54 protein-coding genes (2 of these 54 running past the window's edge) are annotated in these 56267 nt (G+C 72.9%); 23 read left to right on the top strand and 31 right to left on the bottom strand.

All coding sequences use genetic code 11. The features are described from left to right. The 14 genes from ruvC to pgsA form a co-directional block, all read right to left on the bottom strand. Nucleotides 1-267, bottom strand: partial view of a crossover junction endodeoxyribonuclease RuvC gene (gene ruvC / locus ABT158_RS36395; RefSeq protein WP_352361457.1) — the 5' portion only. Its footprint begins 255 nt before the window's first position; 267 of the gene's 522 nt are visible here — the first part of the coding sequence; the start codon lies at nucleotides 265-267; its stop codon lies beyond the left edge, outside the window. Nucleotides 268-372: 105 nt separating this feature from the next. Continuing rightward, the gene (locus ABT158_RS36390) at nucleotides 373-1524 is read right to left on the bottom strand and encodes a GNAT family N-acetyltransferase (RefSeq protein ID WP_352361421.1); all 1152 of its coding nucleotides are present in this window, start codon (nucleotides 1522-1524) and stop codon (nucleotides 373-375) included. A gap of 11 nt (nucleotides 1525-1535) precedes the next feature. Next, entirely contained in the window at nucleotides 1536-3191 is a 1656-nt protein-coding gene (locus ABT158_RS36385) for a carbohydrate ABC transporter permease (RefSeq protein ID WP_352361419.1), read from the bottom strand. 169 nt (nucleotides 3192-3360) lie between these two features. Next, the gene (locus tag ABT158_RS36380; protein ID WP_352322550.1) at nucleotides 3361-4110 is read right to left on the bottom strand and encodes a YebC/PmpR family DNA-binding transcriptional regulator; all 750 of its coding nucleotides are present in this window, start codon (nucleotides 4108-4110) and stop codon (nucleotides 3361-3363) included. Between the two features lie 3 nt (nucleotides 4111-4113). After that, the gene (gene pdxT / locus ABT158_RS36375) at nucleotides 4114-4737 is read right to left on the bottom strand and encodes a pyridoxal 5'-phosphate synthase glutaminase subunit PdxT (RefSeq protein WP_352361416.1); all 624 of its coding nucleotides are present in this window, start codon (nucleotides 4735-4737) and stop codon (nucleotides 4114-4116) included. Nucleotides 4738-4784: 47 nt separating this feature from the next. Next, complete coding sequence (locus tag ABT158_RS36370) at nucleotides 4785-5981, bottom strand: MFS transporter (protein ID WP_352361414.1); 1197 nt, start codon at nucleotides 5979-5981, stop codon at nucleotides 4785-4787. A 9-nt stretch (nucleotides 5982-5990) separates the two neighbouring features. After that, on the bottom strand, nucleotides 5991-6425 hold the full coding sequence (locus ABT158_RS36365) for a MarR family winged helix-turn-helix transcriptional regulator (RefSeq protein WP_352361412.1): 435 nt from the start codon (nucleotides 6423-6425) through the stop codon (nucleotides 5991-5993). Nucleotides 6426-6512: 87 nt separating this feature from the next. After that, nucleotides 6513-8195 (bottom strand): alkaline phosphatase D family protein, encoded by a 1683-nt coding sequence (locus tag ABT158_RS36360; protein ID WP_352361410.1) that lies wholly within the window; start codon nucleotides 8193-8195, stop codon nucleotides 6513-6515. Between the two features lie 191 nt (nucleotides 8196-8386). Further along, nucleotides 8387-9304 carry a pyridoxal 5'-phosphate synthase lyase subunit PdxS gene (gene pdxS / locus ABT158_RS36355; protein WP_352361408.1) on the bottom strand — a complete coding sequence of 306 codons (918 nt, stop codon included), beginning with the start codon at nucleotides 9302-9304 and terminating at the stop codon, nucleotides 8387-8389. Between the two features lie 111 nt (nucleotides 9305-9415). Then, nucleotides 9416-10420 (bottom strand): DUF3048 domain-containing protein, encoded by a 1005-nt coding sequence (locus tag ABT158_RS36350; RefSeq protein WP_352361406.1) that lies wholly within the window; start codon nucleotides 10418-10420, stop codon nucleotides 9416-9418. 79 nt (nucleotides 10421-10499) lie between these two features. Continuing rightward, nucleotides 10500-11042: a hypothetical protein gene (locus ABT158_RS36345; protein ID WP_352361404.1), complete on the bottom strand. Its 543-nt coding sequence runs from the start codon at nucleotides 11040-11042 to the stop codon at nucleotides 10500-10502. 32 nt (nucleotides 11043-11074) lie between these two features. Beyond that, a complete protein-coding gene (locus ABT158_RS36340) occupies nucleotides 11075-12205 on the bottom strand; it encodes a glycosyltransferase family 4 protein (protein WP_352361402.1) in 1131 nt (376 codons plus the stop codon). Further along, complete coding sequence (locus ABT158_RS36335; RefSeq protein WP_352361400.1) at nucleotides 12202-13110, bottom strand: phosphatidylinositol mannoside acyltransferase; 909 nt, start codon at nucleotides 13108-13110, stop codon at nucleotides 12202-12204. Before ABT158_RS36335 ends, ABT158_RS36340 begins: the two co-directional genes overlap by 4 nt. Continuing rightward, a complete protein-coding gene (gene pgsA / locus ABT158_RS36330) occupies nucleotides 13107-13709 on the bottom strand; it encodes a phosphatidylinositol phosphate synthase (RefSeq protein WP_352361398.1) in 603 nt (200 codons plus the stop codon). Before pgsA ends, ABT158_RS36335 begins: the two co-directional genes overlap by 4 nt. 163 nt (nucleotides 13710-13872) lie before the next feature. Here pgsA and ABT158_RS36325 point away from each other — a divergent pair, with 163 nt between their 5' ends. Beyond that, nucleotides 13873-16023, top strand: coding sequence for an elongation factor G-like protein EF-G2 (locus ABT158_RS36325; protein WP_352361396.1), 2151 nt, complete (start codon nucleotides 13873-13875; stop codon nucleotides 16021-16023). 218 nt (nucleotides 16024-16241) lie between these two features. Then, nucleotides 16242-17759: a glycoside hydrolase family 10-like protein gene (locus ABT158_RS36320; RefSeq protein ID WP_352361394.1), complete on the top strand. Its 1518-nt coding sequence runs from the start codon at nucleotides 16242-16244 to the stop codon at nucleotides 17757-17759. A 38-nt stretch (nucleotides 17760-17797) separates the two neighbouring features. Here ABT158_RS36320 and ABT158_RS36315 read toward each other — a convergent pair whose 3' ends face one another. After that, nucleotides 17798-19120, bottom strand: a complete 1323-nt coding sequence (locus ABT158_RS36315) for an aminotransferase-like domain-containing protein (protein WP_352361392.1) — start codon at nucleotides 19118-19120, stop codon at nucleotides 17798-17800. A gap of 90 nt (nucleotides 19121-19210) precedes the next feature. On the opposite strand from ABT158_RS36315, the gene ABT158_RS36310 reads away from it, so the two are divergent. Both ABT158_RS36310 and ABT158_RS36305 read left to right on the top strand, forming a co-directional pair. Next, on the top strand, nucleotides 19211-20110 hold the full coding sequence (locus ABT158_RS36310; RefSeq protein ID WP_352361390.1) for a branched-chain amino acid transaminase: 900 nt from the start codon (nucleotides 19211-19213) through the stop codon (nucleotides 20108-20110). 107 nt (nucleotides 20111-20217) lie between these two features. Continuing rightward, the gene (locus ABT158_RS36305; RefSeq protein WP_352361388.1) at nucleotides 20218-22293 is read left to right on the top strand and encodes a hypothetical protein; all 2076 of its coding nucleotides are present in this window, start codon (nucleotides 20218-20220) and stop codon (nucleotides 22291-22293) included. 74 nt (nucleotides 22294-22367) lie between these two features. On the opposite strand, the gene ABT158_RS36300 is transcribed toward ABT158_RS36305, so the two are convergent. Next, complete coding sequence (locus ABT158_RS36300) at nucleotides 22368-22901, bottom strand: HIT family protein (protein ID WP_352361386.1); 534 nt, start codon at nucleotides 22899-22901, stop codon at nucleotides 22368-22370. 82 nt (nucleotides 22902-22983) lie between these two features. Here ABT158_RS36300 and ABT158_RS36295 point away from each other — a divergent pair, with 82 nt between their 5' ends. After that, on the top strand, nucleotides 22984-23706 hold the full coding sequence (locus tag ABT158_RS36295; protein WP_352361384.1) for a PIG-L deacetylase family protein: 723 nt from the start codon (nucleotides 22984-22986) through the stop codon (nucleotides 23704-23706). A 112-nt stretch (nucleotides 23707-23818) separates the two neighbouring features. On the opposite strand, the gene thrS is transcribed toward ABT158_RS36295, so the two are convergent. The 3 genes from thrS to ABT158_RS36280 all read right to left on the bottom strand — a co-directional run bounded on the left by thrS (nucleotide 23819) and on the right by ABT158_RS36280 (nucleotide 27380). Continuing rightward, nucleotides 23819-25780: a threonine--tRNA ligase gene (thrS, locus tag ABT158_RS36290; protein ID WP_352361382.1), complete on the bottom strand. Its 1962-nt coding sequence runs from the start codon at nucleotides 25778-25780 to the stop codon at nucleotides 23819-23821. A 64-nt stretch (nucleotides 25781-25844) separates the two neighbouring features. Continuing rightward, the gene (locus ABT158_RS36285; RefSeq protein ID WP_352361380.1) at nucleotides 25845-26441 is read right to left on the bottom strand and encodes a glycoside hydrolase family 25 protein; all 597 of its coding nucleotides are present in this window, start codon (nucleotides 26439-26441) and stop codon (nucleotides 25845-25847) included. A gap of 36 nt (nucleotides 26442-26477) precedes the next feature. Then, entirely contained in the window at nucleotides 26478-27380 is a 903-nt protein-coding gene (locus tag ABT158_RS36280; protein WP_352361378.1) for an LLM class F420-dependent oxidoreductase, read from the bottom strand. A gap of 99 nt (nucleotides 27381-27479) precedes the next feature. Between ABT158_RS36280 and pgm the strand changes: the two genes are divergently transcribed. Beyond that, on the top strand, nucleotides 27480-29108 hold the full coding sequence (gene pgm / locus ABT158_RS36275; RefSeq protein ID WP_352361376.1) for a phosphoglucomutase (alpha-D-glucose-1,6-bisphosphate-dependent): 1629 nt from the start codon (nucleotides 27480-27482) through the stop codon (nucleotides 29106-29108). Nucleotides 29109-29145: 37 nt separating this feature from the next. Here pgm and ABT158_RS36270 read toward each other — a convergent pair whose 3' ends face one another. Both ABT158_RS36270 and ABT158_RS36265 read right to left on the bottom strand, forming a co-directional pair. Then, nucleotides 29146-29844: a DUF2786 domain-containing protein gene (locus ABT158_RS36270; RefSeq protein WP_352361374.1), complete on the bottom strand. Its 699-nt coding sequence runs from the start codon at nucleotides 29842-29844 to the stop codon at nucleotides 29146-29148. An 11-nt stretch (nucleotides 29845-29855) separates the two neighbouring features. After that, nucleotides 29856-31091 carry a hypothetical protein gene (locus ABT158_RS36265; RefSeq protein WP_352361372.1) on the bottom strand — a complete coding sequence of 412 codons (1236 nt, stop codon included), beginning with the start codon at nucleotides 31089-31091 and terminating at the stop codon, nucleotides 29856-29858. Between the two features lie 383 nt (nucleotides 31092-31474). On the opposite strand from ABT158_RS36265, the gene ABT158_RS36260 reads away from it, so the two are divergent. Genes ABT158_RS36260 through ABT158_RS36250 form a run of 3 tightly spaced genes read left to right on the top strand, consistent with a single transcriptional unit; the run spans nucleotide 31475 to nucleotide 33696 of the window. Beyond that, nucleotides 31475-32644: a cytochrome P450 gene (locus ABT158_RS36260; RefSeq protein ID WP_352322574.1), complete on the top strand. Its 1170-nt coding sequence runs from the start codon at nucleotides 31475-31477 to the stop codon at nucleotides 32642-32644. 18 nt (nucleotides 32645-32662) lie between these two features. After that, the gene (locus ABT158_RS36255) at nucleotides 32663-33421 is read left to right on the top strand and encodes an HAD family hydrolase (protein WP_352361370.1); all 759 of its coding nucleotides are present in this window, start codon (nucleotides 32663-32665) and stop codon (nucleotides 33419-33421) included. Further along, the gene (locus tag ABT158_RS36250) at nucleotides 33418-33696 is read left to right on the top strand and encodes a DUF4031 domain-containing protein (protein WP_352361368.1); all 279 of its coding nucleotides are present in this window, start codon (nucleotides 33418-33420) and stop codon (nucleotides 33694-33696) included. The genes ABT158_RS36255 and ABT158_RS36250 overlap by 4 nt, the downstream gene beginning before the upstream one ends. On the opposite strand, the gene ABT158_RS36245 is transcribed toward ABT158_RS36250, so the two are convergent. Beyond that, complete coding sequence (locus ABT158_RS36245; protein WP_352361366.1) at nucleotides 33693-34340, bottom strand: HD domain-containing protein; 648 nt, start codon at nucleotides 34338-34340, stop codon at nucleotides 33693-33695. The genes ABT158_RS36250 and ABT158_RS36245 overlap by 4 nt on opposite strands. A gap of 132 nt (nucleotides 34341-34472) precedes the next feature. Between ABT158_RS36245 and ABT158_RS36240 the strand changes: the two genes are divergently transcribed. After that, nucleotides 34473-34892: a hypothetical protein gene (locus ABT158_RS36240; protein ID WP_352361364.1), complete on the top strand. Its 420-nt coding sequence runs from the start codon at nucleotides 34473-34475 to the stop codon at nucleotides 34890-34892. A gap of 245 nt (nucleotides 34893-35137) precedes the next feature. Further along, a complete protein-coding gene (locus tag ABT158_RS36235; protein ID WP_352361362.1) occupies nucleotides 35138-36391 on the top strand; it encodes a hypothetical protein in 1254 nt (417 codons plus the stop codon). A gap of 3 nt (nucleotides 36392-36394) precedes the next feature. Here the strand turns inward: ABT158_RS36235 and ABT158_RS36230 are convergent, their stop codons facing one another. Further along, complete coding sequence (locus tag ABT158_RS36230) at nucleotides 36395-36961, bottom strand: RNA polymerase sigma factor (RefSeq protein WP_352361360.1); 567 nt, start codon at nucleotides 36959-36961, stop codon at nucleotides 36395-36397. A 188-nt stretch (nucleotides 36962-37149) separates the two neighbouring features. Between ABT158_RS36230 and ABT158_RS36225 the strand changes: the two genes are divergently transcribed. From ABT158_RS36225 to ABT158_RS36185, 9 genes are all read left to right on the top strand, one after another. Further along, entirely contained in the window at nucleotides 37150-37866 is a 717-nt protein-coding gene (locus tag ABT158_RS36225) for a Crp/Fnr family transcriptional regulator (protein ID WP_352361358.1), read from the top strand. A 22-nt stretch (nucleotides 37867-37888) separates the two neighbouring features. Further along, on the top strand, nucleotides 37889-39208 hold the full coding sequence (locus ABT158_RS36220) for an oxygenase MpaB family protein (protein WP_352361356.1): 1320 nt from the start codon (nucleotides 37889-37891) through the stop codon (nucleotides 39206-39208). Beyond that, entirely contained in the window at nucleotides 39205-42423 is a 3219-nt protein-coding gene (locus ABT158_RS36215) for an ATP-binding protein (protein ID WP_352361354.1), read from the top strand. The genes ABT158_RS36220 and ABT158_RS36215 overlap by 4 nt, the downstream gene beginning before the upstream one ends. Nucleotides 42424-42484: 61 nt before the next feature. Beyond that, a complete protein-coding gene (locus ABT158_RS36210) occupies nucleotides 42485-44305 on the top strand; it encodes a glycoside hydrolase family 15 protein (protein ID WP_352361352.1) in 1821 nt (606 codons plus the stop codon). 56 nt (nucleotides 44306-44361) lie between these two features. Beyond that, entirely contained in the window at nucleotides 44362-45105 is a 744-nt protein-coding gene (locus ABT158_RS36205; RefSeq protein WP_352361350.1) for an SDR family NAD(P)-dependent oxidoreductase, read from the top strand. 96 nt (nucleotides 45106-45201) lie between these two features. Further along, the gene (locus tag ABT158_RS36200) at nucleotides 45202-45513 is read left to right on the top strand and encodes a hypothetical protein (RefSeq protein WP_352361348.1); all 312 of its coding nucleotides are present in this window, start codon (nucleotides 45202-45204) and stop codon (nucleotides 45511-45513) included. Between the two features lie 198 nt (nucleotides 45514-45711). Beyond that, the gene (locus tag ABT158_RS36195; RefSeq protein ID WP_352361346.1) at nucleotides 45712-46191 is read left to right on the top strand and encodes an anthrone oxygenase family protein; all 480 of its coding nucleotides are present in this window, start codon (nucleotides 45712-45714) and stop codon (nucleotides 46189-46191) included. A 10-nt stretch (nucleotides 46192-46201) separates the two neighbouring features. Continuing rightward, on the top strand, nucleotides 46202-46549 hold the full coding sequence (locus tag ABT158_RS36190; protein WP_352361344.1) for a hypothetical protein: 348 nt from the start codon (nucleotides 46202-46204) through the stop codon (nucleotides 46547-46549). 5 nt (nucleotides 46550-46554) lie between these two features. Further along, complete coding sequence (locus ABT158_RS36185; protein ID WP_352361342.1) at nucleotides 46555-48018, top strand: multicopper oxidase family protein; 1464 nt, start codon at nucleotides 46555-46557, stop codon at nucleotides 48016-48018. 24 nt (nucleotides 48019-48042) lie between these two features. On the opposite strand, the gene ABT158_RS36180 is transcribed toward ABT158_RS36185, so the two are convergent. From ABT158_RS36180 to ABT158_RS36170, 3 genes are all read right to left on the bottom strand, one after another. Next, nucleotides 48043-48963 carry an NAD-dependent epimerase/dehydratase family protein gene (locus tag ABT158_RS36180; RefSeq protein WP_352361341.1) on the bottom strand — a complete coding sequence of 307 codons (921 nt, stop codon included), beginning with the start codon at nucleotides 48961-48963 and terminating at the stop codon, nucleotides 48043-48045. Beyond that, entirely contained in the window at nucleotides 48960-49553 is a 594-nt protein-coding gene (locus ABT158_RS36175; RefSeq protein WP_352361339.1) for a dihydrofolate reductase family protein, read from the bottom strand. The genes ABT158_RS36180 and ABT158_RS36175 overlap by 4 nt, the downstream gene beginning before the upstream one ends. 201 nt (nucleotides 49554-49754) lie before the next feature. After that, complete coding sequence (locus tag ABT158_RS36170) at nucleotides 49755-50540, bottom strand: helix-turn-helix domain-containing protein (RefSeq protein ID WP_352361337.1); 786 nt, start codon at nucleotides 50538-50540, stop codon at nucleotides 49755-49757. A 78-nt stretch (nucleotides 50541-50618) separates the two neighbouring features. Between ABT158_RS36170 and ABT158_RS36165 the strand changes: the two genes are divergently transcribed. Then, the gene (locus ABT158_RS36165) at nucleotides 50619-51008 is read left to right on the top strand and encodes a nuclear transport factor 2 family protein (RefSeq protein ID WP_352361335.1); all 390 of its coding nucleotides are present in this window, start codon (nucleotides 50619-50621) and stop codon (nucleotides 51006-51008) included. A 66-nt stretch (nucleotides 51009-51074) separates the two neighbouring features. Here ABT158_RS36165 and ABT158_RS36160 read toward each other — a convergent pair whose 3' ends face one another. Genes ABT158_RS36160 through ABT158_RS36150 form a run of 3 tightly spaced genes read right to left on the bottom strand, consistent with a single transcriptional unit; the run spans nucleotide 51075 to nucleotide 52948 of the window. Further along, nucleotides 51075-51746, bottom strand: coding sequence for a hypothetical protein (locus ABT158_RS36160; protein WP_352361333.1), 672 nt, complete (start codon nucleotides 51744-51746; stop codon nucleotides 51075-51077). A 6-nt stretch (nucleotides 51747-51752) separates the two neighbouring features. Further along, a complete protein-coding gene (locus ABT158_RS36155; protein ID WP_352361331.1) occupies nucleotides 51753-52643 on the bottom strand; it encodes a WXG100-like domain-containing protein in 891 nt (296 codons plus the stop codon). After that, the gene (locus ABT158_RS36150; protein WP_352361330.1) at nucleotides 52634-52948 is read right to left on the bottom strand and encodes a hypothetical protein; all 315 of its coding nucleotides are present in this window, start codon (nucleotides 52946-52948) and stop codon (nucleotides 52634-52636) included. The genes ABT158_RS36155 and ABT158_RS36150 overlap by 10 nt, the downstream gene beginning before the upstream one ends. A gap of 61 nt (nucleotides 52949-53009) precedes the next feature. Between ABT158_RS36150 and ABT158_RS36145 the strand changes: the two genes are divergently transcribed. Both ABT158_RS36145 and ABT158_RS36140 read left to right on the top strand, forming a co-directional pair. After that, nucleotides 53010-53423, top strand: a complete 414-nt coding sequence (locus tag ABT158_RS36145; RefSeq protein ID WP_352361328.1) for a YbaB/EbfC family nucleoid-associated protein — start codon at nucleotides 53010-53012, stop codon at nucleotides 53421-53423. Between the two features lie 10 nt (nucleotides 53424-53433). Continuing rightward, entirely contained in the window at nucleotides 53434-53814 is a 381-nt protein-coding gene (locus ABT158_RS36140; RefSeq protein ID WP_352361326.1) for a YbaB/EbfC family nucleoid-associated protein, read from the top strand. A gap of 24 nt (nucleotides 53815-53838) precedes the next feature. Here ABT158_RS36140 and ABT158_RS36135 read toward each other — a convergent pair whose 3' ends face one another. Both ABT158_RS36135 and ABT158_RS36130 read right to left on the bottom strand, forming a co-directional pair. After that, nucleotides 53839-55899, bottom strand: a complete 2061-nt coding sequence (locus tag ABT158_RS36135; protein WP_352361324.1) for an iron ABC transporter permease — start codon at nucleotides 55897-55899, stop codon at nucleotides 53839-53841. Further along, a protein-coding gene (locus ABT158_RS36130) for an ABC transporter substrate-binding protein (RefSeq protein WP_352361322.1) crosses the window boundary here: on the bottom strand, nucleotides 55896-56267 show its end. Its footprint extends 600 nt past the window's final position; only the last 372 of its 972 coding nucleotides appear in the window; its start codon lies off the right edge, out of view; the stop codon is at nucleotides 55896-55898. The genes ABT158_RS36135 and ABT158_RS36130 overlap by 4 nt, the downstream gene beginning before the upstream one ends.

Here is a 56267-nt window from a genome sequence, read left to right as displayed (position 1 = left end):
GGCGATCCCGGCCGCCTGCGCGGTGCCCATGACCGTGCGGACGTTGTGCTGGGCGAAGACGCGCTCCACGGCCACGGCGTCGGGACGGACCTCGTCGAGCCAGCGCTCGATGCCGGCCTCGATGCCGACCAGCCGGGCGCCGAGCTCCTCGTCGGAACCCGTGCGCACCACCCCGACGGCCACCAGCGACAGCGGCGCGCCCGGCCGGCCCTCGACCGCGCCCAGGCCGCACCGGGTCAGCCCCGGATCGACGCCCATCACCCGCACCGGCTTGCCTCCCGCGCCGCCGAACATCTGTTCGGCACGAGACTCTACCCCGGCTGAGCTGGCCGCGCACCGTGAATCGCCCGCCGCGAACGGCGGGCGGGCCCGTCAGAAGTAGTCGAGCATGTACGGCTTGGCGGCGAAGGCCGTGTCGAGCAGCTCGTCGTGCCGGTCGTCGCCGGACATCAGGCCGGTCCTGCGCAGCGTCGCGGTGGGCACGCCCGCGTACAGGGCGGAGAAGCCGCCCACGCTCAGCGCCGCGCCGCCGCCGCCTGCCGTGGCGGCCGGGACGGCCGTGCCGGAGCCGCCGGAGAACTCCAGCCGGAAGGAGCCGCCGCCGCGCAGCGGGTCGTCCACGGAGACCACGGCCCCGCCCGTGACGGCGGCGGGGAAGCCCCTGCGCGCCACGGCCGCGGCCACGTCGAGCACCCTGAACATCCAGCGCACCTGCGTGACATGGTCGGTGGAGCGCTCGCCGAGCAGCCACAGCACCGGGTCGTCGGGGGCGACCGGCGCGGTGACCTTCCTGGCGATGGACGACGAACTGCCCACCATCGACCACAGCGCCCTGGCCGTCTCCCCCGACCCGGCGACCAGGTTCTCGACGTGCATGTCGTCGCCGTTCCAGCGGTAGACGAGGTAGCCGTCGGGGGCCAGGTAGAGGAAGTCGTCCTCGTTGGACAGCCAGACGCGCCAGGCGTTCTCGTCCCAGGCGACGGGGCCGCTGGAGCGGGCCGCCTCGTGCGTGCGGTGGAGCAGGGAGACGACCTCGGCGGCGTCGCCGGGGCCCATCCTGCGCAGCTTGACCTCGCCGGACGGCCTGATGCGGCGCAGCGACTCGGCGGGCAGCGTGATCATGTGCCGGGCTCCGGCGTGCTCGTAGCCGAGCGAGCGGTACAGGGGCGTGGTGGCCGGGTAGAGCGCCGAGACGGCGTCGCCGTGGGCGGCGGCGCGGTCGATGACGGCGCGCATGACGGCGGTGCCGACGCCGTGGCCGCGATCCTCCGGGTTGACGGTGACCCCCGCGACGCCGGCCATAGGCTGCGGGCGGCCGTACCACCATTGGGTGAAGCCGCGCAGCCGGGCCGAGGCGGCGAGCCTGCCGCCCTCGAACGCGCCCAGGTAGCGGCCCTCGCCGAGCGTGGGCGTCACGGTGCGGCGCCACCGCTCGGCCTCCGCGCCGGAGATCGGGCCGAAGGAACGTTTACGCAGGTCGAGAACGTCGTCGAGGTCGTCGGGAGTGAGATCGCGAATTTCCACAACCACTCAACCTACGGGCTGGTGCGGGCGGGTCGCGATCCGTTTACGCTAACGGCGAGCCTGTCCAGGTACCGCAGCTGGGCGGCCACGACGGCGGCCAGCGCGACCACGACGACGAGCAGCGGGGTGCTCGCGCCGACGTCGGGGACGCCGTGGAAGCCGCCGAGCCGGCCCATCTGCGCGACGGGCACGGTGAACAGCTCCGGGCTCTGGGCCACGAGCAGCGGCCAGAGCACGTCCTGGGCGTTGACCAGCGTGACGGCGCCGGCCAGCACGCCCGCCATCGGCAGGGACGGCAGCAGCACGCCGCCGAAGAAGTCCCTGTCGTTCCGCTCGGCCAGCCCCTTGCACAGCAGCGTCAGCACCAGCAGCGCCGGGACGCTCACCAGCAGCGGCGGGAACAGGGCGAAGAAGGTGTCCACGAGGCGCAGGTTGCGCATGTTCTGCCAGTCGGCCACGCCGAGGGGGCCGGTGCCGACGAACAGCCAGGGGGCGAACGGCAGCAGCAGCCACTCGCTGCGCGCGCCCAGGGGACGCAGGCCGCCGATGCCGAGGGCGGCCAGGTAGGCCACGCCGACCGACACCAGCGCGCCGGCCACCGCGGGGACCCAGGTGTTGACCTGCGCGCGCAGCCCGCCGGACGCGGCGCCGTCGCCGCCCGCGAGCACGCCGGAGATCCACGGCCAGGCGCAGACCAGCCCGACGGCCACCACCAGCGCCAGCGCGACGGCCCCGGCGACGACGCCGCTGCCAGCCCGCGCCCGCCCGGACTCCGAGCCGGGGAACGCTCCACGCCGATCCCGCTTCGGGAGCACGGTGACCCGGAGGCGGGCGGCCACCGCGACGACCACCGCGGCGATGCCGAGCAGGCCGAGAAGCACGCCCGTCAGGGCCGCGACGGCCGCCCCAGGGCCGAACTGGGCCATTCTGAAGGCGAAGTCGTACTGGAGGCCCGCGAGGGTCTGTGTGGCGCGCTCAGGGCCGCCCCGGGTGAGCGCCATGCCGATCGAGAACGCCTGCGCCCCCACGGCGACGGTCGCCAGCGCCACCAGCACCCCCACCACGACCGTGGCGCGCCCGGCGGTGCCGCCGCGCAGCGCGGGCAGGAACGCCGTCAGCGCCAGCGCGCACACCACCCCGAAGGTGGCGGCCACGACGACGAGCCGCAGCGTCCCCGGGGCCGTGGCGGGGTCGCGCAGGCCCTCGGCCAGCGTGGCGATGCCCGGACCGTCGGGCGACGCCCCCCGCAGCCAGGCCGCCGCCACGCCGATCGGCGAGAACGTGACGATCGCCAGCGACGACACGACCAGGCCCGCGCGCCGCAGCGGCGGGCCGCCCCGGTCGAGCGCCAGGGCGAGCAGCGGCCCCACGACCACGGCCACCAGCAGCGGCCCCACGGTCAGCGAGAGCGTGAACCCGAGCGCCCGCCAGAACTCCTCCCCGCCCAGTACCTTGCCGTAGTTGTCCAGGCCCACGAACCTGCTCGGCTGCAGCACGCCGCCGCTGTGCAGGCTGAGCACGATCGTCTGGACCGTCGGCAGGACCAGCGTGATCAGGGTGCCGAGCAGCGCGGGCACGGCCAGCAGCCAGCCCAGCGCGCGGTAGGACGCAGGGGGCCGGGCGGCCGGGGGCACGGGGACCGGGGTCGGTGGGATGGGGGAATTCACGTCGCCCGACCCTAGCCGCGTCGGGGCGCGGGCGCACGCGTAACGGCCGGGTGGGCATTTGGTGTCGAACACCCGCGAGCCCGGCAAGTGCCAGGTCACGGGCGGAAACCGGCCCCGGGAAAGAGTGAGGGCCCGGGGGGCGCGCCCCCGGGCCCTCGGTGGCGCGGGATCAGTCGAGGGCGGCCAGGACGTCGTCGGAGACGTCGAAGTTGGCGTAGACGTTCTGGACGTCGTCGCTGTCCTCCAGCGCGTCGATCAGGCGGAACACCTTCTTGGCGCCCTCCTCGTCGAGCGGCACGCTCATCGTCGGCAGGAAGCTCGACTCGGCCGAGTCGTAGTCGATGCCGGCCTCCTGGAGCGCCTTGCGGACCGGCACGAGGTCGCCGGCCTCGGAGACGACCTCGAAGGAGTCGCCCATGTCGTTGACCTCTTCGGCGCCCGCGTCGAGCACGGCCATCAGGACGGTGTCCTCGTCGAGGCCGTTCTTGGGCACGATCACGACGCCCTTGCGGTTGAACATGTACGACACCGAGCCCGGGTCGGCCAGCGAGCCGCCGTTGCGGGTCAGCGCGACGCGGACCTCGGAGGCGGCGCGGTTGCGGTTGTCGGTGAGGCACTCGATGAGCACCGCGACGCCGCCGGGCGCGTAGCCCTCGTACATGATGGTCTGCCAGTCGGCGCCGCCGGCCTCCAGGCCGCCGCCGCGCTTGCGCGCCCGCTCGATGTTGTCGTTGGGCACGGAGTTCTTCTTGGCCTTGAAGATGGCGTCGAAGAGGGTGGGGTTGGCGTCCGGGTCAGGGCCACCGGTCCGTGCCGCCACCTCGATGTTCTTGATGAGCTTCGCGAACAGCTTGCCGCGCTTGGCGTCGAGCGCGGCCTTCTTGTGCTTCGTCGTCGCCCATTTGGAGTGGCCGGACATTACCTAGAGCTCCCTCACCATGTCTACGAAGTAACGGTGCACGCGCGTGTCCCCGGTCAGCTCGGGGTGGAACGAGGTCGCGAGCAACGGCCCTTGACGGACCGCGACGATCCTATCCCCAGGCTCGGCCGTGCCCAGCACCTGAACGTCAGTGCCGATCGATTCCACCCACGGAGCACGGATGAACACAGCGTGTACGCGTTCGCCCGCGAAGTCCAGGTCCGACTCGAACGAGTCCACCTGGCGGCCGAAGGCGTTGCGCCTGACCACCATGTCGATGCCGCCGACGGTCTGCTGGCCCTCGATGCCGTCCTCGATGCGATCGGCCAGCATGATCATGCCGGCGCAGGAGCCGTAGGCGGGCAGGCCCTCCTTGATCCGCATCCGCAGCGGTTCCAGCATGTCGAAGGTGTCGGCGAGCTTCCACATGGTGGTCGACTCGCCGCCGGGGATCACCAGGCCGTCGACCGCGTCGAGCTCGGCCGGGCGGCGCACGGCGACGGCCGACGCGCCGGCCTCCTGGAGCATGCGCGCATGCTCGCGCACGTCTCCCTGGAGAGCGAGTACACCGATCGTGGGCACAGCGATCCTTCCGTTAAGGTCCGGTTTCCGACAATTCAACACCATGATGGCCCGGCATCTTCCTACCAGAGCACTCTGGCGTAAAAGCGCGGTCAGGCGGCGGCCTGGACGGCGTCCACGCGGGCCAGGGCGCTCAGGTGGTGGCGGCGGGCGTACAGGAAGGCCATGCCGATCGCGCAGCAGGCGGCCCCGACGACGTAGGGGACGGCGATGCCGATCTCCTCGCCGAGCTTGGTCGCGACGAACGGCGCCAGCGCGCCGCCCATCCAGCGCACGAAGTTGTACCCGGCCGAGGCGACGGGCCTCGGGGCGTCGGAGACCTCCATGGCCGACTCGGTGAAGACGGTGTTGTTCAGCCCGATCGGGATGCCGGACAGGACGGTGAACACGATGATCCCGGCGTGCGCCCCGGCCGTCCCCGACACGGCGATGCCGACCTGGAAGAGCGCGAGCAGGCCCAGGGCCAGGTGCAGCACGTTCACCGAGCCGATCCTGCGCTGCAGCGGCGGCGCGCCGAACACCGAGGCCAGCGCCACGCAGACGCCCCAGCCGAAGAACACCGCGCCGATGCCGTACGGCGACATGTGCAGGATGAACGGGGTGAAGGCGAGGATCGTGAAGAAGGCGAAGTTGTAGAACAGGGCGGTGAAGGCGGTCGTGGACAGCCCGCCGTGGGCCAGGGCCCGGATGGGGGCGCTGAGCCTGGTCTTGACCGCGGGCCTCGGCCCCGTCCTGAGCAGGGTGGCGATCAGCACGAAACCGGCGGCCATCAGCGTGGCGGTGCCGAAGAACGGCGCCCGCCAGTTCCAGTCGCCGAGCAGCGCGCCGACCAGTGGGCCGGCGGAGATGCCGAGCCCGAGCGCGGCCTCGTACAGGATGATGGCCGACTCCGCGCCGCCGCTGGCCGCGCCGACGATGACGGCCAGCGCGGTGGCCACGAACAGGGCGTTGCCGAGGCCCCAGCCGGCGCGGAAGCCGACGAGCTCGGCGACGCTGCCGGAGGTGCCGGCCAGCGCGGCGAACACCACGACCAGCGCCAGCCCGGCCAGCAGCGTGCGCTTGCCGCCGATGCGGCTGGAGACCCAGCCGGTGATCAGCATGGCCACGGCGGTGACCAGGAAGTAGCTGGTGAACAGCAGGGACACCTGGCTGGGCGTGGCGTGCAGCCCTTGGGCGATGGAGGGCAGGATGGGGTCGACGAGGCCGATGCCCATGAAGGCCACGACCGCGGCGAACGCGGTGGCCCAGACGGACATCGGCTGGCGCAGGATTCCGCCGCCGGTTTGCATGTGGTCCCCTTACTGGGTGGTTCTGTCGATGCCGAGCTTGGCCAGGACCGGCAGGGCCGCCGCGAGCACGTCGCGCTCGTCGTCGGTGAGCGCGGCCAGGTCCTGGGCGAGGCGGGCGATCCTGGCCCGGCGCACGGCGTGCAGCCGGTCGCGGCCCTCGCCGGTGAGCTCGACCGTCCTGACGCGGGCGTCGGCCGGGTCGGAGCCGCGCGCCACCAGGCCCGCGTACTCCAGCCGGTTGATCTGCACGGTCATGGTCGGCAGCTGGACGGCGTGCTCCTCGGCCAGCTCGGTCATCCGGCGCGGGCCGTGTTCGAGCGAGCCGAGCACCGCGTACTGCTGGGTGGTGACGGGCTGGCCGGCGCTGGAGCGCCGCAGCAGCAGGACCAGGTGGCGCAGCACCTTGGAGACCTGCTCGGCCATCTGGGTGGGATCGTCCCTCATACTTAGCCCAACTAACTTAGTCTGGCTAATATTCCGGGCGAAGAAAAGGCGGCGTCCCAGCCCCCGGGGACGCCGCCTGCCTCAGGGCTACGGGCGTTCGGTCTCCAGCCGGACGGTGTCCTCCACCGTCACCTGCTTCCTGGCGCCGATCGCCGGGTCCAGCGGCCGCAGGTACGTCTGCCGCACCCCCGGCACCCGGTCCTCCACCACGAACGTCGCCCGCGTGTACGCCTGCGCCCCAGGCTCGCGCACCTGCGGCACGACCTTGAAGTCGGCCGTGAGCAGGTCGCGCTCGATCTTCGTCAGCACGTATCCGCGCTGGTTGTTGTAGAACTTCAGATGCGGGTTGATCGTCAGGTACGGATGCGTCGCCGGGTCGGAGTCCGCGCCGTCGCCGCCCGTGGTGATGGAGGTGGCCACGAGTTCCGAGCCCACGGTGGGCCCGGTCGGGTCGTCGTAGTCGAGCTTGAGGTCGCTGGCCCAGTGGGCGTGCACGTCGCCGGTCAGCACCACCGGGTTGCGCACCTCGGCGTCCACCCAGCCCTGGGTGATGCGCCGGCGGGAGGCGACGTAGCCGTCCCAGGCGTCCATCGAGGTGATCTTGGCGGGGCCGGCGTTGTTGTCGCGCTGGGCGAAGAACACCTGCTGGCCCAGGATGTCCCACTGGGCGCGTGAGCGGTGGAAGCCGTCGATCAGCCACTGCTCCTGCGCCGCGCCGGTGATCGAGCGCGCCGGGTCCACGGCGGCCGGGCAGTCGCGGTAGCCGTCGCCGCAGCCCTGGTCGTCGCGGTACTGGCGGGTGTCCATCATGTGGAAGGTGGCCAGCCTGCCCCACCGGATCCGCCGGTAGAGCTGCATGTCGATGCCGCGCGGGATCGACGTGCGGCGCAGCGGCATGTTCTCGTAGTAGGCGCGGAAGGCGGCGGCGCGGCGGGCCAGGAAGTCCGGCTGGGGCACCTCCGGCTTCTCCGGCACCTCGTCGGCCCAGTTGTTGTCCAGCTCGTGGTCGTCCCAGACGACCAGCCAGGGCGCGGCGGCGTGCGCGGCCTGCAGGTCGGGGTCGGCCTTGTACTGGGCGTGCCGCTGGCGGTAGCCGGCCAGGGTCTCGGTCTCGGGGCCCTCGTGGTCGCGGACGTTGCCGCCCGGGATGGTGTAGGTGTCCTTGGTGTACTCGTACTGGTAGTCGCCCAGGTGCAGGATCAGGTCCGGGTGCTCCTCGGCCAGCCTGCGGTAGGAGGTGAACCAGCCGTGCTCGTACTGGGCGCAGGAGACGAAGGCCATCGACAGCGCGCCGCCGTAGGACAGCGGGTGCGGGGCCGTGCGCGCCCGTCCCATGGGCGAGACGTACGGGCCGACGCGGAAGCGGTACCAGTAGTCCCGGTCCGAGCTCAGCCGGTCGACCTCGACGTGCACGCTGTGCCCCCACTCCGGCACGGCGACGGCCACCCCCGACCGGACGACGCGGCGCCCGCGCTCGTCGGCGTAGACCTGCCACCGCACCGGGAACGGGCGCTGCGGCATGCCGCCGAAGCCGTCCTCGGCCAGCGGGTTCTGCGCCAGCCTGGTCCACAGCACGAACCCCTCGTGGTCGGGGTCGCCGCAGGCCACGCCGAGCGTGAACGGGTCGGTGGACAGCCCGCGCGAGGCCAGGGCCGCGCCGGTCTCCGCGGCGGGGTCCGGCTCGGCGCTCGCCGCCGTGGCGGGGATCGCCGCGGCGGCGCCCGCCGCCAGGCCGGTGACCAGGAAGTGCCGTCGGTTCAGCTGGGACACGGTGCGCTCCTCGGGACGATCAAGGGTGAGGGACGCCCGTAGCCTGACCGAGTCTCATGACAGGCCGGTGAACCGCGGACAACACGAAAGAGGCGACATTCTTCGCGAATGCCGCCTCTTACGAAGCTTTTCATCGTCACATGACGATCATGGACCTACGGCGGGCCGCCGGCCTGCGGCGACGCGCCGGTTCACCAGCCGCGCTCGGCCAGCCGGTGCGGCTGCGGGATCTCGTCGACGTTGATGCCGACCATGGCCTCGCCGAGACCGCGCGAGACCTTGGCGACGACGTCGGCGTCGTCGTAGAACGTGGTGGCCTTGACGATGGCCGCGGCGCGCTTGGCCGGGTCGCCCGACTTGAAGATGCCCGAGCCGACGAACACGCCCTCGGCGCCGAGCTGCATCATCATGGCGGCGTCGGCCGGGGTGGCGATGCCGCCCGCGGTGAACAGCACGACCGGCAGCTTGCCGCTCCTGGCGACCTCGGCGACCAGCTCGTAGGGGGCCTGCAGCTCCTTGGCGGCCACGTAGAGCTCGTCCTCGGGCAGCGTGGTGAGGCGCTTGATCTCGGCGCGGATGGTGCGCATGTGGGTGACGGCGTTGGAGACGTCGCCGGTGCCGGCCTCGCCCTTGGAGCGGATCATGGCCGCGCCCTCGGTGATGCGGCGCAGGGCCTCGCCCAGGTTGGTGGCGCCACAGACGAAGGGCACGGTGAACTGCCACTTGTCGATGTGGTTGGCGTAGTCGGCCGGGGTGAGCACCTCGGACTCGTCGACGTAGTCGACGCCGAGCGACTGCAGGACCTTGGCCTCGACGAAGTGGCCGATGCGGGCCTTGGCCATGACCGGGATCGACACGGCGGCGATGATGCCGTCGATCATGTCGGGGTCGCTCATCCTGGACACGCCGCCCTGGGCGCGGATGTCGGCGGGCACACGCTCAAGGGCCATGACGGCGACGGCGCCGGCATCCTCAGCGATCTTGGCCTGCTCGGGGGTGACGACGTCCATGATGACGCCACCCTTGAGCATCTCGGCCATGCCGCGCTTGACGCGGGCCGTTCCGGTGACGGGGGTGCTTTCAGGCGTGCTGGACAAGGTCTTCCTCACGGGCTCTCAGGGCGGACGGTAAGTTATCAAACCCATCGTAGGTCCTGATGGACCCCTCCCCCGACATGCCACGATGTCAGGATTTGCCGCTCAAGTTATACAGAACGGTCATCAAGGGGTGACGGGCTTGCGGCTGGCGAGCGCGATCCAGACCTGGCCGGGGGCGAAGTTCATCGGCTCGCCGCTCTCAGTGGTGAACGTCGTGCCGGTCTCCTCCGATTCCCGTTCCCAGTTGGCCGCGTAGGCTTTGCCGTCGCGCAGCACGACGGCCTTGCCCTTGCCGGTGGTGTGCACGAGCGGGGTGTAGCTCTGGTGGAAGTCGTGGAACTGCGAGCGCTCGGTCTTGGTGTACTGCACGACGATCGTGGGCGCGCCGAGCTGGCCGCCCTCGGCCGCCATGTCCTTTTTGCCGTCCTGCCAGATCAGCCACTGCTTCTTGGCCTCCGACCAGGCGAAGGTGAAGCGCGCCGCGGGCCACCTGACGGTGTACGACTTCTTGTCCACGCCGCCCTCGGCGGGCGCGTCGCCGAAGGTGAAGCCGATGTCCTTGGCCTCGGTGGCCTTGGGCGCGCCCGACAGCAGCTTCTTGGTGTTGGCGAACAGGTTGTAGGGGGCGTAGCGGCCCGGCTGGCGGAAGTAGGCGCCGGGGTTGCGGGTGTCGCCGACGTCGTACAGCGGGGCCTTGGCGATGAACGGCAACATCTTGGTCTGCGCGCCGGAGTAGGCGAACGCCGGCTTGCCGAACTGCGGGACGAGGTGCAGGTCGGAGATGCGGGCGCTGCGCACCGGGCCCACCTTCGCCGGGATCTTCGAGGAGAAGATCGCCATGAGCCGGGTCAGGCCGGCCTCGACCTGCTCGACGTAGACGACGTCCGCGCTCTTGAGCCCGAGCTGGGGCTTGCCCGCGGCGGTGTTCTCGATCTTCACCGCGAGCACCGGCTTGAGCTCCTCGAAGGGCTGCCCGGTGAACGGGTGCCCCTCGGCCTTCTCGGTGGGCTCCTCCGAGGGGGCGGCCGTGGCCGCCTGCGGCGCCTTGCCGGACGCGGGAGGCTCGTCGGACGAGCAGGCCGCGACGGGCCCGAGCACGGCCGCCCCTGCCAGAGTCACCGAGATCATCCGGGATAGCCGCACCTTGCAACAACTCCTCGCCTTTGCCCAGAAATCGGGAGAAGCTTACCGGCCTCCCCACATTTGGTCATTCAAGCGACATAGTTGCGGGCGGATTGTCATCAATCTCGAAGAATTCCGGGAACTCGGTGTGACCGGCCAATCGCAGCGTCCTGGCCAGCCAGCGCCGCTGCGCCGTACGGGTGACCCCGACTGCGTTGTTGTAGAACCGGCGCGAATAGACGACCTTGGCCACCGCGGCGTCGAGCTCCTCCAGCAGGTCGCCGCCGCCGGGCGCCTCGGCCAGCTTCTCCCGGAAACGCTCCTGGTCCACCGCGGCCCGCAGGGCCCGCGACAGGTCGCTCTCGGCGTGCTCGCGCTCCTCGGGCCCGGCGATCCTGGCCTCGTGGGCGGCGGCGGCCAGCACCAGCGAGGTCGCGGGGTCGAGCAGGCGTGAGCCGGCCAGTTCGAGCACCACGGCCCGGCGCCGCATGAGCGCGGCGTCCAGCGCCTCGCGGGCCAGTTCGAGCCTGATGTGCAGGCGGTCGAGCCGGCCCGCGCGCCAGGAGATGTAGACGGCCGTGAGCACGACGACGATGCCCACGATCAGCACGATCATGGTGGATGTCACAGCGGTTCCCTACAGGAGCTCTCGGCAGGCGGTCACAGGTCTTCCTCCACCCGGCCCGCGCCGCTGGTGGTCACCGTCTCGTAGACGCGCACCACGTCGCGGGCGACCGTGGACCAGTCGTACTTCCTGACCGCCACCAGCGCCTCGGCGGCCAGTTTGGCACGCCGCTCGGGGGCGTCGAGCAGGGCGGCGGCCTCGCGGGCGAGCGAGGCGGCGTCGCCGTTGGCGAACAGCGCGCCGGCCTGCCCCTCGCCCAGCACCTTGCGGAAGGCCGGGATGTCGCTGGCCAGCACCGTCGCCCCCGAGGCCATGGCCTCGGCCAGCACGATGCCGAAGCTCTCGCCCCGGGTGTTGGGGGCGCAGAACACGTCGACCGAGTGGTAGGCGCGGATCTTGTCGGCCTCGCTCACCATGCCGAGCACGGTGACCCGCTCGTGGAAGGGCTTGGGCACCTTGTCGTAGACGTCCTTGGCGTCGCCGGGCCCGGCGATGAGCAGCTTCAGGCCGGGACGCTCGGCGGCCAGGGCGTTGAAGGCGTCGAGGAGGATCGGCAGGCCCTTGCGCTCTTCGTCCATGCGGCCGAGGAAGCCGATCGTGGCGCCGTCGGGGCCCCAGCCGGGCAGCGGCTCGGCCTCGGTGTAGCGGGCCACGGTCACCCCGTTGGGGATCAGCACGGTGTCGCCGCCGAACTGCTCGACCAGGCTCTTGCGCGCCGCGTCGGAGACCGCGATGCGGCCGCTCAGCTTCTCCAGCGCGCTGCGCAGCAGCGGTTCGGCGACGGCGATGGCGCGCGAGCGGGTGAAGGAGGCGTGGAAGGTGGCCACGATCGGCCCCTTGGCCGCCCAGCAGGCCAGCACGCCGAGGCTCGGGATCAGCGGCTCGTGGATGTGCAGCACGTCGAAGTCGCCGGTACGCACCCAGCGCCGCACCCGCGCGGCCGACAGGAACCCGAACGACATCCGGGCCACCGACCCGTTGTAGGGCACCGGCACCGCCCGGCCGGCGCCCGTCACGTACGGGGGCAGCTCGTCGTCGTCGGCGGCGGGCGCGATGACCGAGACCTCGTGCCCCTGCGCCATCAGCGCCTGGGCCAGGTCGTCGATGTGCTGCTTGACCCCGCCCGGCATGTCCCAGGAGTAGGGGCAGACGATGCCGACCTTCATCGCGGCAGGTCCTCCAGCCAGAGCCGCTGCAACATGTGCCAGTCCTCCGGGTGCTCGGCGATGCCCTTCTCGAAGACGTCCGTCATGGCCTGGGCGACGGCCGCCACCTTCTCCTGCCGGGTGCCCTCGGCCGGCACCGGGATCTCCTCGTGGATGTGGATGCCCCAGTCGTCGCCCACGAAGTAGACGGTGGCCGGCAGCAGCGCGGCGCCGGTCTGGACGGCCAGCAGCGGCGGCCCGGCCGGCACCTTGGTGGCGGCGCCGAAGAAGCGCACCTCGATGCCGCTCTTGGTCAGGTCGCGCTCGGCGGGCAGGCAGACCACGCCGCCCTTGCGCACGCGGCCGGCGAGGGTGCCGAAGTTGTGGCCGTCGCCGCCGGTGAGCGGCAGCACCTCCATGCCGAGCCCCTCGCGGAAGGCGACGTAGCGGCGGAACAGCGACTCGGGCTTCAGCCGCTCGGCGACCGTGGTGAACGGGTGGCCGACGCCGACCAGCCAGGCGCCCGCCGCGTCCCAGTTGCCCATGTGCGGCAGGGCCAGCACCACGCCCCGGCCCGCGGCCAGGGTGTCGTGGATGTGCTCGGCCCCGATGACGTGGGTGCGCCGGACGATCTCCGGCCGCGGGATCGAGGGCAGGCGGAAGACCTCGTGGAAGTAGCGGAAGTAGGAGCGCATGCCGGCCCTGCTCAGCTCGCGCAGCTCCGCGCTGCCGGCGTCGATGCCGGTGACCCTGGCCAGGTTGGACTCCAGGCGGCGCACGGACTTGCCGCGCTTGCGCCACACCCGGTCGGCCAGGAGGCGGAAGACCGCCGCCGTGGGCCGCTGGGGCAGCAGCGGGACCAGCTTCCAGCCCGCCGCGAAACCCGCCGCCACGATGCGGTCGCCGATGGAGGTCTTCTCGCTCATCGCTCCCTCGTCTGCCGGTGGACGTGCACGACCCGCTGCACGACGGTGATGGTGGAGGCCGCCGCCAGCAGCCACATCCCGAGCGGCAGCACGTACGGCACCCCGACCCCCGAGAAGAAGGTCGCGACCAGGGCCACGACCAGCCGCTCCGGACGCTCGGCCAGCCCCACGTCCGCTGTGAGCCCGAGGCCCTCGGCCCTGGCCTTGGCGTAGGAGACCAGGGACCCGGCGACGAGGCAGGCCAGCGTCACGCCGGCCATCAGCGTGTCGCCCGCGGCGACGAAGTAGAGGATCAGGCCGGCGAAGATGGCGGCGTCGGCCACCCGGTCGAGCGTGGAGTCGAGGAAGGCGCCCCAGACGGTGCCCCCCTTGCCGCCCAGCCGGGCCACGACGCCGTCGAGCAGGTCGAACAGCACGAAGACGGTGATGAGCAGCGCCCCCCAGGCCAGATGGCCCAGCGGGAACAGGAGCAGGGCCGAGATCACCGTGCCGAGGGTGCCGATCGCCGTGACGGCGTTCGGGCCGATCCCGCGGCCGACGAGAGCCCTGCCCAGCGGGGTGAGTATCCGGGTCATGGCCGGTCGCAGGAGTTTGAGCATCGCGGTCCGATCGTAGGCCATCACGTGAGCGGCCACTTTCTTTGCCCCGCACCCCTTGTGATATTCGCCACAGGGGTATTTGGTGAACACACCGCGTCCATGCGGTTCCTGACACCCTCCGCGCGGGCGCGGCGTTGGATGCACCGACGACGTGGGAGGCGAAGTGGCGGAAAGGAACTCCGGCGGGGCCATGGGAGCCGCGGGCAGGGCACCCACGGCCGACAGGGCGGATGCGATACGCAACGTCGTGCTGGTCGGCCACTCGGGAGCGGGCAAGACCACCCTGGTCGAGCAGCTGCTCGCGGCGACGGGCACCGTCCAGCGGCCGGGCCGGGTGGAGGACGGCAACACGGTCACCGACTTCGACGAGGTCGAGGTGCGCCAGCAGCGGTCGGTCAACCTGGCGCTGGCGCCGCTCGTGCACAACGGCATCAAGATCAATCTGCTCGACACCCCGGGTTACGCCGACTTCGTCGGCGACCTGCGCGCCGGGCTGCGCGCCGCCGACGCCGCCCTGTTCGTCGTGTCGGCCTCCGAGGGGATCGACGGGCTCACGCAGATGCTCTGGGAGGAGTGCGCCCAGGTCGCCATGCCCAGGGCGGTGGTGATCACCAAGATCGACCACCAGCGCGCCGACTTCGACGAGGTGCTGGCCACCTGCCAGGACGTCTTCGGCGACGGCGTCGCGCCGCTCTACCTGCCGGTGATCACCAACGGGCACGTCAACGGCCTGATCGGGCTGCTGTCGCAGAAGTTCTACAACTACGCGACCGGCGCCCGCACCGAGAAGGAGCCGGGCGCCGAGTACGAGGCGCAGATCGACGAGCGGCGCGGCGAGCTGATCGAGGGCATCATCCAGGAGAGCGAGGACGAGTCGCTCATGGAGCGCTACCTGGAGGGCGAGCCCATCGACACCAAGGTCCTGGTGGACGACCTGGAGAAGGCGGTCGCGCGCGGCAGCTTCTTCCCGGTGCTGTGCAGCGGGCTCGGCGACGGCCACGCGGTGGGCATGACGGAGCTGCTGGAGCTGGTGACCCAGGGCTTCCCCTCGCCGCTGGAACACCCGATGCCCGAGATCACCGACCTGTCCGGCAAGCCGGTCGGCGGCATCGCGTGCGACCCCGACGGCCCGCTCGTGGCCGAGGTCGTCAAGACCACCAGCGACCCGTACGTGGGCCGCATCAGCCTCGTCCGCGTCTTCTCCGGCACGCTGCGCCCCGACATGACCGTGCACGTCTCCGGCCACGGCCTGGCCGACCGCGGGCACGAGGACCACGACGTCGACGAGCGCATCGGCACGCTGACCAGCCCGCTCGGCAAGACCCAGCGCCCGGCGGCCAAGGGCTCGGCCGGGGACATCGTGGCCGTGGCCAAGCTGTCGCGGGCCGAGACCGGCGACACGTTGTCGGAGGTCGACCGTCCGCTGCTGATGACGTCCTGGCAGATGCCCGATCCGCTGCTGCCGGTGGCGATCAGGGCGAAGTCGAAGGCCGACGAGGACAAACTGGCCCAGGCGCTCGGCCGGCTGGTGGCCGAGGACCCGACGCTGCGCCTGGAGAACAACGCCGAGACCCGGCAGCTCGTGCTGTGGTGCATGGGCGAGGCGCACACCGACGTGCTGCTCGACCGCCTGGCCAACCGGCACGGCGTCGAGGTCGAGCGGATCGAGCTGCGGGTGCCGCTGCGCGAGACGTTCGGCGGCCGGTGCCAGGCGATGGGCCGCAACGTCAAGCAGACCGGCGGCCACGGCCAGTACGCGATCTGCCACCTGGAGGTCGAGCCCCTGCCCTCGGGCGGCGGGTTCGAGTTCGTGGACAAGATCGTCGGCGGCGTGGTGCCCCGGCAGTTCATCCCGTCGGTGGAGAAGGGCGTGCGGGCCCAGATGGAGCGCGGCGTGGTGGCCGGCTACCCCATGGTGGACGTGCGCGTCACGCTCTACGACGGCAAGGCCCACTCGGTCGACTCCTCCGACATGGCCTTCCAGATCGCGGGCCAGCTCGCGCTGAAGGAGGCGGCCTCGAAGGTCCCGACCCTGCTGCTGGAGCCGGTGGACGAGCTGTCGGTGCTGGTGGCCGACGACCACGTGGGCTCGGTGATGTCCGACCTGTCCGCGCGGCGCGGGCGCGTGCTCGGCACCGAGCCGGTGGGCACCGGGCGCACGCTGGTCAAGGCCGAGGTGCCCGAGCTGGAGATCACCCGCTACGCCATCGACCTGCGCTCGATGTCGCACGGCACCGGGACGTTCACGCGCACGTTCCTGCGCTACGAGCCGCTGCCGCCGAACCTGGCGAGCAAGGTGGCGGCCACCGAGTGAAGGGTACCGAGTGAAGGGTACGGAGTGAGCGGCGCCGAGCCGGGAGGGCGGCATGTCCCTCCCGGCCCGCACGTTTGATCACCACATCTACCGTTTCGTAACAGAAGCATCACGACTGCATTTCTTTTTTCAGGTCCGATCACGCGGGAGCAGCTGCCAGACTGGGTTGCACTATGCGAACTGGACGCCCACTCCTAGCCGCTGCAGCCCTCGCGGTCGTGACCACCAGCGCCGCCTACGTGTTCGGCCCCGGCGCGACCGAGAGCCCCGCAGCGACCAAGAAGACGACGACCACCGCCCCCGCCACCGCCGAGGCGACGGCGGCCTGCAAGCCCGACCCCCGCTACCCCAAGCGCCAGCTGCGCGGGGTGTGGATCGCGACGGTCAAGAACATCGACTGGCCCTCGCGCGCCGGCCTCGGCCAGGCCCGCCAGAAGGCCGAGTACGTCAAGATCCTCGACAGCGCGGTCAAGCGCAATCTCAACGCCGTCTTCGTCCAGGTCCGGCCCGCCTCCGACGCGCTCTACCGCTCCTCGCTGGAGCCCTGGTCGCAGTACCTGACGGGCACCGCGGGCAAGGACCCGGGCTGGGACCCGCTCCCGTTCCTCATCGACGAGGCCCACAAGCGCAACCTGGAGTTCCACGCCTGGTTCAACCCCTACCGCGCGGCCGAGACCGCCGACCTGTCCAAGCTCCCGGCGAACCACCCGGCCAAGCAGCACCGCGACTGGACGGTCAAGTACGGCGGCGGCCTGTACTACAACCCCGGCCTGCCGCAGGTGCGCGAGCACGTCACCAAGGTCATCACCGACGTGGTCAGCCGCTACGACGTCGACGGCGTGCACTTCGACGACTACTTCTACCCCTATCCGGGCGGCGGCGGCACGTTCGACGACAAGGCGGCCTTCGCCAAGTACGGCAAGGGCCAGAAGCTGGCCGACTGGCGCCGCCACAACGTGAACAAGCTGGTGGCCAAGGTCGACGCGGCCGTCCACGACACGAAGAACCACGTGAAGTTCGGCATCAGCCCGTTCGGCATCTGGCGCAACAAGTCCAACGACCCCGACGGGTCGGCCACGGCCGGCATGTCCGCCTACGACTCGATCTACGCCGACGCCCGCTCCTGGATCCAGGACGGCACGGTCGACTACGTCGCCCCGCAGCTCTACTGGCCGCGCGGCTTCAAGGCGGCCGACTACAAGACGCTGACGGCCTGGTGGGCGGGCGCGGTCAAGGGCACCGACGTGCAGCTCTACATCGGCCAGGCGCTCTACCAGGTCGGCACCAGGACCAACGCCGCCTGGGCCAGCCCGGGCGAGCTGTCGGCGCACCTGACGGTGAACCGGCGCTACGAGCAGGTCGACGGCGACATCTACTTCAGCGCCAAGCAGCTCCTGACCAACCCGCTCGGCGCGATCGACCGGGTGGCCAAGGAGCACTACAGCCGTCCGGCGCTGCTGCCGATCATGGAGGACCGCGGCGGCGAGGCCCCCGGCAAGCCGGCCGGTGTCAAGGCGAGCGGCTCCACCGTGTCCTGGACGCCGTCCGAGGGGGCGCGCGCCTACGCGGTGTACCGGGTGCCGGAGTCGGGCAAGGACTGCCACACCACCGACGCCCGCAACCTGGCGGCCGTGGTGACGACGGCCTCGTACTCGGCCAAGCCGGGCACGTACCTGATCACCTCGCTCGACCGGCAGCACCACGAGAGCAAGCCGGTGCAGGTCAAGGTCGGCTGAGCCGAGGCCCGTCCGCACCGTCCGTCCGTGTGGGGAGCTCAGCGGCCGGTCTGCTGCCAGGCGCGGGCCAGGGCGGCGACCGCCTGGTCGAGGAGGGCGGGCGGCAGGGCGAAGCTGAGGCGCAGGCGGTCGCGGTGGCGGCCGTCCGGGGAGAACAGCGAGCCGGGGGCGACGGCCACGCCCTGCTCGCGGGCGACGGCGGCGAACCTGTCGGTGTCGGCGCCCGGCAGCCTGGCCCACACCGACAGTCCGCCCTGCGGGCGTGACCAGGTCCACGACGGCAGGCGCGCGGACAGCGCGGCGGTGAAGTGGTCGCGGCGGCGGGCCAGCTCGGCCAGCCAGGCCGGCACGGGGTCGCCGTCGAGCAGGTCGGCGGCCAGCCGCTGGGAGACGGCGCTGGTGGCCAGGTCGGCGTCGAGCTTGGCCTCCAGCAGCCGGGCCAGCAGCGGCTCGGGGGCGGTGAGCCAGCCCACCCGCAGGCCGCCCCACAGCACCTTCGACAACGAGCCCACCGTCACCGTGCCGTGCGGATGGGCCGAGGCCAGCGGCTCCGGCGGCGTCCGGCCGTCGAACACCACGGGCGCGAGGGTCCGGTCCTCCACCAGCGGGACGTCCGCCGCGGCGGCCAGCTCGGCCACGTGCCACAGGTCGGCCACGCGGCCGGTCGGGTTGTCCACCGGCAGCGCGTACACGACGGCCGGGCGGTGGCGGGCCAGCGCGTCGCGCACGGCGTCCGGGTCGGTGAGGTCCACGGGGACGGCGTGGGCCCCGGCGCGCCGGAACACGCTGAGCGCGCCACCGTAGGCCGGGTCGCCGACCAGCACGCGGTCGCCGGGCCGCAGCAGCACCCGGGCCGCCAGGTCGATGCCCTGCTGGGCGCCCGAGGTCACCAGGATCTCGCGGTGCGGCCCGGCGTCCACGGCCAGCACGGCGCGCAGCCGCGAGTCGCCCATGGCGTCGTAGCCGTGGCCGCTCGGCGCGCGCATCAGGGCGGCGGCGTCCAGCGGGGGCACCGCCAGGTGCGAGGAGTCGGGGACGACCGAGGTCGACAGGTCGGCCAGCACCGCGCCGCCCTGGAGCAGGCCGCCGAACGTCGGCACCCCCAGCACGTACGTGCCGCTGCCGTGCCGGCGTTCGCACAGGCCCTCCTCGCACAGGGCGTTGAAGGCGGCGGCGACCGTCCCGCGGCTGAGCCCGACCGCCTGGGCCAGGTCGCGCTCGGAGGGCAGGCGGGTGCCCGGGGCGATGGCGCCGGTCTGGGCCAGGTCGGTCAGCGCGCCCGCGAGCCGCCGGCTGGCCGTGCCCTCGTGGAGTCGGAGCCGGTCGCGGACCAGGGTGACAAGGTTTTCTTCTCTTCCCACGCCACTATTATCCGGTTACTGTGCCACTTATCAATGAATTGGCCTACATCTTGTGATTGTTGGCGGCCATTTACGGAGAGGAGCGGCACGATGCGCGAAGCCGAGCACATCTGGATGGACGGCGAGCTGGTGCCCTGGGGCGAGGCCCGGGTGCACGTCCTGACGCACGCCCTGCACTACGGCACCGCCGTGCTGGAGGGCACCAGGGCCTTCGACACGCCGGACGGCCCGGCGGTGTTCCGGCTGGACGAACATCTGCGGCGGCTGGCGCGCAGCGCGCGGATCATCGGGATGCCGCTGCCGTACACCTTGGAGGAGCTGCGCGCGGCCACGCTGGCCACGGTCGCGGCCAACGGCCAGTCCTCGTGCTACATCCGCCACCTGGCCCACCGCGGCTACGGCGAGATGGGCGTGGCGGCGCGCGGCTGCCCGACGGTGGTCTCGATCGCGTCCTGGGAGTGGGGCGCGCTGCTGGAGGCGGGCGTGCGGCTGATGACCAGCTCCTGGCAGCGCAACGACCACCGGGTGACGCCGACCGCGGCCAAGGCCACCGGCCCCTACCTGAACTCGGTGATGGCCAAGTCCGAGGCCATGCAGGCGGGCTTCGACGAGGCGGTGCTGCTGAACGCGGCCGGCAACGTCAGCGAGTGCACCGGCGCCAACGTCTTCGTCGTGCGCGACGGCGTCCTGACCACGCCTCCGCCGCACGCCGGCGCGCTGGAGGGCATCACGCAGGACACCGTCGCGCGGCTGGCCGCCGACCTGGGGCTGACCGTCACCAGGGAGGACCTGCTGCGCACCGACCTGTACACGGCCGACGAGATCTTCGTCTGCGGCACGGCGGCCGGGATCGTGCACGTCAGCGCGGTCGACCACTGCGAGTTCGGCGGCCCCGGCCCTGTCACCGGCAAGCTGGCCGACGCCTACGAGGCCGCCGTGCACGGGCGCGACGACCGCTACCGCCACTGGCTCACCCCCGTGCGCGGCTGACGGACCGCGCCCGCCGCCGCCCGTGAGAAGGTAGGGGAATCGGTGGCGCCGGATCGCGACGTGCTCTAGCGTGCCACGGACGTCATCGATCGCGGGAGGTCGTCGGGGTGAGGCGCGCGCTCGTGGTGCTGGCCGTTCTGGCCGGTTCCGTACTGCTCGGCCTGCAGGGCACGGCCACGGCCGGCGGCTCGGCTCCCGGCGCGGGCAGGGTGGCGCTCATCGGCGTCCCCGGCCTCGGCTGGGACGACGTCGACCAGGCCGACGCCCCCAACCTGTGGGAGCTGACGCACGGCAGCGCGATCGGCTCGCTGTCGGTGCGCACGGTCAGCAACATCACCTGCCCCTACGACGGCTGGCTCACGGTGTCGGCCGGCACCAGGTCGGCCGCCGGTTACGCGTGCGGCGCGCCTCCTGCCCCCGAGACCCGGGGCGCGGGCGCGGTCATCCCCGACTACCGCTACCTCATCGACGTGGTCGGGCAGCGCAACGCCGGCACGCTGGGCGAGGCGCTGAAGGCCGCGGGCCGGTGCTCGATCGCGATCGGCCCCGGCGCCGCGCTCGCGCTGGCCGACCGGCAGGGCGCGGTGCAGCGCTACCACGCCTCCCCGCTCCAGGTCCGCACGGCCGACCTGGAGCAGTGCCCGCTGACCGCCATGGACGTCGACGACCTCGTCCACCCCTACCTGGCCAGTGGCAAGCTGCCGAAGGTGCCCGAGCAGCTCGGCCCGAAGGAGCGCCGCGACGCGCTGCGCCTGGCCGACGCCAAGGCCGGCGCGCTGCTGTCGATCCTGCCGCCCGGCACCACCGTGCTGCTCGCCGGCCTGTCCGACCACGGTTCCGTGCCGCACCTGCGGGTGGCCGCGCTGCGTGAGCCGGGGGCGCAGGGGCGGTTGCTGGGCGCGGCCTCCACCCGCCGCGCCGACATCTCGATCCTGCCCGACCTGACCGCGACCGTGCTGTCCCGGCTCGGCGTGCCGGCGCCGGCCGCGGTCGTCGGGGTGCCGCTGCAGCTGGGCGAGGCCGGCGCGACGATCGACCGGCTGCGCCGGGCCGACGCGACGGCGCAGGCCATCCGGTCGGTCAAGGGCGTCTACTTCACCGTCGTGGCGGTGTTGCAGGTGCTGTTCTACGTGATCGCGTTCCTGCTGCTGCGGCGGCGCAAGGGCCTGTCACCGGTGCGCCTGGCCGCGGTCGCGCTGGCCGCCCTGCCGGTCTCCAGCTACCTGGTCAACCTGCTGCCCTGGTCGTCCCTGACGCAACTGGTGGCCGGGGTGCTGGGCTGGGTCGTCGTGGTCACCGCGCTGGCCTTCGGCGGGCCCTGGCGGCGCCGTCCGCTCGGCCCGCTCGCCGTGGTGGCCGGCATCACCGCGCTCACGCTCGCCGGCGACCTGCTGACGGGCACGACGTTGCAGCTCAACAGCGTCATGGGTTACAGCGCCGAGGTCGGGGCCCGCTACTACGGCCTGGGCAACATCCCGTTCGCGCTGCTGGCCACCGGCACGCTGCTGGCCACCACCGTGATCGCCCACCGCTGGCCGGGGCGGCCCGGGGTGGCCGCGATCGTGGTGCTCGGGGCGTTCGCGATGGTGCTGGGCGGCTCGGGCATGGGCAGCGACTTCGGCGGCGTGATCGCGTTCGTGCCGGGCATCGCGGTGACCGCGCTGCTGGTGGCCGGCAAGCGGGTGTCGATCGTGAAGCTGGGGGCGTTCTGCGTGGCCGGGGCGGTGATCGTGATGACGTTCGCCGTGCTCAACTACCTGCGTCCGCCCGACGAGCAGACGCACCTGGGCAGGTTCGTGGGCCAGGTGCTCAGCGGCGAGGCGTTCGAGGTGATCTTCCGCAAGCTCCAGGCCATGCTGGCCACGCTGCTCAGCCCCAACCTCATGCCCATCGTGATCGCGGCCGTGGCCTTCCTCGTCTACGCGATCCTGCGGCCCGAGCAGGCCAGCGCGGGCGTGGTGCCCGCGGCCTTCCGCCACTCCCCCGCCCTGCGGGCCGGTCTGATCGGCACGCTGGTCAGCGGCGTGATCGGGATGCTGGTCAACGACTCGGGCGCCGCGGTGTTGTCGATGGCTCTGGCGCTGGCCGTGCCGCTGCTGCTCGCGGCGGGCATCGGCGCGCTCGGCCGCGAACAGCCGGCCGAGGCCCCCGCCACCGCCCACCTGGCCCACGCCGGCGACTAGCCGCATCGAACGCGAGCGTCAGGCCCGAGGCCGACGCCGTCAGCGCCCCGGGCGGCGGGCCGGTGAGCGGGTCGCTAGTCCTCCCAGGCGTCGGCCAGCAGTTGCCGGGTGTCGTGCAGGAGCTGGGGCAGCACCTTCGTCTGGGCCACGACCGGCATGAAGTTCGTGTCGCCGCCCCACCTCGGCACGACGTGCTGGTGCAGGTGGGCGGCGATGCCGGCGCCCGCCACCTGGCCCAGGTTCATGCCCACGTTGAAGCCCTGCGCGCCGCTGGCCCTGCGCAGCGCGCGCAGCGACCGCTGGGTGAACTCGCCCAGCTCGGCGACCTCGGCCTGGGTCAGCTCGTCGTAGCCGGACACGTGCCGGAAGGGCACGACCATCAGGTGGCCGGAGTTGTACGGGTAGAGGTTGAGTACGGCGTAGACGACCTCTCCCCTGGCCACGATCAGGCCGTCCTCGTCGCTCATCCCGGGGATCTCGTCGAACGGGCAGCCGTCGCCCGGACCGGTGCCCGTCGGCTTGTTCTCGCCCTTGATGTAGGCCATGCGATGCGGGGTCCACAGCCGCTGGAAGTTGTCGGGCGCCCCGGCTCCTGCCTGATCGTGCATACCAAGCAGCATAGGACCCGCGCCGAGGGGCCGGTCTTCCGGCGTGATCCTCCGCCCTCCGCGACGGGCCTAGGGTGAGGGCATGGCACAGCGACTCGAACCCATGCCCGCCGACTGGCAGCGCGCCCTGGCCGTCGTGGCCCACCCCGACGACCTGGAGTACGGCTGCGCCTCCGCCGTCGCCACCTGGACCGACGCCGGGCGCGAGGTCGCCTACCTGATCGCCACCCGCGGCGAGGCGGGCATCGACACGCTCGACCCCGCCGCCTGCGGGCCGGTGCGCGAGCGCGAGGAGCGGGCCAGCGCCGCCGTGGTGGGGGTGACCACCGTGGAGTTCCTCGACCACGCCGACGGGGTCGTCGAGTACGGGACGGCGCTCCGGAGGGACATCGCCGCCGCCATCCGCAGGCACCGCCCGGAGCTGGTGATCACCCTCAACCCCGACGACACGTGGGGCGGCACGTACTGGAACACGCCCGACCACCGGGCGGTGGGCCGGGCCGTGCTGGACGCCGCCGGAGACGCCGGAAATCGCTGGATATTTCCCGACACGGACGCCGCGCCCTGGAACGGCGTGCGCTGGGTCGCCGTCGCCGGCTCCAACTCCCCCACCCACGCCGTGGACGTCACCGACGGGCTGGAGCGGGGCGTGCGGTCGCTGCTGGAGCACCGCGCCTACATCGAGGCCCTCACCGACCAGGCCCCGGAGGTCTACGCCCGCGAGCTGATCGAAGACTCCGCGCGGGAGGCCGCCAAGCGCTTCGACGGCCGCCCCGCGGTCGCCTTCCGCCTGTTCCCCCGCTGACACCGGCCGGCACTGACACCCGGCCGGGGCCGGAGCCGCCCGGGGCCGGAGCCGCCCGGGCACGGCTCAGGCCCGGCAGGCCGGAAAGGCTCGCCGGGCCTGGAGCGGCAGGTCAGACCTGGACGCGGCGTTCCACGGCGTTGACGATCTCGGCGATGGCCTCCTCGACGGGCACGCCGTTCTTCTGCTCGCCGTTGCGGTAACGGAAGGACACCGCGCCGTTGGCGATGTCGTCGTCACCGGCCAGCAGCATGTACGGGACCTTCGCCTTCTGGGCGTTGCGGATCTTCTTCTGCATGCGGTCGTCGGCCGCGTCGACCTCGACCCTGATGCCCCGCTCGCGCAGCCGCTTGGCGACGTCCTGGAGGTAGGGCACGTGGGCGTCGGCGATCGGGATGCCGACCACCTGCACCGGCGCCAGCCACGCGGGGAACGCCCCGGCGTAGTGCTCGACCAGGACGCCGAAGAAGCGCTCGACCGAGCCGAACAGCGCCCGGTGGATCATGACCGGCTGCTGCCGGGAGCCGTCGGCCGCCTGGTACTGCAGGTCGAACAGCTCAGGCAGGTTGAAGTCGAGCTGGATGGTGGACATCTGCCAGGTGCGGCCGATGGCGTCGCGCACCTGGACGGAGATCTTCGGCCCGTAGAAGGCCGCGCCGCCCGGGTCCATCACCAGGTGGAGGTTCTCGGCCTCGGCCACCTCGCGCAGCGTGTTGGTGGCCTCCTCCCACACCTCGTCGGAGCCGACGAACTTCTCCGGGTCCTTGGTGGACAGTTCGAGGTAGAAGTCCTCCAGGCCGTAGTCGCGCAGCAGGTCGAGGACGAAGCGCAGCAGCGAGGTCAGCTCGTCGCGCATCTGCTCGCGGCTGCAGTAGATGTGGGCGTCGTCCTGGGTCAGGCCGCGCACCCGGGTCAGGCCGTGGACCACGCCGGACTTCTCGTAGCGGTAGACCGTGCCGAACTCGAACAGCCGCAGCGGCAGCTCGCGGTAGGACCGCCCGCGCGCCCTGAAGATCAGGTTGTGCATCGGGCAGTTCATCGGCTTGAGGTAGTAGCGGGCGCCCTCCAGCTCCATGGGTGGGAACATCCCGTCCTTGTACCAGTCGAGGTGGCCCGAGACCTGGTAGAGGTTCTCCTTGGTGATGTGCGGGGTGTTGACGAACTCGTAGCCGGCCTCCTCGTGCCTGCGCCGCGAGTAGTCCTCCATCACCTTGCGGATCACGCCGCCCTTGGGGTGGAAGACCGCCAGGCCCGAGCCCAGCTCGTCGGGGAAGGAGAACAGGTCGAGCTCGGCGCCGAGCCTGCGGTGGTCGCGCCGCTCGGCCTCCTCCAGCATCTTCAGGTATTCGTCCTGCTTGTCGCGGGACTCCCAGGCGGTGCCGTAGATGCGCTGGAGCTGCGGGTTCTTCTCGCTGCCGCGCCAGTAGGCGCCGCCGGAGCGCATGAGCTTGAACGCCGGAATCGACCGGGTGGAGGGCACGTGCGGCCCCCGGCACAGGTCTTTCCAGCACAGCTCGCCGCTCTTGGGGTCGAGGTTGTCGTAGATCGTGAGCTGCCCGGCCCCGACCTCGACGCTCTCCTCGTCGGCCGCGCCGCCCTTGAGCCCGATCAGCTCCAGCTTGTACGGCTCGCCGGCCAGCTCCTCGCGCGCCTCGTCGTCGCTGACGGCCCGGCGGGAGAACAGCTGCCCCTGCTTGACGATCTCCCGCATGCGCTTCTCGACGCGCTTGAGGTCGTCGGGGTTGAACGCCTGCTTGACGTCGAAGTCGTAGTAGAAGCCGTTCTCCACGGGCGGGCCGATGCCCAGCTTGGCCTCGGGGAACAGCTCCTGCACCGCCTGGGCCATGACGTGCGCGGTGGAGTGGCGGACGATGGCCCGGCCGTCTTCGCTGGAGACCTCGATCGGCTCGACCACGTCGTCCTGGGCCAGCGGGTGGGCCAGGTCGCGCGGCTCGCCGTTGACCCGGGCCGCGATGACGGTGCGGCCGTCGGCCTCCAGCGCCTCACCGGCCGTCGTGCCGGCCGCGACCACACGCTCGGCTCCGGCGAGGGTGATGCGTAGCTCGGCTGACACGGTGTCTCCCTTGGATCGCGCTCGATGCCTGGCACCGAGGCTGGTTCGATGGTGAACACCGATGCTATCGCGGGTGAAACCCCAGCCTTGTCAGGTCCTGGCGGGTGCCATGGAAGATGTTCCGGTCGAGTGGGCTGCTGGCATATTGGTGGATTGTCCAGTCGCGCCACGGCGGCGGCACGAGGGGTTCGCCGCGCGGCCTCTCCGGGGAGGCGATCCACAGCGGGTAGTCGGCCAGGCCGGCGCAGTTCCCCGAGCGGGCGAACCAGTGGAAGGTGTAGATGAAGGGCCGCAGGCCGGCGTGCCGCTCGACGTGGTGGCACCAGCGGCGCGCGTACCTGGCGACCTGCTCGGGGCGCTGCCCGTCGCCGGTCTCCAGGTCGAGCGCCACCAGGTCGCCCCTGCGCAGGCCGCCCGCCGACCTGAGCACCGCCAGGAAGTGCCGGGCGTGCTCGATCGGGTCGCCCTTGGGCCGGGCGAAGTGGTACGCGCCGCACACCAGCCAGCTCTCGCGCATTCCTGACCAGTTGCGGGCGAACCACCGGTCGGTCCAGTCGCCGCCCTCGGTGGCCTTGGCGAAGGCGAAGGAGACCCCGGCCTCGGCGTGACCGGCCCAGTCGACGGAGCCCTGCCAGTTCGACACGTCTATGCCATGCAGCAAGCGCTTCACCTTGCCGGAGTTTATTGAGATGTCCCCCTATGAACCCTTCGACGCGCCGATGAGCAGCTCACGGGTGCGTTCCCGCTCGGCGAACGTCGCGCCGACGAAGTCGGTCACCCCGGCCTGGCGCAGCCGTTCGAGCTGGGCGAGCACGGACTCCTCGTCGCCGACCACCGCGACGTTCCCGGGCCCGGCGGCACCTTCGCGGTCGAGCATGGCCCGGTAGGAGGGCAGCGTGCCGTAGACGGCGAAGATCTCGTTGGCGCGCTCGACGGCCGCGGCGGGGTCGTCGGTGACGCAGACGGGCAGCGCGCAGACGATCCGCGGCGCCGGGCGGCCCGCCTCCGCGGCGGCGGCGGTGATGGTCGGGGCGACGTGCTCGGCCACCGTCTTCGGGCCGGTCATCCACAACACCGTGCCGTCGGCCACCGTGCCGGCCAGCTTCAGCATGCGCGGGCCGAGGGCGGCGATGAGCACCGGGAAGCCCGCGCCCGGCGTGGTGAGCCGCACGTCGGCCCTGATCGTCTCGCCCGCCGCCTTGACCTGCTCGCCCCGGCTGGCCGGGAGCAGCACGTCGAGGTACTCCTTCATGTGGCGGTAGGGGCGCTCGAAGCTGAGGCCGAACATGTGCTCGATGACGACCTGGTGCGACAGGCCGATGCCGAGGGCCAGCCGGCCGCCGAGCGCGGCGTTGGCCGTCATCGCCTGCTGGGCCAGGGCCGCCGGGTGGCGCGGGTAGGTGGGCACGACGGAGGTGCCGAGCTCGATGCCGGGCACCTGGGAGCCGGCCACGGCCAGCGCGGTGAGGGCGTCGAGGCCGAAGATGTGGGACAGCCAGGCGGAGGCGAAGCCGTCCTCGGCCGCCTGGGCGATCTCGTCGCGGAGCGCGCCGAGCGGGTCGGGCCCTTGCCGTTCGTTCAGGAAATATCCGAAACGCATGGAAACAGAACTCCGTTCTGGAGGCAGACGCGCCTGTATCTTCCCACGCCGCCGGGCGCGCTCACCCGTACGAAGGGGGCGGATTTGTAAAGTGGCCTCATGACGCACGATCGCGCAGGACAGCCCGCCCAGCCCGCCGACCTGGTCGACGTCGCCCGGCTGGTGACCTCCTACTACGCCCTGCACCCCGACCCCGCCGAGGTGGCGCAGCGGGTGGCGTTCGGCACGTCGGGCCACCGCGGGTCCTCGCTGCGGACGGCCTTCAACGAGGACCACATCCTGGCCACCAGCCAGGCCATCTGCGAATACCGCGCCTCCCAGGGCACCGACGGGCCGTTGTTCCTGGGCATCGACACGCACGCGCTGTCCGAGCCCGCCCGCGTGTCGGCGCTGGAGGTGTTCGCGGCCAACGGGGTCGAGGTGCTGATCGACTCCCGCGACGGCTACACGCCGACCCCCGCCGTCTCGCACGCCGTCCTGCGGCACAACCGGGGCCGCGCGTCCGGGCTCGCCGACGGCGTGGTGGTGACGCCGTCGCACAACCCGCCCTCCGACGGCGGCTTCAAGTACAACCCGCCGCATGGCGGCCCCGCCGACACCGACGCCACCTCCTGGATCCAGGACCGCGCCAACCAGCTGCTGGCCGACGGCATGAAGGGCGTGTCCAGGATCTCCTACGCCAAGGCCCTCGACGCGGCCGGCCGCTACGACTTCCTCGGCGCGTACGTCGACGACCTGCCGTCCGTGGTGGACCTCGACGCGATCAGGTCGGCCGGGGTGCGCATCGGGGCCGACCCGCTGGGCGGGGCGAGCGTGGCCTACTGGGGCGAGATCGCCGAGCGCCACCGCCTCGACCTGACCGTGGTCAACCCGCTGGTCGACCCCACCTGGCGGTTCATGACGCTCGACTGGGACGGCAAGATCCGCATGGACTGCTCGTCGCCGTACGCGATGGCGTCGCTGATCGCCCAGCGCGACAGGTACGACATCGCCACCGGCAACGACGCCGACGCCGACCGCCACGGCGTCGTCACCCCCGACGGCCTGATGAACCCCAACCACTACCTGGCCGTCGCCATCTCCTACCTGTACGCCCACCGCGACGGCTGGCCCGCCGCGGCGGGGGTCGGCAAGACGATGGTGAGCAGCGGCGTCATCGACCGGGTCGCCGCCTCGCTCGACCGGCGCCTGTACGAGGTGCCGGTCGGATTCAAGTGGTTCGTCCCCGGGCTGCTCGACGGCTCGCTCGGGTTCGGCGGCGAGGAAAGCGCCGGGGCCTCGTTCCTGCGGCGCGACGGCTCCCCCTGGTCCACCGACAAGGACGGTCTCATCCTCGCCCTGCTGGCCTCGGAGATCCTGGCGGTGACCGGCGAGTCGCCGAGCGCGCACTACCGCCGCCTGACCGAGCGGTTCGGCGAGCCCGCCTACGCCCGGGTCGACGCGCCCGCCACCCGCGAGGAGAAGGCGGTGCTGGCCAAGCTGTCGGCCGACCAGGTCACGGCGTCGTCGCTGGCCGGCGAGCCGATCACGGCGGTGCAGACGGCGGCCCCCGGCAACGGCGCGGCGCTCGGCGGCGTGAAGGTCTCGACCGAGAACGCCTGGTTCGCCGCCCGCCCGTCCGGCACCGAGGACGTCTACAAGATCTACGCCGAGTCCTTCAAGGGCCCCGACCACCTGGCCAAGGTGCAGGAGGAGGCCCGTTCGCTGGTCTCGGCCGCGCTGGGCTGAGCGGCTGGGCGGCTGGGCGGCTGAGCGGCTGGGCGGCTCAGCGGGGCAGTTCGCGGGCGGTGGCGGCGGGCATGCCGGTGCGTCCGAGGTCGGCGTGCCGGCCCGCCAGCACGCCCGCGCGGTAGCCCGTGCCGCTGGTCGTCGGGACCGACATGCGGATGCGCGGATAGTGGGCGGCCACCGCCAGGTCGACCTCGGCCCGGCGGTCGGCCAGCACCAGCGCGGTGCCGGCCCCGGCGGCCTCGGCCTCGGTCGCGGCGCGCGACTCGGCCTCGCGCAGCAGCCGGTACACCTCGTCGGTGAACCCCAGCAGCCACGAGCGCCGGTAGGCCCGCGCGGCGGCGAGCTCGCCCGGCGGCCGTACGCGGGCCAGGCCGGAGGCCATCTGCAGCAGCAGCGACGTGGCCAGCACGTCGGCGCGTTCGAGGTCGGCGGCGAAGCCGAACACGTGCACCCGCTGGCCGCCGTCGCCGCGGCCGATCAGCAGCGGACGGCAGCGGACGGCCTGGGCCACCAGGCTGACCAGGCGGGCCTTCTCCCTGGCCCACGGGGCCGGCAGGGTGACGATCCGGTCGCCGGGGGTCTGGCGGGTGCCGGGCGGCGGGAGGGTGTCGATGCCGTACTTGGCCATCAGGGCGGAGGCGGCCGCCAGGAAGGTGGCCCGCTCGTGCTCGTTGTCCGTGCGTTCGGCCTTGGCCAGGAGTTTCCTGACGCGTTCGAGCGTGCGCTCCCGCAACCGAGCTCCCCCTACTTGGCCAGCACCCGCCCGTCGTCGGCGATGGCCGGGAAGGCGCCGGTGTCGACGATGCCGTGCTGCTGGTACAGAGCCTCGATCAGGGCGTGCGCCTGCGGCTCCAGCTTCCACAGGGCACGATACTCGCGCGCGGTGGCCAGCGGGACGCCGATCTCCTGGGCGATGTCCACCGAGCGCGGCACGATGCGCTTGGCGATCTGCCGGTCCCAGAACTCGCGGGCGGCCCTGATCTGGGCGGCGCGCTGGGCGGTGTCGACGACCTGGGGGGTGGCGTCGAACACCTCGACGTCCTCGTCCTCGTCCTCGACGAGCTGGGCCAGCGCGGGCGGCAGCGCCGGACGGGCGGGCACGGGACGGTGGTCGGCCTCGGGCTCCCACGGCACCCGCGGATCGGCGTCGATGAGCGCGGTGGTGTTGTACAGGGCGGCGATCTGGGCCAGCAGCGCCTCCTGACGCTGCTGGTCGACGGCCAGCCCGGTGTGCTCGACGGCCTGGTCCATGGCCTTGTCGAGCTTGGCCAGCGCGCCGCGCATCTTGCGCTCGGAGGCGCCGCTGTCGCGCAGCGCCTTGGCGCGCTTGGCGGCCAGGGCGACGCGGGTGAGCCGGCGGTGGGCGTCGACCTCGGAGGCGGTGCGGTCGCTGACCTCGGCCAGGCCCATGCGGACGAGCAGGCGTTCGGGGGTCAGGCGCCAGTTGATGCGGCCGGTGCCGCGGATGCGGTGGCGTTCGATGGCCATGCCGCGCTCCCAGAGCCAGGCGGCGACCAGCGGGGCGGCCAGGCGGAAGACGGCCTCGGGGAGGCTGCGGGCGTCCATGCTGGACAGGACGGCGGTCAGGCAGGTCAGCGCCCAGACCGCGATGCCGTCGATGCCGGCGGAGAAGTTCTCCCGCATGTTGCGGCGGGCGCGGACGGCCGAGGTGATGATGGCGACCTCGATGAAGGCGAACAGCAGCAGCCGGAGCGGTCCGTCCAGGCCCAGCACGTCTCCGGAGAAGCGCCACATGCCCTGGGCGGACACGCCGGTGGCGATGGAGGCGGCGACGACGGTGAGCACGTCCTCGACGGGACGGGGGGCGACGTAGCGGGCGAATAACCAGGTGCCCGCCCGCCAGGCCATCCGCAGAACCAGGAACGCCAGCACGAGCCCGGCCAGGCCCAGCAGGGCGATGACGGCGGTGGCGAACGGCTTCTCGGCGACGAAGGCTGCTATTTCCTCAAATGTCGGCATCAGTCACTATCCGCGAGGCTCAACTCCAGCTTGTCTTGCGACGAGATCATCGCAGACTGTCGCCCCCTTGTACGCCAAACGCCACCGATTTCCCCTGTCTCCCACCGGTTCCTGTGACACACGCCGTACCAGAAGGGGGTTGTGGCTAGTCGGCGGCCCGCGACCCGGCGCACAATGAGGCGCACCCCGGCCTCCCGCGCGGGATCACGCGGCGGGCGGCCGGCGGACGGCCAGATGGACGATCGGGCGGGCGGCCAGGTGGGACGTGAGAGTGAGCGGCAATTTCGTCCTTTCGGAGGGCAACAGCCGCCTGTCCGGATGGGACCATCTACCGAGGGATTTATCCCAACATAGTGCGATGTATCCCAGCAGGACGGATATCCATGTCTGACTCAGAGTTCCCCTTCGTCCAGTTCATGCGCGAGGACTTCGACCCGGTCGCCGAGCTCGGCCGCATCCGGGCCGAGCACGCCGTCTTCCCCATGAAGATCCCCGGCGACCAGACCGTGCACCTGGTCACGCGCTGGGAGGACGTACGCGGTGTGCTCGGCGACCACGAGCGGTTCAGCAACGACTTCGCCGGCATCTCCGGCCTGGGCTCCAACCAGGAGGACCCCGGCGGCCTCGGCTTCCGGGACCCGCCCGAGCACACGCGGCTGCGCAAGTACCTGACCCCCGAGTTCACCATGCGCCGCCTGCGCCGGCTGGAGCCGCGCATCGAGGCGATGGTCGAGGAGCACCTGGACCGCATCGAGGCCAAGGGCCCGCCCGCGGACCTGGTCGAGGACTTCGCGCTGCCGATCCCGTCGCTGGTGGTGTGCGAGCTGCTCGGCGTCCCGTACGAGGAGCGCGCCGACTTCGTCAGGATCAGCAAGGACCGGTTCGACCTGTCGGCCGGGCCCGAGGCGTCCCTGCAGGCGATCAACGACGCGATGGCGTACCTGGTGGACCTGGTCGCCCGCGAGCGGCGCGACCCCGGCGAGGGCCTGCTCGGCCAGCTCCTGCGCGAGCACGGCGACGACCTCGACGACCGCACGCTGGCCAGCATGTCCGACGGCCTGCTCACCGGCGGGCACGACACCAGCACCAGCATGCTCGCGCTCGGCGCGCTCTGGCTCATGCGCCACCCCGAGCAGGCCGCCAAGGTGCGCGAGGTGGACGGCTACGTCAACGACGTCGTCGAGGAGCTGCTGCGCTACATGACGGTCGTGCAGGTGGCCTTCCCGCGCTTCGCCCGCGAGGACCTGGAGCTGCACGGCGTGCCGATCAAGAAGGGTGAGATGGTGCTGTGCTCGCTGACCGGCGCCAACCGCGACCCCTCGCTGGGCCCGGACATGGACGAGGTGCGCCCCGGCCGCGAGACCGCCCGCTCGCACCTGGCCTTCGGCCACGGCATCCACCGCTGCATCGGCGCGCCGCTCGCCCAGATGGAGATGCGCATCGCCTTCCCCGCCCTGCTGCGCCGCTTCCCGGACCTGCACGTCTCGGGCGAGGTGCCGTTCAGGGAGCTGGCCATCGTGTACGGGGTCAAGGAGCTACCCGTCGCCTGGTAGAGCGGTTACGTTCACAGTGTGGACGAGCCCGTCATCGATCTGGCCTCGATCAGCGCCGTGGTGTTCGACATCGACGGCGTGGTCACCGACACCGCCCGGGTGCACGCGGCCGCCTGGAAACACGTCTTCGACGCCTTCCTGCGCGGCCGCTGCGAACCGTTCGACATCCGTGACGACTACCTCCGGCACGTCGACGGCCGGCCGCGGCTCGACGGCGTGCGCACCTTCCTCGCCGCGCGCGGCCTGACCGTGCCCGAAGGCGGTCCCGACGACGAGCCGGGCGCGCATACCGTGCACGGGCTCGGCCTGGCCAAGGACCAGCTCTTCCTCGCGCAGGTGGACAAGTACGGCGTGGCCGCCTTCCCCGCCACCGTGGCCCTGCTGCACGAGCTGCGCCACCGGGGCGCCCGCACGGCCGCCGTCTCGGCCAGCCTGCACGGCCGCCGGCTGGTCACCGCCGCGGGTGTGGCCCACCTGTTCGACCTGGTCGTGGACGGCGGCGACGCGGCCCTGATGAACCTGCCGGGCAAGCCGGACCCCGCCCTGTTCCTGGAGGCCGTGCGCCGCCTGGCGCTGCCCGCCGGACGGGCCGCCGTGGTGGACGCGGCGCTGCCGGGCGTCCAGGCGGCCGGCAAGGGCGGCTTCGGGCTGGTCGTGGCGGTCACCCGGGACGGTCCTGGCGACGCCGCCGCGCTGGCCGGGCACGGCGCGCACGTCGTGGTGTCCGATCTGGGCGAGCTCGGCGTGCGCGGCAGGGTCCTACCCTTGAGGGCGTGACGGTGCTGATCGATCCCCCCGACTGGCCGGGGCCGCGCGGCCTGATGTGGTCGCACCTGGTGAGCGACAGCTCGCTGGAGGAGCTCCACGCGTTCGCGGCCCGGCTCGGGGTGCCGGGCCGGGCCTTCGACCGGGACCACTACGACGTCCCCGAGACCGTGCACGCGCGGGCGGTGTCGCTGGGCGCCGAGCCGGTCAGCTCGCGCGAGCTGCTGCGCCGCCTGATCGCCGCCGGTCTGCGCCGCCGCAAGCGCCACGACGCCGGCGCGCCCTAGCCTTCCGCGAGGCGGGCCAGCTCGGCGGTCATGTTGGCGCGGGCGGGCTCCTCCCACAGCTCGCGGGCCCGGTCCGTACGGTAGAGCCGCGGCGCGGCCAGCAGCCGGCGCAGCACCTGCGCGCGGCCCTGCCGGAACAGGTCGTCGGGCACGTGCGCGTACTCGCGGCGGATGTCGGCGGCGTAGGCGTCGTAGCCGGGGCGGCCCAGCACGGCCAGGTCGGCGTCGCACAGCACGGCCCCGTCGCGGTCGCCGGCGGCCACCGTGTCGTGGGCGGCGGTCAGGCGGACCAGCCGGGCGGTCGCGGCGACCCGGCCGGGCGGCACCCCGCAGCGCGGCAGGCGGGCCTGGGCGAGCTGGGCGCTGCGCTCCTCGTCCCAGCCGGGCCTGCCGTCGTAGACGGCGTCGTGGAACCAGGCGGCCAGGCGCACGGCGGCGGGGTCGGCGGCCTCCCCGGCCAGGTCGTCGACGGCGGCCAGCACGGCGGCCAGGTGAGTAAGGGTGTGGTAGCGGCGGTGGGGCTCGGCCCAGCGGGCGATCAGCTCGGCGCCGGCGGCCCGCGCGGCCGGGGAGCCGCCCGCGAGCGCGAGCCATCCGGCGGCGAGCCGGGCCCTCGACGCGGGGTCCGGGCGGTCGTGGATCACGCCTCCACCGTAGTGGCCGGGGCGGTACGTCCCGGCTTTGTGTCCTTGAGTACACCCGGTATTTACCCGGCTGTCCCACCGCTCTGCCTCTCCGTACGGGGACCTGGTTCCCCCCGGAAAGGAGACAGCGACATGGCGACCGGTGAGTTCCAGGTGATGAAGGTTCCGGCCGAGCAGTTGAGCGGCGTGCTGCACGGTCAGGTTGTGGACCCGGGCGCCCAGCCCACGAACGTCGTGAGATGCGGCGAGGGCTGGACCGTTGACGTGAGCTGGGAGGTCGCCGGCGAGCTGGTCGACTGGCTGGCGGGACGGTGGCATGTGGAGATCATCGCCGACCTGCTGGGAGGTGGTGAGACCCGTCATCCCTCGCCTCCCGTGGAGATGACGTTCACCCCTGGCTCGGGACGCTACACCGCGTCGGTCCCGATGCGCGGCCAGCTCGGTCCGGGCACCTATGACCTGGTGGTCAACCTCACCACGACGACGGCCGCCGGCTCCGCGGGGGCGCTCGGCGGCTTCGTCGTGATCAGCAAGATATCGGTGCGGGAATAGCCGGCCGCCGCCCCGGGCCCCTCCCGGGGCGGCGGGCCCGGCAGGGGCTCGGATCGCCCTGCAACCGCACCGCAAGTCACCCGCCCTACGCTCCGGGCGGCGGTCACGGGGAAAGCGGGACCGCCGCCCTGTATCTCACGTCACCGGACGCGCTCTGACCCGGTGAGGATCGACGGTCCCAGGGGGGACCACTGACGGGAGACCTCATGTCCGAAGTGGAACAAGCGCTTGCGCCAGGCGCTCCGATGACGGCGGACGACGTGCTGCGCATCGCCGCCTGCAAGGACAGGAACCCTGCGCTTGAGGCCATGGTCATCGCCCATGGCTACCACCGTGTCGCCGGGGACCTCGCCCAGCACCTGGGCCAGGACGCGACCAACTGGTACTGCTACGCCAAATGGACCTCCAAGGCGGTCGCCGAGAGCCTCGACCTGACGCCGGGCTCGCCCTTCCTGACCGGTTTCGGCGACCGGCTGCACGTGCCCGCGCGCCTGCGCCGCCTGTTCCGCGCCCTGTTGCTGACCCTGCTCGGCCCCAGCTACCAGCTCGGGCTGGCGCTGGCCAACCGGGCGATCTTCCTGGAGACCGCGAGCCTGGCGGCCAACCTGTGGAACGGCACGCCCGACTGCTACGTCAAGGTGAGCCCGGACTCGGAGAACACGCCGATGCCGCCGGAGTTCCTGTCCGGCCTGCTGGAGGAGGCCGACGAGCGCTACCTGCGGGACGCCGCCCTGCTGCTGCGGCAGGCGCGCGCGGCCACCGACCCCGACGAGCGGGCCGAGCTGATGTTCGGGGCGAGCGTGGCGCTGTCGGCCTACGAGCAGAAGCGCGCGCAGAAGGCTCTGGAGCTGGTGCTGTACCGGCCGGTGCGGTGGCTGACCCGGATGTCGTGGCGGTCGTTGCGCTCGCTGGTGACCCGGCGGCCCTACGCCCGCTTCCCGCTGTTCAGCGCCCGGCACGAGGACCAGCCGTGGTTGACGCGCGTGCTGGAGGCCAAGTGGTCCTCGCTGTACACCCGTCACCTGTTCGCGGTGCGCACGCCGCTCAGCGACGTCAGGGTCGGCCGGCCGCTGACCCCGCCGCCGGGCGTGGACATGGCGCTCGCCTGGCGGCCGATCAGGAACGAGAAGGTGCGCAAGCTCGCCGAGGAGTTCATCCCGGACGACGTCGAGCAGGCCACGGCCGGGGTGACCGACTGGGTGTCCTACCCCGACCGCATGCGCTTCATCGTCGGCTACTTCCGCACCTACCAGCGGGTGGGCGCGCTCTACGACCCGCCGTTCGGGCCGGAGCTCACCGCGGCCCTGGAGGCGGAGACGGCCCGCGGCACGCTGCCGGAGCCGGTCGCCGAGACTCCGCGGGCCGACCGGCTGCTCCCCGGGACGCGGCGCAAGACGTACGCCTTCCCCGAGGAGACCGATCCCGACGCCTACGAGATGGCGCGCTTCGACTTCGAGCCCTTCCTGGAGGCGATCCCTCTTGACCGGTCAGGAAACTAGGACTCAGTCCAGGAAGTCCCTGGTGATCTCGCGGTCCTGCAGGAGCCCGCGCAGCCTGGCGAAGCAGCGGGCGCGGGTGGGGCCGATGCTGCCGACCGGCCGGCCCAGCCGGCGGGCGACGTCCACGTAGTGCGGCTCGGAGGTTTCCGTGAGTGCTCGAAACAGCACGCGCTGGGCCGCGGGCAGCTCCTCGACCAGCTCCTCCAGCGTGCCGGCCAGCCAGATCCTGGCCAGTTCCCTGTCCACGTCGTCCGTGCTGCCGAGCGTGTCGAGGTCGGGCGTGCAGATCTCCCGGGTGCGCCTGGTCAGCTTCAGGCACTCGCGGAAGGCGATCGTGGCCAGCCAGCCGGGCATGCGCTGGGGGTCCTCGACGCTCTTGAGGTTCTGCCAGGCCAGCAACCAGGTGGTCTGGAGCACGTCCTGGGCGTCCTCGTGGCCGAGCCGGAAGCGGCGGATCCTCGACCGCAGCATCGGCGTGAACTCCTCGACCAGCCGCTCCCACGCCTGGGCGTCGCCCGCCTGGGCGTCCGACACGAGGGTGGCGGTGTCGCGGCGCTCCAACGTATCCAACTGCATCATCGTCTCCCCGCCGGCCGGGGTCCTCGGGGGTCAACCTCGTTCGACCGGCCCCCCAACGGTGCTCCCGGCGGCCTGCGCGCACTGTCGCGGACGACACAGTGCGGGTGTGGCGCTCGTCACATTCGGGAGATCGCTTACCACTTACTGCCCGATCGGCGTTCGCGTCCTAAAGTTCTTCCATGAGCGCCAGCAGCGGGGCGGTTCCACACGACGTCCAGGCGGTCGCCGCCGTGCTGGCGGAGGTCCCGCTGTTCCGCGTGCTCGGACCGGCCGGGATCACCAGCACCGTGCGCGCCGGGGTGGCGCGCCGATACCGCAACGGGCAGATCATCCTGCACCAGGGCGATCCGGGCGAGTCCCTCTACGTGCTGCTCGACGGGCTGGTGAAGGTCGTCTTCACCACCGAGCACGGCGACGAGATCGTGCTCAACATGCTGGGCCGGGCGGAGACCTTCGGCGAGATGGCGCTGCTGGACGACTCGCCGCGGTCGGCGTCGATCATCGCCGTGCGTCCCTGCTGGATCTTCGCGCTGCCCAGGGCGCGGCTGCTGGAGCTGATGCGCGAGCATCCCGGGCTCGCCGACGAGTTCCTGCGCATGCTCGGGCAGATGGTGCGCAGGCTCACCGGGCAGGCCGCCGACCTGGCCTTCCTCGACCTGGGCGGGCGCCTGGCCAAGCTGCTGCTGCAACTGTCGGTCAAGCGCGGCCAGACCCAGGGCCCGGTCGTGGACATGCCGGGGCTGACCCAGTCGGACCTCGCCGCGCTGATCGGCGCGTCCCGCCCGGCGGTCAACCGGGCCCTGCAGTCGCTCGCCGCCCGCGGCCTCATCGCCATGAAGGGGCGGACCATCACGTTGCTGGACGTCGAGGCGCTGCGCAAACGCGGAGGTCTCTGACCGGATCTGGAGTACGGCGAACATGAACGAGCACGACAACGCCCCCGCCGAGCGCTGGCCGGCGGAACGGTTCCGGCAGTTACGGCAGCAGGCCGACCCGGACATCGACAAGATCGTGGCCGGCTACCTGGAGACCAGGCCAGAAGGGGAGAACGCGCTGTCCCTGCTGCGCGCGGTCGTGGTGGAGCTCGGCCGGGCCAAGCGGGAGGCGCGGGCGCCCTCGGGCGAGACCGGCCCCTCGGCCATCTTCGACGCCATCGACTTCGGCAAGGACCTGCCCGAGTGGGGCGACGACGCCGAGCTGCTGGCCCGCGGCCAGGCCGTCTTCTCCGACTACGGGCTGTACCAGTCGGTCGCGCTGTTCTGCAAGTGCCTGCCCATGGCCTACGTCGAGATCTCCAGCGCCAAGGTGCTGGCCGGCGTGTCCGACCTGGCCACCCACAGCCTCACCCGCCGGGTCGCCGAGACCGGCCAGATGCTGGTGGACGTCATGGGCCTGAAGGCCACCGACAGCCTGACGCCGGGCCGTCCCGGGCACACGACGGCGATCGGGCTGCGCATCCTGCACTCGTTCGTGCGCGCGCTGGCCACCGAGCACTTCGGCGACGACTGGGACACCGCCAGGTTCGGCCCGCCGGTCAACCAGGAGCTGCTGCTGGCCACCATCTTCGACTTCTCGGTCGTCACGTGGGAGGCTCTGGAGAGCATGGGGGTGCGCCTCAGCGACGCCGACAAGGCCGCCCACCTGTACACGTGGAGCGTCTTCGGTCACCTCATGGGCGTCGAGGCGTGCCGCGACCGGCCGCTCACCCTCGACGACGTGCCGCCGGTCAGCGAACGGCTCGGCCGCCTGTACGAGTCGAGCGAAGAGGGCCGCAGGCTGATGGCCGTGCTGCTGGCGGAGATGGAGGAGTTCATGCACCTGGGCTGGCGCAAGCTGCCGCGCAGCCTGGTGCACTGGGTCTTCCGCGACGCCCGCCACAACGCCGCCCAGGTCCCGGCGCTGCTCGACGTGCCGCCGCCGGCGTGGTGGTTCAACGCGCTGTTCGCGGCGGCCAGGGCCGGCAACCGCTACGGCCGCCTGATGGGCCCGGTCGACGCGGTGGTGCGCTGGCTGGTGCGCCGGGCGGGCAAGCACATCGTCATCGCCATGATCGACCGCTACTCGGGCGGCCACGCCGCCTTCCAGATCCCCGAGGAGCTGGCCGCCCAGTGGCGCGTCCGGCAGTCGAAGACGGCGCGCCGCACGCGCAGGCTCCGCCACAGCGTCCGCAAGGGCGTGCGGAAGGGCGTGGGCAAGGCGGCCAGGGCCCCCGTGCGGAAGGAGGGACCACCCGCGTGAGCACCCCGCACGAGCCGGGCACGCTGACCACGGCCACCATCCTGTTCACCGACGTGGTCAGCTCCACAGCCCTGCGGATCAGGCTGGGCGAGGAACGCGCGAACGTCGTCTTCCGCCGGCTCTACCAGCTCCTGCACTCGGTGGTGACGGCCAGCGGCTCGACGTTCACCAAGAGCCTGGGCGACGGGCTGATGGCGGTGTTCGGCTCGGCCACGGCCGGGCTCGACGCGGTCATCGCCGTCGAGCAGGCCGTCGCGGCCGAGAACGAGCGGGCGCTGGAGAAGATCTCGATCAGGGCCGCGCTGGCGGCGGGCGACGTGTGCTGGGGCGCCGACGACGTCAGCGGGCTGCCCACGGTCGAGGCGGCCCGCCTGGTCGCGGTGGCCGAGGGCGGCCAGGTGCTCTGCACCGACCTGGTGCGCCGCCTGGCCCAGGGCCGCAGCCGGCACGAGTTCAAAGACCTGGGCCGGCTGCCGGGCAAGGGCCTGCGGGAGCCGATGCACACCTACGAGCTCCACTGGCAGAGCGCCGACAACCAGCACGCCGGCGGGCTGGCGCCCTGGCTGGACAGCGGGCACGTGCTGCCGTTCGTCGGCCGGGACGAGGAGCTGCGGGCGCTGGAGGAGGAGCTGGGGGCGGCCGAGGTCGGCAGCGGGCTGGTGATCCTGCAGGGCGATCCGGGCGTCGGCAAGACCCGGCTGGCCTCGGTCGTGGCGCGGCGGGCGCTCAAGCGGCAGTTCACCGTGCTGGCGGGGCGGTGCACCGATCCGGCGCGGCAGGCGTACGAGCCGATCGCCGGGGCGGTCGAGCGGCTGGCCCGCACCTCGCCGGCGCTGTTGCTGCGGGCCGGGGTCGACCAGCAGTGCGGGCAGCTCGTCCGGCTGGCGCCCTCGCTGGCCGCTCCCCCGCTGTCGCTGGCCGTGCCGCCCGCCACCGAGCCGGTCTCCGAGCGTTACCACCTGATGGCCGCGGCCCGCACGCTCATCGAGCGCCTGGCCACCGTGCGGCCGGTGCTGCTGGTGATCGACGACCTGCAGTGGGCGACGCTGGAGTCGCTGCAGATGCTGCACTCCCTGATGTGGGACGCCGACTCGCTGCCGCTGCTGATCCTGGCCACCTCGCGCCCGGTGCCCGTCGAGTCGGCGATGCCCGAGCTGCACAAGCTGACCGCCGGCGGCCGCCTGGTGCAGGTCTCCTCCTTCGGCATGGACGAGGTCAGCCGGGCCCTGTCGGAGGTGCGCAGCGACGGCGACCCCGAGCTGCTGTACCGGATCACCGGCGGGAACGCGTTCCTGGTCACCGAGGTGGCCAGGGAGCTGGCCGCGGGCGCCGACCTCGACGCGCTGACCGTCCCCGACTCGGTCACCCGCATGGTGCGGGCGCGTCTGGCGCAGCTCCACCCCGACGCCCGCGACCTGGTCAGCCTGCTGGCCGTGGGCGAGCGCATGGAGTCGGCCGCGCTGCGCCTGGGCCTCGGCCTGGACGAGGCGCGCTTCGTGGCCGCCGTCGAGGAGGCCATGGGCGCGGGCCTGGTGACCATGGCCGACGGCGGCCAGTGCCAGTTCTCCCACGAGCTGACCCGTACCGCCCTGTACGCCACGCTGTCGGCCCCCCGCGCCGGGCTGCTGCACGGCCGGGTCGCCGACGCCCTGTGCCAGGCCGACCCGCAGGCCATGGAGTCGCGCCCGTACGTCGTGGCCACCCATCTGCTGGCCGCCGCCGAGCACGGCCGCGACCCGCGCCGGACGGCCGAGGCCGCCGAGGCGGGCGTGCAGGCGGCCCGCCACGCGCTGGCCGGGCTGGCCCACCGCGAGGCGGTCACCTGGTACCAGCGGGTGCTCGGCCTGCTCGCGGACTTCCCCGGCGCCTCCCCGGAACGGCGCGCCGAGCTGCTGATGGACTGCGGCCGGGCGATGTGGCTGGCCGGGCACCCGGAGGCGCGCGAGACCCTGCACCAGGCCGCCGAGCTGGCCAGGGAGTGCGGGCGCGACGACCTGATCGTGGTGGCCGCGCTCGGCGGCGACCGCGGCTTCTCCAGCATCTCCGCCGCCCCCGACCAGCGCCGCATCGCGCTGCTGACCGAGGCGCGCAAGCTGGTCGACTCCACCGATCTCAGCACCCGGGCGCTGCTGGCCGCCCTGCTCGCCTCCGAGCTGATCTGGGCGCCCGACGGCGAGCGGCGCTTCGCGCTGAGCGACGAGGCGGTCGCGCTGGCCCGCAAGTCGGGCGACCCGCGCACGCTGGCCAGCGTGCTCGGCATGCGCAGCCTGACGATCATCCCGGCCGACCCGCTGCACCAGCGCCACCGCGACGGCGACGAGATGCTGGAGGCGGCCCGCCGCACGGGCGACGACCTGGCGCTGTTCCACGCCTACGTGCAGCGCACCCCGCCGGTGCTGGACAGCGGCGACACCGCGCGCGCCGCGACGCTGCTCGACCAGGCCGACGAGCTGGCCCGCCGGCTGGCCCAGCCGCAGCTCAACTGGCTGATCGGCTACTCCAGGGCGGGCCTGACGCTCATGCAGGGCGACCTGGCCCAGGCCGAGACCGAGGCGCTGTCGGCCATGCGGCTCGGCAGCGAGATCGGCCGCCGCCTGGAGGCCGTGGCCATCTACTCCGAGCAGATCTCCGAGATCCGCCGTCTGCAGGGCCGGCTGTGGGAGCTGCGCGACCGGCTGCGGCGCGCCGCCCAGGCGCCCCGGGTCGATCCGGTGCACGCCGTGCTGCGCTACCTGTGCGAGATGGGCGACGAGGAGGCCGGGCCGCTGCTCGACCGCATCCTGGCCGACCGCGGCGGCGTGCCGCCGCGCAACATGGCCCACCGGCCGGCCCTGGACAACCTGGCCGTGGCCGCGGCGCATCTGCGCCGTCCCGAGCTGGCCGAACGGCTGTACGCGTCGCTGGCCGCCGACGGCGAGACGTTCGGCCACGGCACGGTCGCCCACCACTGCGGCCACCACTACCTGGCCCACCTGTGCGTGACGATGGGCGACCCGGCGCGGGCGAGCGAGCACTTCGAGGCCGCCGCCGAGGTGCACGAACGCAGCGGGGTGCCGCTCATGCTGGCCGAGTCGCTGCTCGACTGGGCCGACCTGCTCGACACCGCCGACGTCGGCGGCCCCCGGCCGGCCGCGCTGCGCGAGTGGTGCGCCTCGCTGCTGCCGGGCCGCGGCGCGCTCCTGCTCGACCGCCGGCTGCCCGCGCACCCCGTTTAACCTGCGGCGACATCGGGCAACCCGGCACGGGGGGCGCGATGAAGAGGTACGGGGTGCACGGATGGCCGGGGGATTTCCACCGATCGGGGCGTACGCGTTCCTGTCGGACTGTCACACGGCGGCACTGGTCGCGCCCGACGGGGCGGTGGAGTGGATGTGCGCGCCGCGTTTCGACGGCCCCAGCGTGTTCGCGCGCATCCTCGACCGGCGGCTCGGCGGGGCGTGGGAGTTCGACGTGGCCGGCGCGCGGGTCGAGGAGCGCGGCTACGTCGAGGAGACGCTGGTGCTGCGCACCCGCTGGGTCGGCCGCGACTGCGAGGTCGTGGTGCACGACTTCTTCGCCACGTCGCCGCCGGGGACGGGCGGCAGCGGCGTGGTGCCCGTCCGGCTGCTGGTGCGGTGGGCCAGGTGCGAGCGGGGGCGGGCGGTCGTGCGCTCGCGGGTGCTGGCCAGGCCCGACTACGCCACCCGCGAGGCCCGCTGGACGCCGCGCGACGGCGTGCTGGCCGAGGAGTCCGGCCTGCTGCTGACCGGCATGGCGGAACCGGCGGAAGGGCCGGCGACAGGGCCCATGGCCGAGACCACGCTCGGCGCGGGCGAGTCGTGGGCGGTCGCGCTCGACTACGCGGGTCAGGGGCACGCGCCCGTCCGCGATCCGGAGCGGCTGCTGGCCGGCACCGTGCGGTCGTGGCGGTCGTGGTCGTCGCGGTCGGCCTACGACGGGGTGGGGGCGCGGCAGGTGCGGCACAGCGCGGTCGTGCTGCGCGGGCTGCTGTTCGACGAGAGCGGCGGGCTGCTCGCGGCGCCCACGACGTCGCTGCCGGAGTGGCTCGGCGGGCGGCGCAACTGGGACTACCGCTACGTGTGGCACCGCGACGCCGCGCTCATGGTGCTGGCGCTGCTGCGGCTCGGCCATCGCGAGGAGGCGGGCCGCTACCTGACGTTCCTGCTCGGCCAGTGCGCGATCCACGAGGGCGACCTGCCGCCGGTGTTCGGCGTCGGTGGCGGGCCGGTCGCCGACGAGACCGTCCTCGGCCATCTGGAGGGGTACGCGGGCTCGCGTCCGGTGCGCATCGGCAACGGCGCCGCCGGTCAGCACCAGCTCGACGGCTACGGCCACGTCCTGGACGCGGCCATGGCCTACCACTCCGTGACCGGCGAGCTGACCGGCGGCCCGGTGTTGTGGCGGCTGGTGGAGCGGGCCCGCGAGCGGTGGCGGGAGCCGGACGCCGGCATCTGGGAGGTGCGCGGCGGCGAACGCCACTGGACCTACTCCAAGCTGTACGCCTGGGTCTGCTTCGACCGCGCGGTCCGGCTGGCGGAGGCCACCGGCGAGCCCGGCCTGCCCCTGGCGCAGTGGCGGGCCGAGCGTGCGGCCGTCCGCGCCGAGCTGCTGGAGCGCGGCTACAATGCCGACGTCGGCGCCTTCACCCAGTCCTACGGGTCCGACCAGGCCGACGGCTCGCTGCTGCGGCTGCCGCTGCTCGGCTTCCTGGACGGCGACGACCCCCGCGTGCTCGGCACCCTCGACCACATCCAGGCCCGCCTGGGCGAGGGCGGCGCGCTCGTGCACCGCTACGACCCCGAGACCACCCGCGACGGCGTGGACGGGCCGGAGGGGGCGTTCCTGATGTGCTCGTTCGAGATGGTCTCGGCGCTGGTGCTGGCCGGGCGGACGGCCGAGGCCCGCGACCGGTTCGAGACGCTGTGCGCGCGGGCCGAGCCGCTCGGGCTGTTCGCCGAGGAGATGACCGGCGACGGGCACATGACGGGCAACTATCCGCAGGCGTTCACGCATCTGGCGCTGATCGAGGCGGCGCTCAACCTCGACGCCTCCGGCACCGTCGACGCCCTGCACGACTGGGCCGAACACGGCGGCTGACCCGGCGCCTCCGGGCCCCCGGCGGCGTTCGGGGTGCGGCTGCTAGGGTGCGGCGGGTGAGCGGTCGCGCCGTACTCGTCACGGGAGCGTCCAGGGGCATCGGCAGGGCGGTGGCGACGGCGTTCGCCGCCCAGGGTGACCGGGTCGCGGTCCACCATCGCGACTCGGCGCGGGCGGCCGGGAACGTGCTCGGCGAGCTGGCCGGCTCGGGGCACGTCGTCGTCCAGGCCGATCTGGCCGACCCCGAGGGCGTGCGGCGCCTGGCCGACGAGGCGGCGGCGGCGCTGGGCGGGCTCGACGTCCTGGTCAACAACGCGGGCGTCTACCATCTCCACCCCATCGCCACGACGTCGTACGAGGAGTGGCAGGCCGCCTGGCGCCAGGCGTTCGAGGTGAACCTGATGGGCCCGGCCAACCTGGCCTGGTGCGCCCTGCGCCACATGCGCGCCGGCGGCCGCATCGTCAACGTCAGCTCCCGCGGCGCCTTCCGCGGCGAGCCCGACGCCCCCGGCTACGGGGCCAGCAAGGCGGGCCTGAACGCGATGAGCCAGTCGCTGGCCGTGGCCCTCGCCCCGCACGGCATCGCGGTCGCCGCCGTGGCCCCCGGCTTCGTGGCGACGGACATGACCACCGAGCACCTCAAGCCGCCCGCGGGGGACGCGATCCGCGCGCAGAGCCCGTTCGGCCGGGTCGGGGAGGCCGAGGAGATCGCCGCCGCCGTGCTCTACCTGGCCTCGCCGGCGGCCGAATGGGCCAGCGGCACCGTCCTCGACCTCAACGGCGCCTCCTACCTTCGTTAACGCCCGGAAATATCGGGAAATGCCTCATCTTTCGGCCTGGCCGGGTAGTTTGCCCCACGGACATTCCCGAGGACCGAGAGAGGACGACCGGTTTCGATGAAAACGCGCAAGCACATCGCACGGCTCATCGTCGGCGCGGGCACACTGGCGGCGGTGCTCGCCGTGAGCGGCGGGGTGGCCCACGCCGCCGGACCGTACCCGTACGCGGGGGCGGACGACGTCGGCCGCCGGCTGACGGTGTGTGCGGACGACCTGATGGTCCGCGACTTCGTCGGCACCCTGCACCGGGGCCAGACCTTCACCGTCAAGGGCTTCGACGGCGCCTACAAGGAATGGGTGTACGGCTTCGCCTACGGCAACGTCAACGCCAACGGCTGGGTCGAGAACGGCTGGTTCTGCGACGCCTGACGCATCCCGTACACCCCGGCCCGTGACCAGGAACGCCCTGGCCACGGGCCTTTTTACGGCGCCGGCAGGTACGGCGCGATAGCGCGGCACTACATCCGTCGTCGTAGACGCGGCCGGTATTTGATCCCGCTGGGGTAGCGGCAGATGAGTCCGCCGGTGGGACGCCACGGAGCCCCGGCCGGACGACGATTACCAGACATGAGAACCCGAGTCAGGTACCTCCATGGCGCCGCGTTGCTGGCGACCGGGCTGCTCGCGGGCGCGTTCGGATACGGCGCCGCCAACGTGGTGCCCACGTTCGGCGCCGTGCCGCTGGACGTGCGCCTGACCTTCCACACCACGATGATGAAGGTCAACGAGCCGGTCATGCAGAGCGCGATGGCCCTGGCCATCCTGACCACCTTCGGGCTGGCGCTCGCCGGCCGCGACCTGCCGCGCCGGCTGGCTTCCGGCGCCGGCGCCCTGGCGGTGGCCTCGCTGCTGATCACCGTGTTCGGCAACGTCCCGCTGCACGCGCGGTTCCGCGAGTGGGCCGCCGGCTCCGTGCCGGCCGGTCACGCGGAGGTCTTCCAGCGGTGGGAGCTGTTCCACACCCTGCGCACCCTGACCGCGCTGGCCGCCTTCGTGCTGGTCGTCGTCGCCGCGGTCGCCGTCCGTCCCTCGACCTCGTCCCGTTAGGAGAACCGTCATGTTCCTGCGTATCGCGCTCGCCGCGCAGACCGTCGCCCTGCTGCTGCAGGCCGTCACCGCCGGGCTGCTGCTCAGCTCGCCGGGCGGCCGGGCCGCCCACAGCGCCACCGCGATGGCCGTCGCGGCCACCGTCCTGCTGTACCTGGTCGCCGCGGTGATGACCAGGCAGCGGGCGGTCATCCTGGCCGCCGTCGGCATGCTGGTGGCGACGCTGGTCCAGATGGCGCTGGGCATGGCGCACGTGAAGGGCGTGCACGTGCCGCTCGGCGTGCTGATGTTCGGCGGCAGCATGGTGCAGACCGCGCGGGTCTGGTCCGCCGGCCGCCCCCGGACGACGTCGGCATGACCGGCATGACCAGGCGGCAGGCGCTGCGGCTGCTCGGCGTGGGCGCGGCGCTGGGCGTCTCGGGCGTCTCGGGCTGCTCGCTGCTGACCCGCACGCCGCTGCCCCAGCTGATGACCAGCCAGGCGCCGCTGCCCGCGCCGTACGCCGTGCCGCTCCCGCGGCCCACGGTGGCCAGACCGGCCAGGACGGACGCGGGCGCCGACTACTACGAACTCCTCCAGCGCCCGGCCGAGGTGGAGATCCTGCCCGGCCTGCGCACCCCGGTCTGGGGGTACGACGGGCAGTTCCCCGGCCCCACCATCCGGGCGCGCTCCGGCCGCCGGACCGTCGTGCGGGTCGGCAACCGCCTGCCCGCCCCGACGGTCACCCACCTGCACGGCGGGCACACCCCGCCCGAGTCCGACGGCTTCCCCACCGACCTGGTCCAGCCGGGCGCGCACCGCGACCACGTCTTCCCGCTGGAGCAGCGCGCGGCCACGCTGTGGTACCACGACCACCGCATGGACTACACCGGGCCGCAGGTCTGGCGCGGCCTGGCCGGCTTCTTCATCGTGGACGACGACGAGCAGGACCGGCTGCCGCTCCCGTCGGGCGAGCGGGACGTGCCGCTGCTGATCTGCGACCGCGCCTTCCAGGCCGACGGGACGATGCCCTACCCGGCCAGGCCGGACGGCCCCGGCGCCCGCGAGGCGTTCATGGGTGGCGTGCTGGGGGACGTCATCCTGGTCAACGGCGCGCCCTGGCCGCGGCTCGGCGTGGACCGCGCCCGCCACCGGCTGCGGCTGCTCAACGCCTCCAACGCCCGCACGTACGAGCTGGCCCTGTCGCCCGGCGGCACCCTGACCCAGATCGGCAGCGACGGCGGCCTGCTGGCGGCGCCGCGTCCGCTCCAGCGCATCCGGCTGGCGCCCGGGGAACGCGCGGACGTGATCGTGGACTTCGCCGCCTACCGCGTCGGCGACCACGTCGAGCTGCGCAACCTGCTCGGCGAAGGGCCGCAGGCCCGGGTGATGCGGTTCACCGTCGAGCGCGACGCCCGCGACGACTCGGCGATCCCCAAGGTCCTGTCCACCGTCGAACGCCTCGACCCGGCCTCGGCCGCGGTGACCCGCGACTTCGAGTTCAGCAGCGGCGACCTGCGCGGCCACACCGGCTGGCTGATCAACGGCAAGCCCTTCGACGTGCGCCGCGTCGATGCCCGGCCCAAGCTCGGCCAGGTCGAGATCTGGCGGGTGACCAGCGACGTCGCCCACCCCGTGCACCTGCACCTGGCGCCCTTCCAGGTGCTCTCGGTCGGCGGCGAGCGGCCGGACGGCCCGCCGGAGTGGAAGGACACCGTCGAGCTGCGGGAGGCGCAGACCGTGGAGATCATCACCCGTTTCACCGGCTACCGAGGCCGGTACGTCCTGCACTGCCACAACCTCGAACACGAGGACATGGCCATGATGAGCACCTTCGAGGTGGTCTGACCCCGGGCCGCTCGCCCGGTCGCGCTAGCGGGGGTTGCGGGCGCGCCAGGCGACGTAGTCGGCGACCGCTCCGGCCAGGTCGAAGGCCGGCTCGAAGCCGGTGTCGCGGGTGAGCCGGGCGATGTCGAGGCAGGGATCGTCCCCGTCAGCGCCGGACCGTCCGGGCAGGAGGACGGGCCGGGAGCCGGGGACGGCCGCCCGTACGGCGCCGGCGAGGTCGCGGTTGGTGAACGGCCGGCCGCTGGAGACGTTGTAGACGGTGTGCGGCAGGGCTCGCGCGGTCATCAGCAGGGCGATGGCGCGCCCGGCGTCAGGCGCGTAGCAGGTGTCGCCGCCGTCGCCGGCGTGCAGCGGCGGCGGCCGCTCGCCGCGCAGGGCGGCGCCGACGTACGGCGGGATGTGGTTGAACGGCGACTCCGGGTCCATCAGCGGCCCCCAGACGCTGCCGATCCTGAGCACGACCGGCTGGACCCCGCTGCCCTGGAGGCCGTGCGTGGTCAGGGGCTCGACGGCCTTCTTCAGGGCGACGATCGGGTGCGGCAGGTCCGCGGCGGGCAGCGCCAGCTTCTCGTGCCACCGGGTCTCCGGCCGTCCGGCGTAGACGCCGAGGCTGCTCGCGACGGCGAACCTGCGCACGCCCCTGGCCCGCGCCACCTCCAGCGCGTTGAGCAGGCCGGTGGTGTCCGCGCGGAAGAAGTCCACCGGGTCCGCGCCGGGGATGCCGCCGGCCAAGTGGACGATGTCGCCGACGTCGTGGCGGGCGGCCAGGGCCAGGAAGGCGTCCCGGTCGGTGACGTCCAGCGGCTCCACGGCGACCCGGCCGGCCAGGAACGAGGGGACCTCGGCCCGGCGGTGCGCGGTGACGACGACCCGGCGTCCGAGGTCGGCGAGCGCGCGGGCGGTGTGCGCGCCGATCATGCCGAGCCCTCCGGTGACGAGGATCACCGGGCCACCTCGTAGCGCAGGTGGGTCACGCCCGGCGCGGGCACGGCCTCGACCAGGCGCAGGCGTACGTGCTCCGGCAGCTCACCGAAGAACGGCCGGCCGCCGCCGAGCAGGACGGGCACCTGGTGCAGGACCACCTCGTCGACCAGGCCCGCCCGCAGCGCCTCGGTGACCACGCCGCCGCCCATGAGGCCGACGTCCTTGCCGCCGGCGGCCTGGCGGGCGGCGGCGATCGCGTCGTGGACGCCGGTGGTGACCAGCCTCTGGCGGTCGGTGATCTCCGGCGCCGGGCGGTGGCTCAGGACGACCAGCCGGGCGCCCGGGTGGGGGCTGCCGCCGCCGAAGTGGTCGGAGTCGTCGTAGGTGCGGCGGCCGGCGACGATCGCGCCGACGCGGGCGGCCAGGGCGTCGAAGAGCCGGGAGCTGGGCGCGCTCAGCTTGAACCCGCCGAAGACCTGGCTGGGGGTGTCGCCGTCGAAGTACCAGTCGAACAGCATGGACGCGTCGCCGAGGCCGCGCCCGGCGCCGGGGTCGCGGCCGGTGATGAAGCCGTCGACCGACACCGCGTGGGCGCTGATGACCTTGCTCATCGGAGTGTTCCCTTCCGGAGTTTCGTGCCTGGGTCGGATATCCCGGGAGGGAATCCGAGGGAGTCGTGGAATCGCCGTCGCCGGAAAGTCTCCGCCGCGCCGCCGTCCGACCGGCAGATGCGGAAGTGGACGATCGGCGATGACGAACGTCATCGCCGATCGGGGGCACCCGGTCCGTACCGGGAGAACCCGCCCACGCGGTCACTCCCCCGCCAGCACCTCCGCGCCGAACTTCACGAAATAGGCGGCGGTCTCGGCGTCGGCCGGGTAGTACGACTCGATCGAGATCTCGTCTAGCGTGATGTCCATCGGGGTGCCGAAGGTGGTGGTGGTCGAGAACAGCCGCAGTTCGGCGTCGCCGAACCGGAAGATCATCGGGACGGTGACCTCCGACCCGGCCGACCGGCCCGCCTCCTCGAAGCCCGGCGCGAGCAGCTCCTCGTAGATCGCCTGCAGCTCGGCGTCGGGGGCGACGGCGAGCTGACGTGAGATCCGGGCCCGGAGCACCGCGCGCACCTCGGGCAGGTTGACGATCCGGGGAGCGAGCCCGCCGCGCTCCAGCCCCAGCCGGACGATGTTGACCGGCGCACGCAGCAGGTCGGGCGCGACGTCCACGAGGAACGGGTCGATGGCGCGGTTGCTCATCACGATGTTCCACCGGCGGTCGAGGACCACCGCCGGGTACGGCTCGTGGGCGCGCAGCACCCGCGCGATCGCCTCCCCGGCCGTCGACAGCGCGTCCCCGGTGAGCGGCTGCTCGGCGTACCGGGGGGCGAAACCGGCGGCGAGCAGCAGCCGGTTTCGCTCCCGCAGCGGTACGTCGAGCTGGCCGGCCAGCCGCAGGATCATCTCGGCGCTCGGGTTGGACTTGCCGGTCTCCACCAGGCTCACGTGCCGGGCCGAGACGCCGGCGGCGATCGCGAGATCGAGCTGGCTGAGCCGCCGGCGGTGCCGCCATTGCCGCAACATGTCCCCGACAGTCCGCATGGCCGCCGAGACTACTGGACGTCGGCCATGAAATCCCTTTTCATCGACATCCCCGGCAGGGCTGGCCAGAGTGTCCCCATGACGACCGACAACAAGGCAATCGTGCAGCGCGCGCTGACGGAACTGATCGGGACGGGCGACGTCGACGCGCTCGCGCCCCTGCTGAGCGACGACTTCCGCCACCACCGGCCCGGTTCGGCGGCCTCGACCAAGACGGAATGGCTCGGCGCCGTGCGTGCCGCGCTCGTCCCGCTGGCCGGCATGCGCGTGGAGATCGACCACGTGCTGGCCGACGGCGACCACGTCGTGATGCACTCGCGCCGCCAGGCGCCGGACGGCGGCCCGGAGATCGTGGTCGTGGACATCTGGCGCCTGGACGGCGGCCGCATCGCCGAGGCGTGGGAGATCATCGAACCGCTGTCCCAGGCCGCCGCCAACCTGACCTGGTGGGACCCGCCCGCCCGCTGACGTGTCGCCTTCAATGGCTCCTGGTCCTGCTGCCGCTTCTCCTCGACGGCCGGTGAGGCGGGCGCGCTAGCCCTCAAGCCGCATGAGCTGCCACTGCGCGAACGAGCTGACCTCCTCGTCCTGCACCCTGGCGGCAAGACGCAGCAGCGCCGCGTCGTCCTCGGCCATGCGCGTCGCGATCGCCGCGGCGAACAGGCGGGCCACCGGGTCGTCGCCCTCCAGCGCGGCGACGACCTCGCCCGGGTCGGGGTCCTCGGTGTCGGCGGCGACCAGCCCGGCCGCGAGCCGTCCGACCTCGGGGTCGGCCAGCCGGGACAGCCCCGCCATGAGCTGTTCGGTCGAGGCCATCGCCAGGAAGTGCAGGACCTTCCACCGGATGGCGGTGTCGGAGGTCCGGCTCAGGGCGAGGGTCTGGGCGATGACGCCGGCGTGCCGCTCGTCCGCGGCGAGCAGCACGAACTCGACGGCGAAGAACCGCACCTGGGTCCGCGGATGGGCCAGCAGGGCGGGGACCTCGTCCAGCAGCGGCTCGGCCGGCTCACCCAGCTCCGACAGCAGCCAGGCGCCGGTCTGCACGGCGTCGTCGTCGCCGCTGCGCAGCAGGACGCGCAGGTTCTCGACGGGATAACCGTCGAACAGCTCGTTGAGCAGGTCGTTGGCGGCCTGGCCGCGGGCCTCGTCGTCGGCGGGGCGGGCGAGGATGCGCGCCATCAGGTCGTCGCCCGTCTGTGTCTGCATGTGGTGCTATTTCCCCTCGTTGGCCTTGCGCTCAAGGTCGCTCAGGAGCTTCTGCTCCTGCTCCAGCCGGGCGGCGTGCCCGGAGTCCTTGCCGAGCTTGGCCTCGTTCATCTTCCGGGTGAGGATGCTGTCCTTGACCTCGGCCGCCGCCTGCCTGGCCTGCTCGGGTGTCATCTTGCTGACGTCGTTGCTGTTGGGCAACCTGCCGTGCATCCGCTGCGCGCTGGGGTCGAAGCTCGCCGAGGCGTTCGGGTCGTAGCCGCCGCCCTTCCCGCCCTTCCCGCCCTTCCCGCCCTTGCCGCCGCCCCTGCGCCGCATCTGGAGCATGCCGTCGCGGGCGTGCGGCCGCTTCTCCATCTCCTTCATGATGCGGCGCATGGTCTCGGTCACCCGGCCGCTCAGCACCGGGGCCAGGCCCCTGGCAGTGCCCTCGGCGCCTTCGAGCGCCACCTTGCCCACGGCGTGGCGGGTCATCTGCATGCGGGCGAGGGCGATCATGCCGCCCGCGGCGCCGCCGAACAGCAGCGCCTGGGTGGCGGCGGTCAGTCCGTACGCGGCCTGCGTGCCCACGGCCAGCTTGACCGCGCTGACCACGTTCGCGGTGCCGTCGAGGACGGCCGGCGCGACCTTCGCCGCCGAGGCGGCCTGGGAGATGTGGCCGCCGCCGTCGCCGACCTGGTTCCAGTGGCCGGCCAGGTGCGTGGCCGAGTCGCCCTGGTAGGACTGCCCCGCGTTGCGGACCGACTCGTCGGCCGCCGCGCCCTGGGCCGACGACGCGGCGAGGACGACCCGCCAGTCGTCGGCCTCAAGACGCCACTCGTCCTCGTTGTCGTTCGGCCAGGGAAAACCGATGAGGTTGAGGAATCCCGCCACGTGCGGGTCGAGCGTCACCGCCATGCGGGGCTCTCGAAGCTCTCGACGGTGGCGCTCTCCGCCGCCCGGGTGTTCCGCGCCACCATGCGCAGCCCTTCGCCGGTCTCGGCGATCTGCCCGCCGATCCCGGTCAGCGCGTCGAGCGAGGTCTGCAGGCATTCGTTGTAGGTGGCGATGATGGTGGCGAACAGCCCCTCGCCGCCGAAGGTCCGGGCGCCGCTCCCCCGCTGCCGCAGCCGCGTCACCGCGGCGTCGTAGTTCGCCCCATGGCCGGTGACGTACGCGCCGTCACGACCCACCGCCCCCGCGGCGATCTCAAATCCCGTCATGCCCAGAAAGCATATCCAGTCAATTCCGGCACAGACGTTTACCTCTACACTGAACGTTCACGTGACTGACCGCCGGGGGTTCGACATGCGTTCACCTGCTCCTGAGGACGACGCCGAGTACCTGCACCAGTACGTCGCCCAGAGCCGCCGCGCCATCCGGGCGCTGCACGACGCGCGGGCGTCCATCGGCCGGGTGGAGGGCCGCGCGGAGAGCGACGACGGGCTGGTCGAGGCGTCCGCCGACGGCCACGGCGTCCTCACCCGCCTGCGCATCGACCCGCGGGCGCTGCGCCTGGACGCGGCCGCGCTCGGCAGGAGGACCGCCGAGGTGCTGCGGGCCGCGCAGGACGACGCCGCGCGGCAGGCGCGGGAGATCGCCGACGGGGTCCGGGACGCCACCGCCGCCGTGCCCGCGCCTCTGGACGAGACCTTCGTACGCGCGCGGGTCGAGCAGGCGATCAACGACCTTTACTAGGAGGCGAAGCGTGTTCGGGCCGGAGATCGACCCCGCCAACATCAGCGAACGCGAGCTGGACGAGGCCGCCCGCCGGGGCGAGCGCATGCTGGCCTGGCTGGAGTCGGCGCAGGAGGAGTTGCGGGCCGTCATCGGCACCGGCGAGGGGCCGTCGGGCCACGTGCAGGTGACCGTCGACGCCGACGGACGCGTCCTCGACGTCCGCTACGACCAGCGCGCCCTGCGGCTGGGCGGCCAGGACCTGGCCGAGGAGACGCTCGCGGCGGTACGGGCGGCGTCCGCCGACGTTCAGCGGCGCACCCACGACCTCATGCGCGAGGCCGTCCCCGGCTACGACCCCGACCGCACCCAGGCCGAGCTGGAACGGCTGCTCGGCGCCGACTGGGCGTGACCTTCCCGGGCGCGCCAGGGAAGGTCACTGAGCGGCCGCCCGGCCCCCGGCGCGCGAGCGCCAGAGCAGCCACACGAAGTACGGCGTGCCGAGCAGCGAGGTGACCAGCCCGGCCGGCACCTGGGCGGGCGCGATCACCGTCCGGCCCAGCGTGTCGGCCAGGCTGACCAGCACCGCCCCGAGCACCGCCGCCGCGGGCAGGAGCCGCACGTGCCTGCCGCCGACGAGCGCGCGGGCGGCGTGCGGGGCGACGAGCCCGACGAACCCCACCACGCCGACGGCCGAGACCGCGGTGGAGGTGACGAGCACGGCGCCGCCCAGCGCGAGCAGCCGCACGGGTTCCAGCGGCACCCCGAGCACCCGGGGCGTGTCCTCGTCGAGCGCGAGCAGGTCGAGGTCGCGCCGCAGCCACAGCGCGAGCGGCAGGAAGAGCGCGAGCGCCACGGCGACCGGCAGCAGCTGGGCCGGGACCCGCCCGTAGGTGGAGCCGGAGAGCCAGGTGAGCGCCTTGGCGGTGTTCCACGGGTCGGACTTGACGATGATCAGCACGGTGACCGCGTTGAACAGCGCGTGCGCGCCGACGCCCATGAGCACGAGCCGGTCGGAGCTGAGCCCGCCGCGCCAGGCCAGCAGGTGGACCAGGGCGAAGGCGGCGAGCGCGCCGACCCCGGCCGCGCCGGACACCGCGGCGATCCCGGCCATGGGCACGAGGGTGAGCGTCGCGACGGCCGCCGCGCCGGCGCCCGCGGTGATGCCGAGCACGCCCGGCTCGGCCAGCGGGTTGCGGGAGACGGCCTGGACGGCCGCGCCGGACACGGCGAGCGCCGCACCGGCCAGGACCGCCGCGGCGACGCGCGGCCAGCGCTGGTCGAGCACGTACGTCAGCGCCCTGCCGGTCCTGCCCCGCAGCCAGTTGGCGACGTCGCCGAGCAGCAACCAGGTGTCGCCGCCGAGCAGGCCCAGCACGGCGGCGACGACCAGCAGCGCCGTACCGGACAGCAGGAGCACCGCGAAGGCGGCGCGGCCGGGGCCGGCGGTGCGGACGGTCGGCGGCCGCCGGGCCGGGCCGGCGTCGCGGTGCCGGCGGGCCAGCCACATGAGCACGCCCGCGCCCAGCATCGCGGTCACCACGCCCGGCGGCACGTCCACCCCCGCCTGCGCGCCGAGCACGAACCGCAGCGCGATGTCGGCGGCCAGCAGGACGACCACCCCGGCCAGCGCCGAGAGCGGCACCAGGACGCGATGCCGGCTCAGCCCCGGCAGCCGCCGCGCCAGCAGGCGGACGACGACCGGCGCGCACAGCCCGACGAAGCCCACGGGCCCGGCCACGGTGACCGCGGCGGCCGAGAGCAGGACGGCGAGCACGACGACGGTCAGCCGCAGCCGCCGGACGTCGACGCCCAGCACCGAGGCGGTGTCGTCGCCCAGGCCGAGGATGTCCAGGCGGGAGCCGAGGGCGACGGCCGCCCCGACCGCCACCACGATCACCGGGGCCATCTGGGTGACGCCGCCGAGGTCGCTCTGCACCAGCGAGCCGCTGCCCCAGGCGAACAGGCCGGTGTTCTCCTCCTGGAAGAGGATCATGAGCAGGGTGGTCACCGACTGCAGGGCCAGCGCGGTCGCGGAGCCGGCCAGGATCAGCCGGGTGGTGCCGGTCCTGCCGCCCGCCGACAGGGCGAGCACCAGGGCGGCCGCGGCCAGGCCGCCGAGGAAGGACAGGCCGCCGGACAGGAAGGCCGGCAGGCTCAGCCCGAAGGTGGCGGCCAGCACGACCGCCAGGTACGCGCCGTTGCTGACGGCGAGGGTGTCGGGCGAGGCCAGCGGGTTGCGCGCGACCGACTGCAGCAGCGCGCCCGCCGCGCCGAGCGCGACGCCGACGCTGACCGCCGCCAGCAGCCGCGGCAGCCGGGAGGCGACCAGCACGTTCATCGCCTGCTCGTCGAGGGCGAACAGGTCGGTGTCGGAGGTGCCCTGCGTCAGGTGCAGCGCGGCGAGGGCCGCGATGACGGCCAGGGTGACGAGGAAGGCCCCCGCGACGCCGAGCCTGCGCGGCGGCGCCGCGGGGGCCTCGACTGCGGTGATCACCCGGCGTAGGCCTTCACCAGGGCGTCGGCGTACTGCCGGCACGACAGGGGGCCGCCGAAGGTCCAGATGCCGTCGGGCAGTCTGGTGATCTGGTTCCGCCTGACGAAGCTCAGCGACTTCCACAGGGAGTTGCCCGCCAGGCCGGCGAAGACGTCCACGCCGTCGGAGGCGTTGTAGAAGAAGCGCAGGTTCTCGTCCTTGACCGCGGTCATGCCCTCGACGTCGGTGCTGCCGAGACCCCACTGCGCGTCGACCCGGCCGGTCCAGGCGTTGGCGAGGCCGAGCCGCTCGGCCACGTCGGAGACTAGGGAGCCCTTGCCGAACGGACGGATGGAGATCTTGCTGCCGTCCTTCCAGCCGTCGGCCAT

The organism is Nonomuraea sp. NPDC001636 (assembly GCF_040298265.1).
Taxonomy (GTDB): Bacteria; Actinomycetota; Actinomycetes; order Streptosporangiales; family Streptosporangiaceae; genus Nonomuraea.
The sequence above is the reverse complement of the archived record's forward strand: the minus strand, read 5'-3'. Positions and strand labels throughout refer to the sequence as shown.

Excerpts from the sequence above, each read along its gene's own strand:
- ABT158_RS36380 (WP_352322550.1), bottom strand. The coding sequence starts at position 4,110 with ATGTCCGGCCACTCCAAATGGGCGACGACGAAGCACAAGAAGGCCGCG.
- pdxT (WP_352361416.1), bottom strand. The coding sequence starts at position 4,737 with ATGGTGTTGAATTGTCGGAAACCGGACCTTAACGGAAGGATCGCTGTG.
- ABT158_RS36370 (WP_352361414.1), bottom strand. The coding sequence starts at position 5,981 with ATGCAAACCGGCGGCGGAATCCTGCGCCAGCCGATGTCCGTCTGGGCC.
- ABT158_RS36365 (WP_352361412.1), bottom strand. The coding sequence starts at position 6,425 with ATGAGGGACGATCCCACCCAGATGGCCGAGCAGGTCTCCAAGGTGCTG.
- ABT158_RS36350 (WP_352361406.1), bottom strand. The coding sequence starts at position 10,420 with ATGATCTCGGTGACTCTGGCAGGGGCGGCCGTGCTCGGGCCCGTCGCG.
- ABT158_RS36340 (WP_352361402.1), bottom strand. The coding sequence starts at position 12,205 with ATGAAGGTCGGCATCGTCTGCCCCTACTCCTGGGACATGCCGGGCGGG.
- ABT158_RS36335 (WP_352361400.1), bottom strand. The coding sequence starts at position 13,110 with ATGAGCGAGAAGACCTCCATCGGCGACCGCATCGTGGCGGCGGGTTTC.
- pgsA (WP_352361398.1), bottom strand. The coding sequence starts at position 13,709 with ATGCTCAAACTCCTGCGACCGGCCATGACCCGGATACTCACCCCGCTG.
- ABT158_RS36310 (WP_352361390.1), top strand. The coding sequence starts at position 19,211 with ATGCGCGAAGCCGAGCACATCTGGATGGACGGCGAGCTGGTGCCCTGG.
- ABT158_RS36300 (WP_352361386.1), bottom strand. The coding sequence starts at position 22,901 with ATGCACGATCAGGCAGGAGCCGGGGCGCCCGACAACTTCCAGCGGCTG.
- ABT158_RS36295 (WP_352361384.1), top strand. The coding sequence starts at position 22,984 with ATGGCACAGCGACTCGAACCCATGCCCGCCGACTGGCAGCGCGCCCTG.
- ABT158_RS36280 (WP_352361378.1), bottom strand. The coding sequence starts at position 27,380 with ATGCGTTTCGGATATTTCCTGAACGAACGGCAAGGGCCCGACCCGCTC.
- pgm (WP_352361376.1), top strand. The coding sequence starts at position 27,480 with ATGACGCACGATCGCGCAGGACAGCCCGCCCAGCCCGCCGACCTGGTC.
- ABT158_RS36265 (WP_352361372.1), bottom strand. The coding sequence starts at position 31,091 with ATGCCGACATTTGAGGAAATAGCAGCCTTCGTCGCCGAGAAGCCGTTC.
- ABT158_RS36260 (WP_352322574.1), top strand. The coding sequence starts at position 31,475 with ATGTCTGACTCAGAGTTCCCCTTCGTCCAGTTCATGCGCGAGGACTTC.
- ABT158_RS36240 (WP_352361364.1), top strand. The coding sequence starts at position 34,473 with ATGGCGACCGGTGAGTTCCAGGTGATGAAGGTTCCGGCCGAGCAGTTG.
- ABT158_RS36235 (WP_352361362.1), top strand. The coding sequence starts at position 35,138 with ATGACGGCGGACGACGTGCTGCGCATCGCCGCCTGCAAGGACAGGAAC.
- ABT158_RS36225 (WP_352361358.1), top strand. The coding sequence starts at position 37,150 with ATGAGCGCCAGCAGCGGGGCGGTTCCACACGACGTCCAGGCGGTCGCC.
- ABT158_RS36220 (WP_352361356.1), top strand. The coding sequence starts at position 37,889 with ATGAACGAGCACGACAACGCCCCCGCCGAGCGCTGGCCGGCGGAACGG.
- ABT158_RS36210 (WP_352361352.1), top strand. The coding sequence starts at position 42,485 with ATGGCCGGGGGATTTCCACCGATCGGGGCGTACGCGTTCCTGTCGGAC.
- ABT158_RS36200 (WP_352361348.1), top strand. The coding sequence starts at position 45,202 with ATGAAAACGCGCAAGCACATCGCACGGCTCATCGTCGGCGCGGGCACA.
- ABT158_RS36195 (WP_352361346.1), top strand. The coding sequence starts at position 45,712 with ATGAGAACCCGAGTCAGGTACCTCCATGGCGCCGCGTTGCTGGCGACC.
- ABT158_RS36190 (WP_352361344.1), top strand. The coding sequence starts at position 46,202 with ATGTTCCTGCGTATCGCGCTCGCCGCGCAGACCGTCGCCCTGCTGCTG.
- ABT158_RS36185 (WP_352361342.1), top strand. The coding sequence starts at position 46,555 with ATGACCAGGCGGCAGGCGCTGCGGCTGCTCGGCGTGGGCGCGGCGCTG.
- ABT158_RS36175 (WP_352361339.1), bottom strand. The coding sequence starts at position 49,553 with ATGAGCAAGGTCATCAGCGCCCACGCGGTGTCGGTCGACGGCTTCATC.
- ABT158_RS36170 (WP_352361337.1), bottom strand. The coding sequence starts at position 50,540 with ATGCGGACTGTCGGGGACATGTTGCGGCAATGGCGGCACCGCCGGCGG.
- ABT158_RS36165 (WP_352361335.1), top strand. The coding sequence starts at position 50,619 with ATGACGACCGACAACAAGGCAATCGTGCAGCGCGCGCTGACGGAACTG.
- ABT158_RS36160 (WP_352361333.1), bottom strand. The coding sequence starts at position 51,746 with ATGCAGACACAGACGGGCGACGACCTGATGGCGCGCATCCTCGCCCGC.
- ABT158_RS36155 (WP_352361331.1), bottom strand. The coding sequence starts at position 52,643 with ATGGCGGTGACGCTCGACCCGCACGTGGCGGGATTCCTCAACCTCATC.
- ABT158_RS36150 (WP_352361330.1), bottom strand. The coding sequence starts at position 52,948 with ATGACGGGATTTGAGATCGCCGCGGGGGCGGTGGGTCGTGACGGCGCG.